Raw genomic sequence first — 55961 nt, forward strand, 5'->3', positions numbered from 1 at the left:
GACCGTGACCTCGTCACCGGATCCGTCGGTGGTGGGTGAGTCGGTGACGTTCACGGCGACGGTCGCTCCGGTGGCTCCCGGGGCGGGTACGCCGTCGGGCACGGTCACGTTCGACTTCGGTGACGGTTCGCCGACGGTCACCGGCACCCTGGTGGGCGGCACGGCGACAGCCACCCACGCGTACACCACGACGACGGGCAGCCCGTTCACCGTGACGGCGTCCTATGGCGGTGACGGTGACTTCTCTTCCTCCACCGGCACCGACACCCAGACGGTGAACGTGGCGTCCACGACCACGGCGGTGACCTCGTCGCCGGATCCGTCGGTGGTGGGTGAGTCGGTGACGCAGACGGTGAACGCGGCGTCGACGACCACGACCGTGACCTCGTCACCGGATCCGTCGGTGGTGGGTGAGTCGGTGACGTTCACGGCGACGGTCGCTCCGGTGGCTCCCGGTGCGGGTACGCCGACGGGGACGGTCACGTTCGACTTCGGTGACGGTTCGCCGACGGTCACCGGCACCCTGGTGGGCGGCTCGGCGACGGCCACCCACACCTACACCACGACGACCGGCAGCCCGTTCACGGTCACCGCCTCCTACGGCGGGGACAGCAACTTCTCCTCCTCCACCGGCACCGACACCCAGACGGTGAACGCGGCCGGAACCACCACCACGGTCGCCACCAGCCCCGACCCCTCGGTCGTCGGCCAACCGGTCACCGCCACCGTGGCAGTGGCCGCCCAGGCACCCGGTGCGGGAACACCGACCGGAAACGTGGTCGTGACCTTCGGGGACGGGTCACCCGCCCAGACCGTGACGCTGGCCGGCGGTACGGCGACGGTCACCCACACCTACACCAGCACCGTGGGCAGCCCCTACACCGTGACCGCCACCTACACCGGGGACGGTGACTTCAGCGCTTCCACCGGTACCGACACGCAGACGGTGAACGCGGCCGCGACGACCACCACGCTCACGTCGGTTCCCGACCCCTCGGTCTTCGGCGAACAGGTGACGATCACCGCCACGGTGACACCGACCGCACCCGGAGCCGGTACACCCGGCGGGACGGTGTTCTTCGTCATCAGCGGCGGACCGGTCCTCAGCGCTCCCGTCGCCGGGGGCACCGCCACCGTCACCACCGACGCCATGACGGTCGGCCCGCACACCATCACCGCCATCTACACCGGCAACAGCAACTTCGGCCCGTCGGTCGGCACCGACACCCACACGGTGAACCAGTCGGCCACGACGACCGTGGTGACGTCGTCGCCCGACCCGTCCCTGGTCGGTGAGCAGGTCACGGCCACGGCCACGGTGACGGCGACCGCTCCGGGTGCGGGGACGCCGACGGGGACCGTCACCTTCGACTTCGGTGACGGCTCCACGCCGGTCCCCGGAGTCGTCGTGGGCGGCACGGCCACGGCAACCCACAGCTACACCACGACGACCGGCAGCCCGTTCACCATCATCGCCACCTACGGAGGCGACACCAGCTTCGCAGCTTCCTCGGACACCGACTCCCACACGGTCGGCGCGGCGGACACCACGACCACGGTGAGTTCCACGCCCGATCCGTCGGTGGTGGGTGAGCCGGTGACGGTCACGGCGACGGTGGCTGCGGACGCTCCGGGCGTGGGTACGCCGACGGGGACGGTGGTCTTCGACTTCGGTGACGGCTCGCCGACGGTCAACGGCACGCTGTCGGGCGGCGTGGCCACGGTCACGCACCCGTACGCCACCACGGCGGGCAGCCCCTACACCATCACCGCCGTCTACACCGGGACCGGCGACTTCAACACCTCCACCGGTACCGACACGCAGATCCGTCGGTGGTGGGCGAGCTGGTGACGGTCACGGCGACGGTGGCTCCGGTGGCTCCGGGGGCGGGTACGCCGACGGGGACGGTGGTCTTCGACTTCGGTGACGGCTCGCCGACAGTCAACGGAACCCTCTCCGGGGGCACCGCGACGGCCACCCACACCTACACGGACACGGTGGGGAGCCCCTACACCATCACGGTCTCGTACGGCGGGGACACCGACTTCACCGGCTCTTCCGGGTCGGACACGCAGACGGTGAACCAGGCCGCGACGACGACCACGGTGAGTTCCACGCCCGATCCGTCGGTGGTGGGCGAGCTGGTGACGGTCACGGCGACGGTGTCGACTTCGGCGACGGCTCGGGGACGACCTCCGCGACAGTGGCAGGCGGAGTGGCCACGGCCACGCACATCTACACGGACACGGCCGGCAGTCCGTACACCATCACCGCGAACTACGGAGGGGACGCGAACTTCGCCGGCTCCTCGGGGTCGGACACGCAGACGGTGAACCAGGCGGCGACGACGGCCACGGTGTCGTCGTCTCCTGACCCGTCGGTGGTGGGTGAGTCGGTGACGGTGACGGCGGCGGCGGTGACGTTCGACTTCGGTGACGGTTCGCCGACGGTCAACGGCACCTTGTCGGGCGGTGTGGCCACGGTCACGCACCCGTACGCCACCACGACGGGCAGTCCGTTCACCATCACGGCGACCTACGCCGGGGACGGGGACTTCGCCGGGGACACCGCTACGGACACGCAGACGGTGAACCAGGCGGCGACGACGGCCACGGTGTCGTCGTCTCCTGACCCGTCGGTGGTGGGTGAGTCGGTGACGGTGACGGCGGCGGCGGGGACGACCGCGGCGACGGTGTCGGGAGGAGTGGCCACGGCCACCCACCCCTACACCACGACGACCGGCAGTCCGTTCACCATCACGGCGGCCTACGGCGGGGACACGGACTTCGCCGGGGACACCGCGACGGACACCCAGGTGGTTGAAGCGGCATAGGCACAGCCACAGGACGAGGCCCGCGGGCCGGTGATCGAGGTCTCTCAGATCTCGACTCGCCGGCCCGCGGGTCTTGTCGGTGCCGGCGCCGACGTGCCGACGGCGCGCATGGTGGCAGCAGCCGGGCAGGCCGCACGCGGACTGACGACGCCGGTCAGAGCGGCACGCGCATGCAGACTCGTGGCCAGCGGTCCAGTCCGTGTTCGGCTTCCGTTGTGCGGATCGCGCGCAAACCGGGAGTGAGGTCCGGCTCGGACAGGGGCAGGAAACCGAGGCGGGCGTAGTAGGGGGCGTTCCACGGGACTTCGGTGAACGTGGTCAGCGTCAGGGCGGTCAGGCCTTCCTCGCGGGCCCGGTCGGCGGCATGCGCGAGGAGGGCCCGGCCCACTCCACGGCGCGCGGCGCGCGGATGGACCGAGACCTGCTCGATGTGCAGGGCCCCGTCCACGGGCTCGGCGACGAGGTACGCGACCGGGAGGTCCCGCTCGTCCGCCGCGACCCAGCAGCGGCCCGCCGCGCGGTAGCGCTCCAGCACGTCGAGTCCCGGAGGCTCGTCGTCGGCGATCTCGGGCATGCCGAGGTCCCGGAAGGGCGCGCCGGCGGCACGCTCTATGTCCTGGAGGGCGGGTAGTTCGGCGTGGTCCGCGAGGCGAATGCGCATACCGCGAGTATGGGGTGTAGCCCACAGGCCCCGCGGGGTCAGCCGTGGCGGGGCCTGCTGAACTCCTCGATGAGCACGGGGTACTGCTCTCCACTGTGCTGGTTCGGGTCTGGCGGCCGTCTCCGCGTGAGCGGCCCGGTCAGTGCCCGCGCTCCAGCGCGTCGGCCGGGGCGTTCACGGGCCGCGGTGTGCCGGTGAGGTCGAGGACGAACAGGGGGACGCCCAGGGCGTCGGCGCGGGCCCGGGCGTCGTCGGCGTACCCGGCGAGGGAGACATAGAGGCAGTCCGCCGACTCGGTCATGGCCGTCAGCCACAGGCACTCCACGTCCCGCAGGGTCGCCGGACGATCGGCCGGGTCGACCTGGGCGACGACGCCGCGGGCGGCGAGTCCGATGCCGGACGGCGGACGCTGATCCGCCCGGCGGACACCCCGGTAGCCGAGCCAGCGCAGGTACAGGGCGGTGGCCGTGACGGCGTCGAGGGCGGTGCGGATCGTGACGGAGTGGAAGGGAGGCCGGGCGGGGGCTGTTCCCCGCTCGGTGGCGGTTTCCGGCGTGAGGGGTGCCGGAGGTTCCGTCGCGTCCACCACCGGCACCCGCAGCAGCACCCCGCAGGAGCACCCCACCTCCGGACGCGGCCACTCCCCGCACCGCCCGCATGCCTCGCACCGCACCGTCACCCAGTCGTCCTGCCAGACCCGGTGCGCGACAGGCGCCGCCACTCCGTGCCGGTCCAGTCGCGGGGCGACCGGGGCGCCGCACACACACGGGTACGCCGGGGCCGCGTAGCGGTGCTCGCGCAGGCAGGCCGGGCAGCGCACCGGCACGCTCTCGGCCATGGTCACTCCAGGACGGCGTCACGTCGGGTCAGCGCTTCCATCGTGCGCCCACGAACCCCCGCCTGTCCGGCGCTTGCCGAGGGGAGTGCGATTTCCGACAGCCGGAGCGGGAGTACTCGATGGCCCGAATGGCCTCTGCCGGGCACGGCAGTTGAGATCCTCAAGCGAGATGAACGGGCCGCCCCATACGCGTTCCGGGGTCCTCCGGAGCGTGGGCGGCCCAAGCGTGCCGAGGGCCGGGTCAGTCCCCGCCGCCTCCGCCCCCACCCCCACCTCCGCCCCCACTCTCGTCCCCGCCCCAGCCCCAGTCCCAGCCCCAGTAGAGGCGACTCCCACCGCCGCCGTACATGCTGCGCGGCGAGTGCTTGAGGAGGCGCCTGCCGCCCACTTCGGCCCGCGGGACCAGCCCCGCCCGCAGAGCGAAGCGCGGCACCATCCGCTTCAGGGCCGCCTCGCCGTGCAGCGCGATGGCGAGCAGCCGCTCCTGGTCCGTCAGGCCGAGTCTGCTCGTGGGCAGCGGATGGCGCTGCCGCAGGGCTCGCACCTGACGGCGGGCGCCGCGTGTCGCGCCGAGCAGCGGGTAGCGCAGCAGGCCCGCCCCCGCGAGCGGAACACGCATGTCGGCCAGCGCGACCAGGACGCCAGGGTCCTTCACCAACGTCCGGAGATCAGCGGGCTCGTGGAGGGCGTCGTACACCGCCTGCGCCAGCGGGGGCGGGGGCCGTTCCGCGCTCATGGCGTCCGCGATGACCGCCCGGACCGTCCCCGGCCGGCCGGCCTCCGCCAGGCCCCGCAGGTGCAGATCGACCACGGCGACGGTGACGGCGGCCCGCGGGCCTTCCCCCAGCAGTGCGATCTCGTGCGGCTCCAGCCGGCCCACCGTTCCGTCGCTCATGGCTTCACCCCCGTGCCGAGGCCCGCCGCCCCCGTGCCGACGGGCCCCGTGTGCCGGGGATGTGCCCGGCCCCGGGGGTGGTTGAAGCCCCCCGGGGCCGGGTTCAGAGGTTGATTTGAGGGTTCCGTACGGGGAGTACGACCGGTGCCGTGGACGGATTCACGCTCCGTGATGCTCCGACAGCCCCGGCCAGTCGTCCGGGCCGCCGCCCTGCCACTCGACGATGTCGCTCTCCGCGACATCGGTGACGTACAGGTCGGCCAGCCGCAGGATCTCGGCGACGTCATCGGTGTGTGTGGCGACGCCCAACGGCTCGTCGTCCAGGGTGACCCGGCGGGAACCGTCCAGGGCCGGGGCGTGGACCACGACATGCGGATGCTCGGTCGGATGTGCCATGCCTTCAGGCTGCTCCGGCCGGGACGGATCCGCATTCCGGATGTCTCCAAGGCTGGTTCCGGGTGGCGCCGCCTCTGTGGGCACAAGGGGGCATTTCATAATGTGAAAGTTAGTTTCTGTTTACCGGCAGATCGTCGCCCGGTCGGTGAGGCTCGTCAAGGGGGCCGCCGCCGTAGCCCGCCGTCTGTGGAGGTGTCCGGGCGGGTCCTCGGCTAGGGTCGACTCGTGGCGGGAGCGGCGCGTCCGCAGGGCCGCCCCGATGCGCTCCACGGCGGGTGATCCGGGCGCAGGTCACGATGGCATTTGGGGGCAGAATGCGACTGAGGGTGGAGTTCACCACGGAGCCCTTCGACCTCGACGAGGCTCCCGCGCACGCGCTGGTGGCCCGCGAGGTCGTGGAGGCCGCCGAACTGGACGCCGTGGACGTCGGCCCGTTCGGCAACACCGTGGAGGGCGGTGCCGGTACCGTGCTCACCGCCGTCGACGCCCTGCTCCGCAGGACCTTGGAGGCGGGCGCCACGCGCATCTCGCTCCAGGTCAACGTGATCGAGGAGGGCGAACGGTGAGCGGTGCGGGCGACGAGCCGTTCATCGCCGCAGTGAAGCCCCTGGTCGATGCCATGGGCGGCGAGATGATCCCGCCGGACGAGGCCGGCCCGGACGATGTCGTCCTCTCCTGGGAGGGCCGCGACGCCGTCGCCGTCCGCCTGCCCCAGCTCGCCGACTCCCTCGATCACATCCTGGCCGCCATGGAGCGCCGCAAGGGCGTGCCGCTAGCCGACCTGGACCGCAAGGCCAAGCAGGAGGTCGTGCGGATGCTCGAGGCGCGCGGCGCCTTCTCCGTGCGGCACGGGGTGGAGACCGTGGCGAGCGCCCTCGGTGTCAGCCGCTTCACCGTCTACAACTACCTCAACCGCGAGAAGGGGATCTGACCGGCTTCGTCTTCCGCGGCGGGAATTTTCAACAAACTGTTGACGCGCTGTCGTGGGAGGGCGTTAGCTATCGGCACGCCCGTTCAGCACGAAGGCCGGAACCGGCCACGGAGGCTGCCGTGACTCCCACTTCCACGCCGGGCCTGGCCCGGTTCAACGCCCTCGAGGAGCACGCGGCCTTCACCGCACTCCACGAGGCGTGCGCTTCCACGGCGTGGGTCGAGCGGCTGCTCGCGGCCCGCCCGTGTGCCACCGCCGAGGAGCTGTACGCCGCGAGCGACGCCGCCATGGCGGAGCTGACGGCCGAGGACCTCGCGGAGGCGATGGCCGGCCACCCGCCCATCGGCCGCCCGAAGCCCGGCGACCCCACCTCGGCACGGGAACAGCGCGGCATGACGGACGCCTCCGACGCGCTCAAGGCGGAGATGCTGGAACTGAACCTCGCCTATCAGGAGAAGTTCGGCCATGTCTTCCTGATCTGCGCCACCGGCCGGACCGCCGAGCAGATGCGCGACGCGGTCAGGGAACGGATCGGCAACACACCGGAGCGGGAGCGGGAGATCGTCCGCACCGAGCTGGGCAAGATCAACCGTATCCGGCTCGCCCGCCTCGTCGAAGAAGACCGAAGAGGACACCTGACCATGAGCAGCACCACCGCCTCCGTGTCCACGCACATCCTGGACACCAGCGTCGGCCGCCCCGCCGAGGCCGTCGCCGTCCACCTCTCCGTCCGCTCGGGACGTGCGGCGGACTGGCAGGCACTCGGCGGCTCCGCGACCGACGCGGACGGGCGGTGCAAGGACCTCCCGGCCCTGCCGGAGGGGACCACCCACGTACGGCTCGACTTCGCCGTCGAACCGTACTTCGAGAAGAAGCAAGCAGCCGATGCGCAGCAGGACGCCCCCGCGAACCGGGACAGCGGTGCCGTGTTCTTCCCCGAAGTGGCGGTCACCTTCGCCGTGAAGCCCGGGGAGCACTATCACGTGCCGCTGCTGCTCAACCCGTTCGGCTACTCCGTATACCGAGGGAGCTAGCTGCATGACCGTCAATTCCCGCCCTGCCCGCCCGGTGATCCTGGGACAGAACCAGTACGGCAAGGCCGAGAACCGCGTCGTCAGGATCACGCGGGACGGCGCCACCCACCACATCAAGGACCTGAACGTCTCGGTGTCGCTGAGCGGCGACATGGACGAGGTCCACTACTCCGGCTCGAACGCCAACGTCCTCCCCACGGACACCACCAAGAACACGGTGTACGCGTTCGCCAAGGAGTACGGCATCGAGTCCGCCGAGCAGTTCGGCATCCACCTCGCCCGGCACTTCGTCACCAGCCAGGAGCCGATCCACCGGGCCCGGATCCGCATCGAGGAGTACGCCTGGGAGCGGATCGAGCACTCCGGCGAGGGCGCGCACTCCTTCGTCCGCAAGGGCCAGGAGACCCGGCTCGCCCAGATCACCTACGACGGCTCCTCGTGGGAGGTCCTCTCCGGTCTCAAGGACCTCACCGTCATGAACTCGACCGACTCCGAGTTCCGGGGATACGTCAAGGACAAGTACACGACCCTTCCCGAGGCCCGCGACCGCGTCCTGGCCACCGAGGTCTCCGGCCGCTGGCGCTTCAACTGGACCGAGGACGCGCAGCAGATGCCCGCCTGGGACGATTCGTACGCACAGGTCAAGGGACACCTTCTGGCAGCCTTCGCGGAGACGTACTCGCTGTCGCTCCAGCAGACCCTGTACGAGATGGGCGCGCGGATCATCGACCACCGCGCCGAGATCGACGAGGTCCGCTTCTCCCTCCCGAACAAGCACCACTTCCTGGTCGACCTGGAGCCGTTCGGCCTGAAGAACGATACCGCCGACGGTGCTGTGTACCTCGCCGCCGACCGCCCCTACGGCCTGATCGAGGCCACCGTCCTACGGGACGGCTGCGAGGCGAAGATCCCGGCGGACCTCACCAACCTCTGAAGGACGCACCATGGCAGCAGCCCAGCGCATCGTCATCGAGAACTGCTCGATCGCGACGGTCGACTCGCACGACACCGAGTACGAGAACGGGTACGTCGTCCTCGCCGGCAACCGCATCGAGTCGCTCGGCGCGGGCGGGGCCCCCGAGGGCCTGGAGAACGTCGTACGCCGCATCGACGCCACCGGCCACCTCGTCACCCCCGGCCTGATCAACACCCACCACCACTTCTACCAGTGGATCACCCGGGGCCTGGCCACCGACCACAACCTCTTCGACTGGCTCGTCGCGCTGTACCCGACCTGGGCGCGCATCGACGAGCCGATGGTCCACGCGGCGGCCCAGGGCTCGCTCGCGATGATGGCCCGCGGCGGCGTCACCACCGCCATGGACCACCACTACGTCTTCCCGAAGGGGGCCGGCGACCTCGCAGGCACCATCATCCGCGCCGCCCGCGACCTGGGCGTCCGCTTCACCCTCGCCCGCGGCTCCATGGACCGCGGTGAGAAGGACGGCGGCCTGCCCCCGGACTTCGCCGTCGAGACCCTCGACGCCGCCCTCGCCGCGACGGAGCAGACCGTCGGAGAGCACCACGACACCTCCTTCGACGCGATGACCCAGGTGGCGGTCGCCCCTTGTTCGCCCTTCTCCGTCTCCACCGAACTGATGCGACAGGGCGCCGAGCTGGCCCGCCGCCTCGGGGTGCGCCTGCACACCCACGGCTCGGAGACCGTGGAGGAGGAGAAGTTCTGCCACGAGCTGTTCGGCATGGGCCCGACCGACTACTTCGAGTCCACCGGCTGGCTCGGCGAGGACGTGTGGATGGCGCACTGCGTCCACATGAACGACTCCGACATCGCCGCCTTCGCCCGGACCCGGACGGGCGTCGCCCACTGCCCGTCCTCCAACGCCCGCCTCGCCGCCGGAATCGCCCGCGTCCCCGACATGCTCGCGGCAGGCGTCCCGGTCGGCCTCGGTGTCGACGGCACCGCCTCCAACGAGTCCGGGGAACTCCACACCGAACTGCGCAACGCCCTGCTCATCAACCGCCTCGGCCCGCACAAGGAGCGGGCGCTGAACGCCCGGCAGGCGCTGCGGCTCGGTACGTACGGCGGTGCTCAGGTCCTCGGCCGGGCCGCCGAGACGGGCTCACTGGAGCCGGGCAAGCTCGCGGACCTGGTGCTCTGGCGGATGGACACGCTCGCCCACGCCTCCATCGCCGACCCGGTGACCGCCCTGGTCTTCGGAGCGGCGGCACCGGTCACCGCCTCCTTCGTGAACGGTCGGCAGATCGTCGAGCACGGGCGGCTGCTCACCGCCGACGAGGACGCCATCGCCCGCTCCACGCGGGATGCGGCCCGGCGGCTGGCGGAGATCGCCGCGCGGGGCTGAACACCCGGAGACGGTCCCCTCCGTCAGGCGCCCGGGGCCGGACGGCGGCTACAGCCCGAAGAGGCCCGGGTCGGCCGCCAGCTTCCGGAAGTACTCCCGAGGGTCCGTGACCAGCTTGCGGGCCTTCAGGTCCATCAGTCCGCCGACCGCCGTGATCTCGGCCGCCACCGTGCCGTCGGCCTTGCGGACGGTCTGCTCGATGCGGAAGATCTTGCCCTCGCCGAAGCTGAAGGCGCAGGTCACCTCCACCTCGTCACCCGCGAGCAGCTCCCGCTTGTATTGGATGGTCGTCTCCAGGGCGACCGGGCCCACACCGCTGCCGATGAGCGCGGCCTGGGTGATCCCCGCGGCCCGCAGTAACGACCAGCGGGCGTGTTCCGCGTAGTTCAGATACACGCTCTGGTTGAGGTGGCCCTGCACGTCGGTCTCGTAACCGCGAACGGTCACCGGGACGGAAAACGGCTCGCTCATGGGTTTCCCCTCTCGCACCAAACTCTCGTGACGTACACAACGATCCACCGATCTTGGCATGCTCATCACGCTCGGCGCGGCGAGGCGAGGAGATAGCGGTTCCCGGTGCGCGGCTCGCGGTGCTCGCTCACTTGCCAGCCTGCCCCTTCCAGGGTGGCCGCGCAGGCCCGCAGCGCCTCGGCGTCCGGCTCGTGCACGGCGACGGCCTCCGGCTGCGGGGTCTCCCGCACTCGGTAACCCCCGTCGTCCCGTCCGGCCGGGGGACGCCCGCCTGCCTCCAGCGCGAGCGCGGCGGCCTGCACCAGGTGGGTGCGCTCCCAGCCGCAGGGCCGGTCCACGGCGCCGTCCGGGTTGGTCATCCGGCGCAGCTCCAGCAGCCCCTGCCAGGCGCTGTGCACCTCCCGCCGCCGGGCGGGCCCGGCCCCCGGCACCGGCTCCTCGCCGCCGACGCGCGCCGCGAAGACACCGGCGCCGGCGGGGGCCTCGGCTGCGGGCTGAGACACCTCCGCGACGCCCTGCCGCACCCGGTGGCCCTCCGGGGTCAGGAAGCAGTCGTGCGGCGGCCTCGGATGCCGGAAGGCGAGCCCCCGCTTCACCAGTGACGCGAGCTGGGCTTCCGTACCCCGCAGCCGCCCGGTCACCGGGTCGGCGGCGTCGATGACCCGCCGCTGCGCGGCGGTCGGCGGTCGGGTCACGGCGCGCTCCTCTCCGGCCAGGGGGCAGGCCCGGGGGACAAGCCCGGGGGCAGGTCTTGGGGCACTCGCCCCACCTGTTGGAAGGCTACGACCCGCCACTGACAAGGACCCGCCACTGACAACGACCCGCCACTGACAAGGACTGGCCGCTGACTACCGCGCCTACTGGCGGTACCCGCCCAGGAACCGCCCGATCCGCCCGATCGCCGCCTCGAGGTCGTCGGCGTGCGGCAGGGTCAGGATGCGGAAGTGATCCGGGGTCGGCCAGTTGAAGCCCGTGCCCTGGACCACCTGGATCTTCTCCCGCAGCAGCAGGTCCAGCACGAACCGCTCGTCGTCGTGGATCCTGTGCACCTTGGGGTCGAGCCGCGGGAAGGCGTACAGCGCGCCCTTCGGCTTCACGCACGTCACGCCGGGGATCTCGTTGAGCTTCTCCCAGGCCACGTCCCGCTGCTCCAGCAGCCGCCCGCCGGGAGCGGTCAGCTCGCCGATGGACTGCCGGCCGCCGAGCGCGGCCTGGATGGCGTACTGCGCGGGCGCGTTGGCGCACAGCCGCATGGAGGCCAGCATGGTGAGGCCCTCCAGGTAGTCCTTGGCGTGCTGCCTGGGGCCCGTGACCACCATCCAGCCGGAGCGGAACCCGGCCACGCGGTACGTCTTCGACAGGCCGCAGAAGGTGAGGACCACCAGGTCGGGGGCGAGGGCGGCGGCCGAGTGGTGCACGGCGTCGTCGTAGAGGATCTGGTCGTAGATCTCGTCGGCGAACACCATCAGGCCGTGCCGCCGAGCCAGGTCGAGAATGCCCTCGACGATCTCCTTGGGGTAGACCGCCCCGGTGGGGTTGTTGGGGTTGATGATCACGACCGCCTTCGTCCGGTCGGTGATCTTCGACGCCATGTCGTCCAGGTCCGGGTACCAGTCGGCCTGTTCGTCGCAGAGGTAGTGGACCGCCTTGCCGCCCGCGAGGGTCGTCACCGCCGTCCAGAGGGGGAAGTCCGGGGCGGGGATCAGGATCTCGTCGCCGTCCTCGATCAGCGCCTGCACGGCCATGGAGACCAGCTCGGACACGCCGTTGCCGAGGAAGACGTCGTCGACGCCGACCTCCAGGCCCAGTGTCTGGTAGCGCTGGGCGACCGCCCGGCGGGCGGAGAGGATGCCGCGCGAGTCGGTGTAGCCGTGCGCCTGGGGCAGCATCCGGATCATGTCCTGGAGGATCTCCTCCGGCGCCTCGAACCCGAAGAGCGCGGGATTGCCGGTGTTCAGGCGCAGCACACTGTGGCCCGCCTCCTCCAGCGCGTTGGCGTGCTCGATGACCGGGCCGCGGATCTCGTAACAGACCTCGCTCAGCTTGCTCGACTGCCGGAACTCCATGCGCGCGCTTCTCCTCCGGAATCTGGTGTTGCTTGGTTTTACCAAGTGACAGCTTGGAAAGTCCAACAATCTGTCTAGACTGCGTCGCATGCCACCTCGCCGAAGCTACGACCAGTACTGTTCCGTCGCCCGCGCACTCGACGTCGTCGGCGACCGCTGGACCCTGCTGATCGTCCGGGAGCTCCTCGCCGGTCCCCGCCGCTACACCGACCTGCACGCCGACCTGCCCGGCGTCAGCACGGACGTACTCGCCTCGCGGCTGAAGGACATGGAGCGCGACGGCCTCGCGACCCGCCGCCGGCTGCCCCCGCCCGGCGCGGCCTACGTGTACGAAGCCACCGCTCGCGGACGGGAGTTGCTGCCCGTGCTCCAGGCGCTGGGGGCCTGGGGGCAGACGGAGCTGGGGGAGCGGCGCCCCACGGACGCGGTACGGGCGCACTGGTTCGCGCTGCCGCTGCTGCGCCTGCTCGACGGGGAAGGGCTCGTCGAAGTCCGCCTGGAGGAAGGACTGTTCCATCTGTACGCCGGTGCCGAGGACGGTCCCGTGTACGGCGACGGGCCCGCTCCCGGTGAGCCGGACGCCCGGCTGACCCTGGACACCGGCACGTGCACGGCCCTCGGCCGGGGGGAGCTGAGCCTGGCGCAGGCGGTGCGGGACGGGCGGATCGAGGTGACCGGCGAGGGCCCGCTCGCGAAGGCGCTCCGCGAGGCATGAGGGAAGGTCCGTGCGAGGCGGGCCTTCTGAAGGGGCGTCAGGCGTCCGGAGGCACCCGGGCCGGATCGATACCGGTACCGGCCTTCCCACCCGCGTGCGGGCAGCGGCCTGTTCGGGACCGGACGCCCCGGCCCGCGCGTCAGCGCACAGCCGCCGGCAACCGCCGACGCGGCCCGGGTGCCGTCCGTGCCCGCGGCCGTCGGCCCGCCGGTGCGGCCGGGCGCCGCCACCGCGGTTCACGCCCACCGGTCCGACCGCCGGCCGGGCATCCATCCGCCCTCGGGTTCCGAGCCGGCCGGCACGGCCGTGTCCTCCCGCTCCTCCTCGGGCGGGGCCGCGGTGCCCCGGCGCCGGCGGCTCCGCGAGCGCGCCGTCCACCGCGGCCGGGACGCCGATGCGCCCAAACGGTGCTCAGGCAAGGGGATTGGGCAGTTCCGCCCACTGGTCACCGGCTGTCCGCGGGGAGAGCCGCATCAGCGTGAGCGCCTTCGTGGGCAGTGGGTCGGCGCGCAGCGCCGCCAGGTCCGGGGTGTGCGGCAGGTCCCGGACAGCCGTCTCCAGCGCCTGTGCGAGTGCCGCCCCCGACCCGGCCGTACCGGCCAGCGCTCCCGCCACCAGGGAGCCGAACAGCTTGCGCCGGAGCGCGCGTTCGTCGTCCGTGACCATACGGGCCGGCAGGTCCGGCACCGTGATGCCGTGCCGGGCGAGGCGGGCCGGGCTGACCCGGATGTCGGCCAGGTCGCGGTAGACCAGCCGCAGCGGATCACCCGTGGGCGAGAGGACCACCAGGAGGTTCTGGCCGTGCGCCTCCAAAGCGACGCCCAGCTCCAGCAGCCGCAGGCCGACGGTGAGGGCGAGCCGCGCGAAGTCCGCCAGCCAGCCCGGAGAGCGGGGGAGCGCGGTGGTGGCGAGCGCCGCCACCGGCAGGACACGTTCGCCGCTCGACGCGTACGTCTGCGGCGACTCCCGCAGGACGGCCGCGAGGTCGGGGGAGCCGGCCGCCGCCGCGCCCAGCGTGCGGGTCACGTGCAGCAGGCCGTCCGAGCGCGCCGCCGGTGCCTCGGCGAAGTCCGACAGTACGGCCGACGCGGCGACCGAGGGCAGCGAGATGTCCCGCACCGACGACGTCAGCCGGGCGCTGAGTGAGGTCTTGACATGCGGCCCACCGGACAGGGCGAGCGTCCGCAGGGACATCAGGGGATGCGCGGTCAGCCGCTCCTCGCACGCCCGCTTCAGCACGTGCGCCGCCTGCCACGGGTGCACCGGCAGCAGCACCCGCTCCCCGTCCCGTAGTTCCCGCGGCCATCCGCCGGTCACCAGGCACTCCTCCGCCCGCACCGGCACCAGCCCGAGCTCCACCACCGGCCGGTGCTCGGGCCCGTAGGCGAACTGCTCGGCCACCGAGAAGCCGGGCCGGGACCGGCAGGTCGGGTGGAACGGATGCCCGTCGACGATCCGCTGCTCCCACGCCCAGTCGCTCTCCGGCCACTCGTCCGGCCACGGTCCCTCCTGGGCCGCCCGCGACAGCGCCAACGAGGCGACGCTGTGCCCCACTTCGGCGGCGAAGGACGCCGAGTGCGGTACGGCGAGGTCCGTCACCAGCCGGGCCGGATCGACGTACTCAGCCTCGCCGAGCCGGACGACGGTGACGTACGCGCCGGTCGCGTACGGATCCGGCCGAGGGGCGTGCAGTCGCCGGCCGTCGGACAGGCACAGGGTCAGGCCGTCCCGGCCCTGCTCGCCGCGCGTGACCCAGGGCAGCGGATCGTGGGTGAGACCGCGCCACAGCCGGGACAGCACGGCCGCCCGGGCACCGGGCAGTTCTGCCTCGTACCGCGCCAGCAGACCGGGTCGCACGACGGCCAGCTCGTCGGCGATCTCGGCCTCGGCGGTGGGGGAACGGTGCACGAGCGGGCTCCTCGGGTACGAATAGGGCGTCACGACGGGATGACCGCGACATACATACTGATCATCTCCACCCGGCGGTCCTCGCGGACCGCAGGGAACACAGGGAACGAGTGGATCGCGTGGACCTCATGCCCCCGCCCGCCGACGGCGACTCCCACCAAGGCGACATCGCGGCCAGCGGCGCCTTGGCCGACGCGTACGCCGCCGTGCCGCTGCTGAACTGCCTGCTGCGGGAAGTGGCCCGGCCGGAGCGCAGCGCGGGCCGACACCGGGTCTACCGGCTGCCCGGCGGGGACCGCCTGCTGCGCGTGCGAGGCAGCCGGCGGCCCGCCGAACCCGAACTCCGCGTGCCGGGCGGCTGGCGCCGCGTCGGCCATACGGAACTGGTCAAACTCGTCGCCGAGGAGCTCCGCCGACACACCGGGCTGTCCAACCACGAACTGCCCGCCGAGATGATCGACAGCCGGGACGCCGTGGCCGCACTGCTCGCCGCCCGCGCCGGGAAGACCCCGCCCGACGACCCCTACCGGCGCTCCGAGCAGTCCCTCCTCACCGGCCACACCCACCACCCCGCCCCCAAAGCGCGCGGGGGCGGCCCCGCCGCCGGCTGGCTGCCGTACGCCCCCGAGGCGTACGCCCGGTTCCCGCTGACCCTGCTCGGGCTGCGCGAGGACACCGTCGTCGAGGAGGGCGACACCTCCGCCCTCGACACCCTCGGCACGGCCCCGCCCGGCTACCGGCTGCTGCCCGCCCACCCCTGGCAGCTCGACCTGGCCGGCCCGGAGCTCGCCGCCGCCTTCGCGGACGGCCGACTCGTCCGGCTCGGCACGACCACCCGCGACACCTGGCCGACGGCCGCGATCCGCACGCTCTACGCGCCCGGGCCGGACCTCTTCCTGAAGTTCAGCCTGGACGTGCGCATCACCAACGACATCCGCCGGCTGTGGCGCCACGACCTGCTCGCCCTGCGCCGGACCGACGAGGCCGTGTGCGCCGCCTTCGAGATCTTCGACGGCCCACCGGCCTGGCTGAGCGACCGCGGGTACCGCACCGCCGACTTCGCCTTCGAGGCACTGGCCGTCCTCGTCCGCGACGGCTTCGGCGGGCGCCTCCTGCCCGGTGCCACCCCGCTGCTCGCCGCCGGGCTCGTCGAGGGCTTCGACGGCAACCCGCTCGACCGGGTCGCCGACCCGGAGGCCTGGTGGGCGGCGTACCTCGCGCAGGTCGTGCCCCCGGCGCTGGCGGCCTTCGCCGGGCACGGCGTCGTCATCGAGGCCCATCTGCAGAACACCCTGGTCGCCGTGGACGCCGACGGCACGCCCGTGCAGGCGCTCTACCGGGATGCCGAGGGAGTGAAGCTGCTGCCGGAGGTGTCGCGCGAAGCCGGCTGGGAGCGGCTCGTGTACTGCCTGGTCGTCAATCACCTCGTCGAGATCGCCGGCGCCCTCACCGAACGCAACCCCGGCTACGACCCGTGGCCCGCCGCCCGCCGCGAACTCGCCCGGCACGACCTCCCGGAGATCCCCGCGCTGCTCGCCTCACCCACCCTCCCCGGCAAGACCAACCTGCTGCTCCGCTGGACGAACGCGAACGGCGCGGACGCCCGCTACCTGCCGCTGCCCAACCCGCTGCGCGGTGCGTGAACGCCGCTCACCCGTCCGGACCCTCCGGCAGGGCACCGACGGCGGATGGCGGTCAGGGTGAGGAGTGGCTGTCCGTGCCGTGTCCCGTCCGCGAGGAGAGGTATGACCGAGACCGACAGGGCCGACGCCCCCGCCGCAGAGCCCGCGGGGCACAACGACCCGGCTCCCGCCGAAGCCGATCTCCGGAGCGTGGGCGTCGACCCCGACTACTGGTATCCGGTCGCCCTGTCCCGGCGGGTGCGCCGCGAGCGGGTGCTGGCCACCGCGTTCGCGGGCGAACGCATCGCCCTCTTCCGCGGCAGGAGCGGCGAGGTCCACGCCCTCGAGGACCGGTGCGCCCACCGGCAGGTGCCGTTGAGCATGGGAGTCGTGGAGGGCGACACACTCCGCTGCCGCTACCACGCCTGGGCGTACCGTGGTGACGGCCGCATCTCGCAGATCCCGTACCTGGCCAAGGGTGATCGCAGGCCGCCCCGCGGCGTGCGCGGCTATCCCGTCCGCGAGGCGTACGGCCTGGTGTTCGTCTTCCCGGGCGATCCGCGGCGAGCGGCGGCCACGCCCCTGCCCGAGCTGCCGGCCTTCGGCTCACCGCGGTACCGGACCATGACGTACTCCAGGACCGTGCGCTGCCACTACTCGTTCATGCACGAGAACCTCCTCGACATGAACCACCAGTTCCTGCACCGCGGTGTCGTCGGCAGACTCCACCCCCGACTGCTGGGCTACGAGGCCGATGAGCGGTCGGTGGAGGCCCGGTACCTGTTCACGCACGCGGGCGGGAAGCGGAACCGCAGCGCCGGCCTGCTGGCAGCCGAGGGCATCGGCGGTGGCACCGCCGACGTCATGACCATCCGCACCGAGTACCCGTACCAGACCCTCGACCTGGTCCCGGAGAACGCCGAACGCCCGGCCTTCCGGCTGTGGGCCGCGTACGTACCCGAGGACGCCGAGCAGCGCACCTGCCACGCCTACGGTCTGCTCATGATCGAGAAACCCGGGATCCCCGGCCTGCTCCAGCTGGCCTGGCCGTTCATCCGGCGCTTCACCGAGCGGGTGTTCGCCGAGGACCGCATGGCCGTGGAAGCCGAGCAGCGGGCCTGGGACGAGCAGGGCGAGGACCGCAACCACGAGGTGTTCCCGCTGATCCTCGACGTCCGCGAGGTGCTCCGCGCGAACGGTGTGCCCCTGCGGACCCGACCCGCCGCGTACGGCGGCGCCGCACCGTGCGACGCCGTCCGGGATCAGGAGTGACCTGAACCTGAAGCCGTCACTGTCGCCGTCCCCGTCGCGTCCGGCCCCGGGCCGGGCGGGACATCGTCGTCCAGGTCCTCCCGGAGAGCGGCGATGACGAACGCCGTCATGGACGCAAGGGCGAGCAGGGCGAGCGGCCCCCAGACCGCCGGAATCGACCAGAGCGGCCAGTCGTTGGCGGACTGCGCCCAGAGCGTCAGGACGGCCGCGCCGGCCATGCCGACGCCGTGCCACCGCACCACCGACGCCGCCTTCACATGGCGCCGCTCGCCCCGCGCGAACAGCGGCCACGCCCCACCGACGAAGGCGGCCAGCCCGAACGAGAGGCAGATCATCGCGCCGCCGAGGCGGTCCTCGGGCCACCCCACGGGCGAGTCGGACGTCCGTTGCCGCCGTCCGCCGTCGTCCCGCACCTCGACGATCTCCCCCTGCCAGATGACGCCCACGACCTTCTCGCCCGGCTCGAGCTCCGACACCACCGGATCAGCCTGGGGGAACGTCACCTCCCACGGCTCCCCGGAAGGCAGCACCAACTCCGCCTCCGGCGAGGAGTTCCGCTCCCCGCGGTGCGTGTCGGCCTCCCGGACGGTGAAGCTCCGCTCCCACCGGCACCCCGAGGCCTTCACCGGCACCGAGGCGCACTCCGGCGCGGCACGGAACTCCCGCTCCCGGTCCAGCGCTCCACGGATCTCCCAGGCCGCCGCCACTCCGAAGACGAGCGCCACGACACCCATCAGCAGCCACACCACGGCCCCCGCCGTCGGCCGCCTCCCCGCCCCCATCGCGCCTCCCCACCTCGCGCACGGTTCCGCCGCATCACTGTAGGCGAGCCCACCGGCCGGACCGAACGCATTTCCGACCGCATGGAATGATGACCGGCGACAGGGCGACGGCGGAACGAGGAAGCCGGTGTGAATCCGGCGCGGTCCCGCCACTGTGATCGGTGAGCCGCTCCCGACAGGCCACGGCCCGCGCACGGGTGGGAAGGCCGGGAGCCGGCATCGACCCGAGAGCCAGGAGACTCACGCGGTCGCCTCCTCGACGAGCCACCGGGGCGGATCTCCCCGGAGAGAGGAAGGTGCGGAGTGTCCGCGAGGCCGGCCGGAGGGGCTCCCTGCCGCATCGTCGTCTGCCGGGACTGCTGCTGCGGCAGCCGGAAGGTGACCGGTGTCGATCACGCCGCCCAGACCGAGCGCCTGCGCGATGCGGCTCCCGTACGCGTCTCCGACTGTCTCGACGTCTGCGACCAGGCCAATGTCATCGTCGTCCAGCCCTCCGCCGAGGGGCGGGCCGCCGGCGCGCGGCCGGTGTGGCTGGGCCTGGTCAACGACCCCGCCGCGACCGAGGACGTCGTCTCCTGGGTGCGGGAGGGCGGCCCCGGTGTCGCGCCACGGCCCGAGATCCTCGACCTGTACGTCTTCACGCCGCTCGCGAGGCGACGCTCGAACGGCAAATGAGGCGGGCTTCTCAGGACCCGTCGCGGTGAGCGAGGTCGGCGTCGACCGTGCTGGGCCGTTCCGACCAGAACGCGGGGGCCATCAGCCGCCACACGACCATGAGGACCACCCCCGTGACGACGATGCCGATGCCGATGACCAGCGGGGGACCGAGCCCGAGCCACGAGACGCCACTGTAGGAGTTGGCGGGATCGGCCATGTCCGACACCGACTCCACGAGCAGCCAGGTCAGCAGTCCGGCACCGACCAGGGGACCGAGGCCGATCAGGAAGAAGTCCCGGACGCTTCGGGTCAGTCGGTGGCGGTAGTAGACCGCACACGCGAGACCGGTGAGGGCGTAGTAGAACGCGATCAGCAGGGACAGCGCCGTCAAGGAGTCGAACAGGGCGTTCTCGCTGATCTGGAAGAGGACGAGATACCAGACGATGGCGATGCCGGCGACCCACCAGGTGCTCACGTCGGGGGTACGGAACCGCGGGTGGATGCGGCCGAAGTGCGCGGGCAGCGCGTGCCGGCGTGCCATCGACAGGCCGGTGCGCGACGCCGGGATGATCGTCGTCTGCGTGGAGGCGAGCGCGGACGTGGAGACGGCCAGCAGCACGACCCAGTCCCAGCCGCCCATCGCCTCCTCGGCGAGCAGCGCGAAGATGAACTCCTCCTCCGCCGCGTTCTCGGCGAGGTAGTCGGTTCCGGCGTAGGCCACGACCGCGAAGGCGACCGCTACGTAGGTCACCAGCAGCAGCACCGTCGACCACACGGCCGCCCTGCCGGGGGCGGTCGCGGAGTCCTCGACCTCCTCGGTGAGGTTGACCGCGGACTCCCAGCCCCAGTAGATGAACACGCCCAGCAGCAGGGACGCGGTCAGTGGGGCACCGCCGGCTCCGAACGGGTCCAGCCAGCTGAACCTCGGGTCGACGGAATCGAGGGTGCCGGTGTCGGCGTACACCCGGTAGAGCGCCACCACGGCGAAGACGAGCAGGCAGACCACCTGCGCCAGGATGAGGACGTTCTGCACCTTCGCCGACAGCTCCGTGCCGATCACACAGATGGCCGTCATCACCACGATGAGAAGCACTGTGAGCACCTGGCGCACCACGTCGTCGTCCGCCCAGTTGTCCAGGCCGACCGCGAGCAGGAAGAAGGTCACGGCGACATCCGCGAGCGCCCCGACCACCAGCACGCCCGTCATCGCGATGGCCCAGCCACCCAGCCATCCCGCCCACGGCCCCATGGCCCGGGTGACCCACGAGAAGGTCGTGCCGCAGTCCTGGTCGACCTTGTTGAGGTAGTAGAACGCCGACGCGATCAGCAGCATGGGCACGAACGACGCGAGCATTACCCCCGGGGCGTAGATGCCCACGAGCGCCACGACCGGGCCGATGACCGCCGCCACGGAGTACGCGGGGGAGGTGGCGTTGAGCCCGATGACCAGCGCGTCCGGAAAACCGATCGCATCGGGCTTCAGGCTCGCGTCCGTGGTGTCGTCCTTGGCCATGCTCCCTCACTCCTGTTGTGCGTTGATCCTCCATACAACAGGCATACAGAGGTCCTTTACCTGATTTATGACGATTCAGGGACTTATGTCGCTTCTGTCGGGCTCGCCAGGTCGCACAGGGCCGGGACTCACCCGGTCATCGGCGGGCACGTTGTATGCCGACGACCGGGAACTCCTGGAGGCGCGTGTGTTCGATGGCTTCTCGCTGGCGCGGTGCTAGGGAGACGGTGCTCAGTTCTGGGGATGGGTATCCGTCCGACCTGGCAGATGATCAGTGGGCGCTCGTGGAGCCACTGCTCCCACCAGCTCGGGTGGGTCCCAACGGCGGGCGGCGCGAGAAGCACCCACGACGTCGTACCGTCGACGCGATCTTCCATGTCGTGCGAACCGGATGTTCCTGGCGGCAACTGCCAAAGAACTTCCCGCCTTGGCCGACGGTGTACTGGTGCTTCACGCGGTGGCACGACGACGGAACCGTGGAGAGGGTCCACGATGCCCTGCGCGGCAAGGTCCGCGAGGTCGATGGCAGGGCCGTGGAGCCGAGCGCGGGGCTGATCGACTCGCAGTCCGTCCGCACCGCCGACACAGTGCCGGCTTCGACCAGAGGCTTTGATACGGGCAAGAAGGTCAAGGGGCGCAAGCGTTTCCCGGTTGGACGGCGACGATCCTCAGCCGTGAGCTGGAGATCGTCCGCAAGGACCCAGGGGGGTCAGCGGGGCTTCCAGGTCCAGCCGAGACGGTGGGCGATCGAACGGACCTTTGCCTGGCTCACCGCACACCGGCGAGACCCTCAAGCGCGGCCTCAGCGGTCGCGCCGCTCGATGGTGTGGCGATCGGCCTGATGGCCTAATGACGCTGAGTCACGGTGTCTCACGCGACGTATGGTCCGTAGGGGGCCGATGGAGGCACTGATGACCGAGCACCCGAACATCGCTGTGTTCCACCGCACCATGGCTGCCTTCGCGGCAGGGGACATGGACGCGCTGGCAAAGACCTTTCACCCCGAGGTGGTGTGGCATATCGGGGGCAGCAACCCGCTGGCTGGAGAGTACCGGGGCCGCGAGGACACATTCGCGGTGTTCGGTCGGGAGTTCCAGCTGACAGGCGGCACGTACCGGCCGCAGCTCCACGATGTGCTCGCCAACGATGACCACACAGTCGCGCTGCTGCACGTGATGGCGTCACGTGAAGGCAAGCAGCTCGATATGGACTACGCCCTCGTCCTGCACATCAGGGACGACAAGATCACCGAGGGATGGGTGCTGACCGCCGATCCGCAGGCGTACGACGAGTTCTGGTCGTAGGAGCCCAAGGACGGCAGATCTCAAACGCGGTCTCAGGGTGAGCTCCGGCGGGAGCGGCTCGGCGGTGCTGCTCCTGCACGGTCATCCGCGCACGCACGCGACTGGCACCGCGTCGCCCCGCTGCTGGCCGCGGCCGGTCACACCGTCGTCTGCCCGGACCTGCGGGGCTACGGCGGGTCCGACAAGCCCCCGACCGACCCGGAGCACCGTCCGTACTCCAAGCGCGCCATGGCCGGTGACTGCGTGGCGGTCATGCGCCGTCTCGGGCACGAGCGGTTCGCCGACGTCGGGCACGACCGGGGCGCCTATGTGGCCACACGCCAACGCCGATACCGACGCCTGGTACAAGGGCACCCCCGAGGCGATGGGTGCCCAGGCGTACGAGGACTACCGGGCGGGCCTCGGCATCGACCGGGAGCACGACGCCGACCGAGGTCACAGCAACCCCAGCCACATAACCACCCCCAACACCCCAGCTCACAAACCACCCCACACACCAACTACCCCCCCCCGCCTCAGCGGCACATGCCCACTTGGGCAGGCCGCCTGAACCGCGGATGAAAGGCGCACTCCGTGCGGCGCTCCCCACGCCGGTGTGCCCTCCGCGTGCCGCAGAACGAAGGTGCTTCAGTTCTGGTTGGTTCCCGACTGCATCGAGCCGATGTGGACCTCGATGTCAGCGGGCTGGGTCATGCGATCGTAGGCACGGTCCTTGAGTTTGGCCGCCTGCTGTTCACCAGCGAGGAGTGCCTGCCTCATGGCTTGGGCGTCCTCGATCTCCTGCGTGGTCACGGGGTCGGCGGCACTCGTCACGCCCTGCACGATCTCGACATGCGTGCCGTCTGTTGGCATGAGTTCCGACCACTTCGCGAGGCAGCGGACGGGGGCCGGGGTGTCTTGGCACTCAGCGGTCAGCTCGGGTACTTCGTCCGGGTCGCCAATGATGTCGCCGCGGAATGTTCGCAGCTCCTCGACGAGCTTTTCGAACGATGCCTCAATCTCTGGCCCCAGCTGCTTGACGACGGCCTTTCCGTAGATCCAGCGTAGGGCCGGCAATTCCATGCCGGCACGCACTGGGAGATAGAGTTTGGCCCAGCTGGCGTTGATGAAATCCGACGGGTCCAGTTCGGGATCACGTGTCGCCCCGGTGGACCACCAGCTCGGGTAGGCCACAAACGAGGCCCGTTCCCAGTCGAAGATACGCTGCCAGTAGTCGATCTCCCAGCACTCGTCCCGTACGCTCGCGGGGAAGTGCTGCTCAATGATCTGCGACACCATCTCGTTCACCGGATTCAGGCCCCGCTTGAGCTTCAATTCGAGGGAATCTCCGGCTTGGCGAGCCGTCTCGATAGCAGCGTCGCGTTCGTCGTTCCATGCCTTAAGGGCCGTTCGGTAAGTTGCGAGGTCGTCGTTGTACTTCGTGTCCACGCCCACCTGCTGCACGATCGTCGGCTTCTCGCGGAAGCGCGCCTTCACCTGTAGCTCGATACCCGGGCCCCCCATCCATGAGGGCGCCCCGATGTGTACACGCACCCTTAGCACCGAGGCGCCGTCCGCAGCGGTGGGGTAGGGCGTTCCGACGACCCATCGGCTGATCTTGTCGAGTGGTCGGCGGGTGATGACGTCGAGGTTGTCCTCGATGAAGGCACGGTCGCCGTCCCACTCGAAGGCGCCGTCGTAGGGGATGTCGATGTCATAGTCCGCGCGCATATCGCCGGTGAAGCCCCATTTATCCGCCGTTGCGACGGCAGAGGGGAAGACTCGGGTGGCGGGGGCCGTCGGGGTCGGCCCGGCAGCCGGTTCGGTCTTCTTCGGTTCCTGGGGGACAGGAGGCAGGCCGGCGATGGCCTTCGTCATGATGGCCTCGCGGCCCTTGCGGATCTTGTCGAAGAACGTCTGCGCGGGATCCTTGACGCTCGGGGCCCAGCACAATCGTGCGCCGTAGCGCTCTTGGCGCAGTTCGAGGCGCTGCAGCACTTTGAAGTAGTGCAAGGTGATCGGGGTTGCCCGGTTGGGGTTGCGCACCGTGCGCTTCGACGTCGTCTCCAAGCCTTCCTCGGTGACGAGCTTGAAGTCCGTCTTGTGCTGGGTGCGGTAGCGGGCGGCCACCTTGGAGCTGGCCGTCCGGCTGTCCTTGACCGTGCGCCGGCTGCTTTCCTGGTGTGCCTCGGTGACATTTTTGGTGTAGGCCACGGTGTGGCTGGCGTTGAACTTTCCCCAGAAGAACTGCGGGCTATCGTATTGGCCCGTGTGGCTGGCGTTGAGCCCCCAACTGTCGGTGAGGGAGCGCTGTCGCTCGAAGCCCTCCTGGATTTCGGTGCTGAGGGTGCTCATCAGTTCGATGTCGAACTGTCGTTCCGTCTCATTCTGTTCCTCTAGTGTGAGCTGGCGCTTGGTGTAGGTCTTCTGCTCCAGCACAACCTCCTCGCCCGGGGCCAGCGCGAGGGAGTAGACATGCTCCCCCAGCGCGAATCCGACAGGCCGGATGCATGTGCGATCCAGGAACGCGAACCCCAGATCGGACTGCAGCAACCCGGCCACGAACTCGGTCTCCTGCCCGCCGAGGAGAGTTGGCCGGTGATCCGGCGGCACTCGTTCACCCATCGTAGGATCGGTGGTCGGAAGGGTCTCCTGCGCAGCGTCCATATTGTTGGCCTGCCACAGGCGGCTCCACCCGAGGTCCTTGAGGATGTGCGGCAGCACATCGCTGTCCAGTCCGCCGTATCCGCCGTATCGCAGGGCCTCCAGGAGGGACTGCTTCGTGTAAAAGGGCAGGATCGGTGTTACGCCGTCGTCGAAGGTGATGAGGGCGGGTAGGAAGTAGTTGGAATACACGTATCGGTCAGAAAACGCGGGCGTGAAGCCGAGTGCGCTCGTGTCGACCGACGCGACCACGATTTCTCCCATTGCCTGCCTCCCCGGCCTAGGCGTCATTTCTTGAAGAGCGAGTTCAGGCCCTTGTAGATCATTTCGTGCGACAGCACAAACCACGTCTCGCCGAAAACGGAGCGCAGTGCGGCCTGGCGGACGACGGTCTCGCGTACCGCGTGCGTGGTGAGTTGCTCCAACTGACGGAGGACCTCGGCCGGTGGGCCGTCACCCAGCGCTTGCCGGTACGCCTGAGCGATGGCTTCCCAGTTGCCGTCGAAGTCCTTGCCCAGGTCATCGACGACCTTGCCCCAGGCTCGCTCATGCGCCTCGAGTTTGGTGGAGGACGTCCAGTCGATGTTTGTCACGCGGCTAGTGGCGGGGTCGACAAGGAGGACATCGGATTGGAGGTCGCCGACTGTGGTGCTCGCCTTCCAGCCGAACCGTTTGCTGAGGTGACTCGCCAATGCCTTCTCTGTGTCTGCTGCCGCGTTGGCCTCGAAGCCGATCAGCTTGAGCAGGACGTCGCGGTCCGGTCGGTCCAAAAGCATCTGTGCGACCGTACGATCCAGCGGTCCTCCCGCCCTCTTGAGTGCCGCCTCTAATTCGGGGCTGGAGGCGCGCAATGCCTCGATCGTGGTCCGGAGGCTCCGCTCGGTGAACACCTTCAGCCCGGGTGGGCCCTGCGCGATCAGCTGCTCCACTTCCGCTGCCATCCGTTGGTGGACAAGCTGGCCAAGCTCCCGCGGATTGACCCGGCCTGCCTTGCGGAGTTCCAGGAAGGCAGCCTAGGCCACCTCTTGCAACCGCTTGTTGAGGTGAGTACTCAGCCGCTGTTCGAGCTGCGCCGCCCGTGCTGCCTTGATGGCGGCGGCCGAGGCGTCGTTCACAACGGTGGGGGCCTTCGCCTCGGTCAAGAGGTCATCGAGACCTCCAAGGATCGCGTCAAGCGCCTCGTCCAGCTCCGCCCGGGTGGCTTGCCGACCTGCCGATGACACGGTCTCGGACATCGCTGCCATGAACAGAGGCTTGCTCTCCCGGCTCACCCGCACACCGAACCGTGTCCCGGCGCCTGCCCCGCCAAATGCTTCCGCGTGAGCCGCCTGGAACACTACCGTCAGGCTCAGGTCGCCGTGGACCAGCAGGGCTCGGCCCTGCTGGATCAGCGGCCGCAGTACCTCCGGTGGGAACAGGGTGCGCAGGAGTGCCATCCCGACTCGCGGCGCTCCCTCCACGGCACCTTTGCCGAGCGCGACAAGGAGTGCGGCCAGTTCGCGGACAACGAGTCGCCCTTGGGCAGCGACCCCCCGGACGGTCTGCAGGAGTAAGGGCACGTAGCGGGCAGCGGCCCGCGCGGTGACCCGCAGGAGCTTTACCAGCGCCGCAATCCCAGTGAGCAATTGCCACAAGTCACCGGCGATGCGCCCGAGCAGCCTGCCGGCCTCGAAGGGGTCGAGGTTTTCCAGATGCCGCTCGAATTCCTGCTCCCAGCCGCGCCAGACCCCCAGTACCTTGTCCGGGACGGCTGCGGGGTTGAGCGAGGCCACGACGCCGCTGAACGCTTGCCGGACGACCAATGCCTGCTGATCGATCCTCAGTACGCCGGCAGCCGGGTCAGTGGAGAGCAGGTACAAGGTGCGGAACTGCTCTTGCTGCACGCGGACGATGAGCTGCGCGAGCCTGCCCAGGTCGACGACAACCGTCGCGAAGGAGTCAGCAACTCCGACGGCAAACCCCTCAAAGAAGAGCTTGGGATTGATGGCGTTCCAGGCAGAGTAGTGCCGGATAGCGTCCAAGAGCACAGGATCAAGAGTCAGCAGGAATCGGCGGAAGGAACCGTCACGATCGACGTCCACCGCCGCGAGGTCAAAAAACTCCTCTGCTATGCCGAGCTTGGCCAGCAGGGATACCAGGTCCCTGACGTTGGCGGAGGTGATGCGATTGCGCATGGCCTCGAGTACGCGCTCACGTGTGAGCCAGCGGGCCGCGTGGGCGCGGACGTAATACTGGACCGTCAATCCAACGAACTCAACACGGGGATCAGGAGTCCGCTCACCATAGACCTGACGGAGAGTTCCCTCGGGAACCGCCGGGACCGTCCACCAGTCCCTCAGCATCACTCGCCGCTCGTCGGATCCCGCCATCGCTCCCCCGACCGTCGGCAGCACGCACTTCACTGGCGAACGAAGTGCCGACATCCATCATGGTATGTCCCGTGATGGGCACGGTAGCCGAAGGAAGCGGCATCACGCTATGCGTATGCATGCCTACGAGCTGGTAACACGACGATGCGCGGGCTTTCTTGAGGCGTCTCCAGCAGATGAGGCCACAGGCCAGGGAAACGAGGGCGTCGTGCAGCTCCAGGCGTCTTTCTCAGCGAACGGCCAGCCGCCTGCCGCTTCCTGTCCGTCGTCGCCCCGCCGGGCAGGCTCGCGGAGGAGGAGGGAACGACGCCACCGTCGTGCGGATCGGCCATGCCAACCGGATCGCCGGTCTCTCCCGCCATGCTCCCGCATCTGCCTCCGGAGCAGGTGGCCGAGAGTACCCGCGGCCTGCTGACGCTCGCCTCGGAGCTGGGGCTCCCGCGTGAGCTGGTCGAACGCGCCCAGGCGGTGGCGGCCGCCACCGGCCAGGATGCGATGCAGGACGGCGCCTTCGCCTTCGACGACGAGGTCTCCCTCTGGCCCGACGTGACCTTGCCACGGTGGCTCGGACACTCCTCACCAACGGTCACCCTCGGTTACTATGCTCACTTCATGTCGGAGGCCGGAAGCAAGCGGCGGACGGCCGTCGATGGACTGCTGGGGAGACGGGGAGATCTGCATGTCGGTCGAAACTCCCCCCCCAGGTCTGATGACGGGCGATTCCCGCTGTGGCGTGCCTCCGAGGGCGAGCGTGGATTTCAAGGCTGAAGAGGCGGGTGGTCTGGGAAAATGCTAAGAGAGGTCTTCGCCACCCGCTACGTCGCACCCCTGCGCTCCGGCGGCTCCGTCCCCGGCGTCGTCGAGGCCGACGACCTGGGCACGTACGTCGTGAAGTTCACCGGTTCCGCGCAGGGCCGCAAGGCGCTGGTCGCCGAGGTGATCGTGGGGGAGCTGGCCCGGGCCCTCGGGCTGCGGTTCCCGGAGCTGGTACTGGTGCACTTCGATCCGGCGATCGCGGACGACGAGCCGCACCAGGAGGTGCGGGGGCTGCACGCGGCCAGCGCGGGCGTGAACCTCGGCATGGACTACCTGCCGGGCGCCCGGGACTTCACGCCCGAGGTGGCGCGGGCCTTCCCGGTCGGTCCCCTGGAGGCGGGGCGGATCGTCTGGCTCGACGCCCTGACCGTGAACGTCGACCGCACCGTTCACAGCTCCAACCTGATGGTCTGGCCCACCCTCGGCGTCGCGCCCCCGCGCCTGTGGCTGATCGACCACGGAGCCGCCCTCGTCTTCCACCACCGCTGGGACGGCTCCGACCCCGCGAAGGCCTACGACTTCCGGCACCACGCCCTCGGTCACTACGGGCCCGACGTCCGGGCCGCCGACGCCGAGCTCGCGCCCAGGGTGACGGAGGAACTCCTGCGCGGGATCCTCGCGGAGGTCCCGGACGCCTGGCTCGCGGACGAGCCGGCCTTCGCCACGCCGGACGAGGCGCGCGCGGCGTACGTGGAGTACCTCCACGCGCGGGTGCGGTCCTCCACGGCCTGGCTGCCCACCGGCTTCCCCTCTCGGGAGGAGATCGCCGCCGAGGAGGCCCTGAGGGCGGCGAGGAACCAGCAGGGACGACCCGGGTGGCTCAAGCAGGTCCCCGACCTGCACGGCAAGCCCGCGGCACAACAGGATTGGTCGGTGCACCTCGGATGAGTGGCCGTGTGGAGATCGAGTACTGCACGCAGTGCCGCTGGCTGCCCCGCGCGGCCTGGCTGGCGCAGGAGCTGCTGACGACCTTCGAGGCCGAGCTGACGGAGCTGGCCCTGAAGCCCGGCACGGGCGGGGTGTTCGTGGTCCGCGTCGGCGACGAGGTCGTCTGGGACCGGCGCGAGCAGGGCTTCCCCGAACCGACGGCCGTGAAGAAGGCCGTACGCGACCGAGTGGCCCCGGGAAAGACCCTGGGCCACTCGGAGCGGTAGCGCTGATCAGCCCTTGAGCTGCTCGTACGCCGGCAGGGTCAGGAAGTCGGCGTAGTCCTCGTCGAGGGCGACCGTCAGCAGCAGGTCGTGCGCCTGCTGCCAGTTGCCCGCCGCGAAGGCCTCCTCGCCGATCTCGGCCTTGATGTTCGCGAGTTCCTCGGCGGCGACCTCGCGGGCCAGCTCGGCGGTGACCAGATCGCCGTTGTCGAGGACGACGCCCGCGTTGATCCACTGCCAGATCTGGGACCGGGAGATCTCGGCGGTGGCGGCGTCCTCCATCAGGTTGAAGATCGCGACCGCGCCGAGGCCGCGCAGCCAGGCCTCGATGTAACGGATGCCGACCTGCACGGCGTTGACCAGGCCCGCGTACGTCGGCTTGGCGTCCAGTGAGTCGATGGCGATCAGGTCGGCGGCCTTGACGTCGATGTCCTCGCGCAGCCGGTCCTTCTGGTGGGGCTTCTCGCCGAGGACCTTGTCGAAGGACTCCATGGCGATCGGCACCAGGTCGGGGTGGGCGACCCAGGAGCCGTCGAAACCGTCGTTCGCCTCACGGTCCTTGTCGGCGCGGACCTTCTCGAAGGCGACCTTGTTCACCTCGGCGTCCCGGCGGGACGGGATGAAGGCCGCCATGCCGCCGATCGCGTGCGCGCCGCGCTTGTGGCAGGTGCGGACGAGGAGTTCGGTGTAGGCGCGCATGAACGGGGCCGTCATCGTGACCGCGTTGCGGTCCGGCAGGACGAACCTGGCGCCGCCGTCACGGAAGTTCTTGACGATGGAGAAAAGGTAGTCCCAGCGGCCGGCGTTCAGTCCGGAGGCGTGGTCGCGCAGCTCGTAGAGGATCTCCTCCATCTCGTACGCGGCCGTGATCGTCTCGATCAGGACGGTCGCGCGGACGGTGCCCTGCGGGATGCCGACGTAGTCCTGCGCGAAGACGAAGACCTCGTTCCAGAGGCGGGCCTCCAGGTGCGACTCGGTCTTGGGCAGGTAGAAGTAGGGGCCCTTGCCGAGGTCCAGCAGGCGCCCCGCGTTGTGGAAGAAGTACAGCCCGAAGTCGACGAGCGCGCCGGGCACCGGGGTGCCGTGGGCGTCGACGAGGTGACGCTCGTTCAGGTGCCAGCCGCGCGGGCGCATCACGACCGTGGCGAGTTCCTCGTTCGCCTTCAGGGCGTAGGACTTGCCGGACTTCGGGTCCGTGAAGTCGATGTTCCGGGTGTAGGCGTCGATCAGGTTGAGCTGGCCGTGGACCACGTTCTCCCAGGTGGGCGCGGAGGCGTCCTCGAAGTCCGCGAGCCACACCCGGGCGCCCGAGTTGAGGGCGTTGATGGTCATCTTGCGGTCGGTGGGGCCGGTGATCTCGACCCGGCGGTCGTTCAGGGCGGCCGGGGCCGGAGCGACCCGCCAGGAGTCGTCGGCGCGGATCGCGGCCGTCTCCGGGAGGAAGTCGAGGGTGGAGGTGCGGGCGATCTCGGCGCGCCGCTCGGCGCGGCGGGCGAGCAGTTCGTCACGCCGGGGCGTGAAACGCCGGTGCAGCTCGGCCACGAAGGCGAGCGCCGCTTCGGTGAGGACCTCCTCCTGCCGCGGCAGGGGCTCGGCGTCGACGATGGCCAGCGGGGACGGCGCTGGTGCGGACATGGAGTGTCACTTCCTTCAGCGAGCTACGAAGACGAGCCGGCGGTTCGGCACCGGGCGCCAGTCTTCCCGAAAACGGCGTTCCACGCCCTCAGAGCCCTCAGGCGTTTCTGGTAAGTGGATACTAGTTTCCTCATGGTGGAAGTTCAAGGTGGGTGAGGTCGGCCTCGGTGTCGATGTCGAAGGGCCGGGCCACGTCCCCGCACTCGACGAGCGTGATCGACCGCGCGTGCTCCTTCAGGTAGGCGCGTGCCCCCCGGTCGCCGGTCGCGGTCGCGGCGATCCCCGCCCAGTGGGCGGCACCGAACAGCACCGGATGGCCCCGGACTCCGCCGTAAGCGGCCGACACCAGCGACCCTTCCCCCTCGTACGCCTGCAGTACCCGGGCCACCGCCTCCGGTCCGATGCCGGGCTGGTCGACGAGCGAGACCAGGGCGGCGGGTGCGCCCGAACCGGCCAGCGATTCCAGTCCGGCCCGCAGGGACGTCCCCATCCCCTGTTCCCAGTCGGGGTTGTCGACGAGGGTGCAGTCCGTCAGATCGGCTCGTGCGCGCACCTCGTCGGACCGCGCTCCCAGAACCACGTGAATCCGTGCGCAGCCCCCCTCGCGCAGCACCCGCGCCGCGTGCTCCACCAGGGGCCGCCCCCGATGGCTGAGCAGCGCCTTGGGTCGCCCGCCCAGCCGCCGCCCGCCACCCGCGGCGAGCAGCAAGGCAACCACACCCGCCCCCTCCGTCGTCTTCCTCGTTGTCATGGGTCCTGCATACCGCACGACCTTGGGCCGAGAAGTTACGCAGCGGAGCAAGTTGATGACGCAATGGACTGGCGCCCGGCGCCCCGCGTCGTTTACTGTCGCCCGCACCGACCGGCCGGGCGGGCGGCCGGCGCCCGGTGTGGGGGACTTCGCGTCGGACCGGCACGCGCACGACGTGGTGCGAGGGGGAGGACTGTGTTGCGGAGCGTGGAGCAGAGGCAGCAGGGGCCTGTGACCAGCGGCGACGAGGATCCGCGCGGGACGGAGCTGCGTTCCGCCGTGGCGCGGTTGCGCCGTCGGCTCGCAGCTCACCCAGGTGAGTTCGCGGACCGGACCATCGCCGAGGAGGAGCTGGCCGCCCTGGACGCGATGGCCGCCGAGGGCACCCCCGAGATCCCGCGGCTGCGCCGCTCCCTGCTGCTGATCGCAGGTGCGATCGGTTCGGTGAGCGCGCTGTCCCCGGAACTGACGGAGGTCCGCCGGGCCGTGGACCTCTTCGGAGGGCCGGTGCGCGGCCAGGGGTAGGAGCGTCGGCTCGTCGAAGAAACCGGTCGCCCGGTGCGGGACCGGCGCGGCAGGCTGTCGTTCACGCACCCCCGCCCTGTGCGCCCGGGGCCCGCCCGCCGACCTCCATGGCACCCGGCCCGTCCGGTTGTTCGCCGCTCGGGCGTACGGCGCCTGTCCGAGATGCGGTGACCGCCCGCGGCGGCCGTGCCGGGCCCGGTTCCGGTCCGGGTATGCCGTTGCCGGGCTCGTGAGCCGCTCGTGTCGTCACCCGTCAGGCGGGGCTCTGGCTCGCGAGTGCCTCGGAGAGCTCGCCGGCGATCTGCTGGAGCACCGGGACGATCTTCTCCGTCGCCTCCTCCGTGACGCGCCCCGCCGGGCCGGAGATGGAGATGGCCGCGGCCGTGGGGGAGCCGGGCACCGAGACCGCCAGGCAGCGGACGCCGATCTCCTGCTCGTTGTCGTCGATGGCGTAGCCCTGGCTGCGCACGTCCTCCAGGGCCGCCAGGAACCCGTCGGGCGTGGTGATCGTCTTCTCCGTCGCGGCCGGCATGCCCGTACGGGCGAGCAGGGCGCGCACCTCCTCCGGAGGGAAGCCGGCGAGCAGCGCCTTGCCCACGCCCGTGGAGTGCGGCAGCACACGCCGGCCGACCTCCGTGAACATGCGCATCGAGTGCTTCGACGGCACCTGCGCCACGTAGACGATCTCGTCCCCGTCCAGCAGCGCCATGTTCGCCGTCTCGCCGGTCTCCTCGACCAGCCGCGCGAGATAGGGGCGCGCCCAGGTCCCCAGCAGCCGGGAAGCCGACTCGCCCAGGCGGATGAGGCGCGGGCCCAGCGCGTACCGGCGGTTGGGCTGCTGACGTACGTACCCGCAGGCCACCAGCGTGCGCATCAGGCGGTGGATGGTCGGCAGGGGCAGCCCGCTGCTCGCGGACAGCTCGCTCAGACCGACCTCGCCGCCCGCGTCCGCCATCCGTTCGAGCAGGTCGAAGGCGCGCTCCAGGGACTGGACGCCGCCGTTGGCGGAGGACCGGGCGGAGTCGGTGGTGCTGGCGCTGGACGTCGGCACGGCGCGTTCCTTTCGGGGCTGGCGGAAGAGCTGAAGCCTACCCGGCGGTCGGTTGACTCCCCGCTCGTACGTCGTTACGTTCTGCGTGCTGGAAGGTGAATTCCGCTTCGCGGAAACGCCCAGGAGGGGTAGGAATTCTTGCGTGGAGGGTGCGGTAGTTCCAGTGTGCCCTTGACGGTGCGGGAGAGGGAGTGAAGACTCCTTCAACAGAAAGTTGAATTCCGTTACGCGGAAGAAGCAGGCGGAAACAGGCGGAAGCGAAGGGGGTCGGGTGTCCGACGCTGAACTGGTGCTGCGCTCGACGCGAGTCATCACCCCCGAGGGGACACGCGCCGCTTCGGTCGCGGTGGCCGCCGGCACGATCAGGGCCGTCCTCCCGTACGACGCACCGCCGCCGGAGGGGGCCCGCCTCGAGGACCTGGGCGACCACGTCCTGCTGCCCGGCCTGGTCGACACCCACGTGCACGTCAACGATCCCGGCCGCACCGAGTGGGAGGGCTTCTGGACCGCCACTCGCGCCGCAGCGGCCGGCGGTATCACGACGCTCGTCGACATGCCCCTCAACTCCCTCCCGCCGACCACGACCGTCGCGCACCTGCGCACCAAGCAGCAGGTCGCCGCGGACAAGGCGCACATCGACGTCGGATTCTGGGGCGGTGCCCTGCCGGACAACGTCAAGGACCTGCGCCCGCTGCACGAAGCCGGGGTCTTCGGCTTCAAGGCGTTCCTCTCACCGTCCGGCGTGGACGAGTTCCCGCACCTCGAGCGGGACCCGCTCGCCCGCTCGATGGCCGAGATCGCCGCCTTCGACGGGCTGCTCATCGTGCACGCCGAGGACCCGCACCTGCTCTCCTCGGCACCCCAGCGGGGCGGCCCCAGGTACGCCGACTTCCTCGCCTCCCGCCCCCGGGACGCCGAGGGCACCGCCATCGCGCAGCTCATCCGCGAGGCCAAGGCGCTCGACGCGCGCGTGCACGTCCTGCACCTGTCCTCCAGCGACGCTCTGCCGCTGATCGCCGAGGCGAAGGCGGAGGGCGTACGTCTGACCGTTGAGACCTGCCCCCACTACCTGACCCTCACCGCCGAGGAAGTCCCCGACGGCGCCAGCGAGTTCAAGTGCTGCCCGCCGATCCGCGAGGCCGCCAACCAGGACCTGCTCTGGCAGGCCCTGGCCGACGGCACCATCGACTGCGTCGTCACCGACCACTCCCCGTCCACCGCCGACCTGAAGACGGACGACTTCGCCACGGCCTGGGGCGGCATCTCGGGACTGCAGCTGAGTCTGGCGGCGGTCTGGACCGAGGCCCGCAGGCGGGGGCACGGTCTGGAGGACGTGGTCCGCTGGATGTCTTCGCGCACGGCCGAACTGGTGGGCCTGGACCGGCGCAAGGGCGCGATCGCACCGGGCCGTGACGCCGACTTCGCCGTCCTCGCCCCCGACGAGACCTTCACCGTGGACCCGGCGGCCCTCCAGCACCGCAACCACGTCACGGCGTACGCGGGCAGGACCCTGTACGGCGTGGTGAGGTCCACCTGGCTGCGCGGGCAGCGCATCCTCGCGGACGGCGAGTTCACCGAGCCGAAGGGACGGCTCCTCACCAGGCAGCCGTAGCCATCCCCGTATCCCTGCCGGCCGACTCCCGAAAGGCACAACCCGTGACGGCGATTCCCAGCTTCACCGGCGACGCGAACCCCTACGGAGGCGGCGACCCGTACGCGGACTACCGCACCGCCGACTTCCCCTTCGCCCGGTACGCCAACCTCGCCGACCGGCGCCTCGGTGCCGGGGTCGTCGCCGCCAACGACGAGTTCTTCGCCCAGCGCGAGAACCTGCTGGTGCCCGAGCGCGCCGAGTTCGACCCCGAGCACTTCGGGCACAAGGGCAAGATCATGGACGGCTGGGAGACGCGCCGCCGCCGGGGCGCATCGGCCGACCACCCGTGGCCGACCGCCGAGGATCACGACTGGGCGCTGGTCCGCCTCGGCGCACCGGGCGTGATCCGGGGGATCGTCGTCGACACGGCCCACTTCCGCGGCAACTACCCGCAGGCGGTGTCGGTCGAGGGGACGTCGCTGCCGGGCTCGCCGTCCCCGGAGGAACTCCTCGGCGACGACGTGAAGTGGACGACCCTGGTGCCGCGCACCCCGGTCGGCGGCCACGCGGCGAACGGCTTCGAGGTCTCCGTGAGACAGCGCTTCACACACCTGCGCCTCAACCAGCACCCCGACGGCGGCATCGCACGCCTGCGCGTGCACGGCGAGGTCGTCCCGGACCCCGGATGGCTGGAGGCCCTGGGCACCTTCGACGTCGTCGCCCTGGAGAACGGCGGCCGGGCCGAGGACGCCTCCAATCTCTTCTACTCCCCGGCGAGCAACACCATCCAGCCGGGCCGCTCGCGCAAGATGGACGACGGCTGGGAGACGCGCCGCCGCCGTGACCAGGGCCACGACTGGATCCGCTACCGGCTGGTGTCCCAGGCCCGGATCCGCGCCCTGGAGATCGACACCGCGTACCTCAAGGGCAACAGCGCCGGCTGGGCCTCGGTGTCCGTGCGCGACGGCGAGGACGGCGAGTGGCGCGAGATCCTGCCCCGCACCCGCCTCCAGCCCGACACCAACCACCGCTTCGTCCTGCCGGCCCCGGCCGTCGGCACCCACGCGCGCGTGGACATCTTCCCGGACGGCGGCATCTCCCGGCTGCGCCTGTTCGGCTCGCTGACCCAGGAGGGCACGAGCCGCCTCGTGGCGCGCCACCAGGAGCTGGGCGGTTAGGGCGCGAAAGCGGCCTCTGCCGCGCGATGCCCGGCACGCAGCGGACGCCACGCGGCCGCCCTCCGGACGTCCAAGGCCCTTCTTGCGGCGGGACCCAGGCACCCGGGGCGCACCGGCCACGGCACCGGCGCGCCCCACGTGGCTCACGCCGCGTGTCCGCCGTCCACCGCGAACTCCGCCCCGGTCACATACGTCGCGCCGGCCAGATACGCCACCGTCGAGGCCACCTCGTCCGCCGTCCCGAACCGGCCCAGCGCGGTCATCGCCGCCTGACCCGACGCGAACGGTCCGTCCGCCGGGTTCATATCGGTGTCGGTCGGGCCGGGAAGGACGAGGTTCGCGGTGATGCCGCGCCCGCCCAGCTCCCTCGCCAGGGCCTTCGTCAGGCCGACCAGGGCCGCCTTGCTCATCGCGTAGAGCGTCCCGCCGGGCCCCGGCACACGCTGGGCCATGCAGCTGCCGATCGTGATGATCCGCCCGCCCTCCGTCATGCGTGCTGCGGCGGCCTGGGAGGCCAGGAAGACACCGCGTACGTTCACGGCGAGCACCCGGTCCACATCCGCGAGCGACAGGGTCTCCAGCGGCCCGAGCACCCCCACACCGGCGTTGTTGACGAGGACGTCGAGGCCGCCGAGCGCCTCGGCCGCCGTGGCCACGGCACCGGCCGCCTCGTCCGCGTCCGCCGCGTCCGCGCGCACCGCCACCGCCCGGCGCCCCAGCGCCTCCACGGCCCGCACGACGTCCTCGGCCGCCTCCTTGCCGTTCACATAGCCGACGGCCACGTCCGCGCCTTCCCGGGCCAGCCGCAGTGCCGTCGCCGCCCCGATGCCCCGGCTGCCGCCGGTCACGAGAGCCGTCTTGCCGTCGAGAGTTCCTTGAGTCGTCATGCGTCCATCTCAGCGCCGGGGCGGACGGCACGCTGGCGGCGAACGGACATGGACGTCCCCGGTTCTCCTGTCCGGGGAGCCATACGGCCCAGCGATGAGTTGCGGGTGCCGCCGGGGTCTGAACCGATGACAGCAGATCCCTGTCGTTCCGGAAGGAAGGCACCCGCCATGGGCAAGCTCGTCTCCACCCTCTTCGTCACCCTCGACGGCGTCTACCAGGCCCCGGGCGGGCCCCAGGAGGACACCCGAGGGGGCTTCACCCACGGCGGCTGGAGCTTCCCGTACGCCGACGACGACTTCGGCCGCTTCATCAGCGAAGTCTTCACCCGGCCGGGCGCGTTCCTGCTCGGCCGCCGTACGTACGACATCTTCGCCACGTACTGGCCGAAGGTGACCGACCCCGGCGACCCGGTCGCCTCCAAGCTCAACTCCCTGCCGAAGTACGTGCCTTCCTCGACCCTGACGGACCCAGGGTGGGCGGGTACCACCGTGATCTCCGGCGATCTCGCCGAGGAGGTCACCGCCCTGAAGGAGCGCACCGACGGTGAGGTCCAGGTGCACGGCAGCGGTGCGCTGCTCCGGTCCCTGCTCGCGCTGGACCTCGTCGACACGCTGCATCTGCTGACCTTCCCGGTCGTGCTCGGCAGCGGGTTCCGGCTGTTCCCCGAGGGCGCCCGGCCGACCGCGTTCGAGCACGCCGGAGGCAGCGTCACCGGCGCGGGCGTCTCGGTCCAGACGTACGACCTGGCGGGCCGCCCGCGGTACGGCGAGTTCGGGTTGCCGGAGAACGCGTAGCCGCGCGGGGTCGCGGGCTGACTTCCGCCCGACGCACCGGAGTTCACGGCACGTTCCTCGAACTTGTCATTGACATGCCAGTGTCTACGCGGGTCATCATGACCGCATGAACTTCCCCCCACGCGCCTCGCGGCTCGGCGCAGCAGCCGCACTCGTGTCCGCCCTCCTCATCGGCGGCACCGTCTCCGCGACCACGGCCGACGCGGCCCCCACCGCCGTCGGCGACATCTGCTACAGCGACCTGCCGCCCCAGGCCCACGACACCCTCGACCTGATCGAGCGGGGCGGCCCCTACCCCTTCGAGCAGGACGGCACCGTCTTCCAGAACCGGGAAGGCATCCTGCCCGCCCAGTCCTCCGGCTACTACCACGAGTACACGGTCATCACCCCCGGCTCCGACACACGCGGCGCGCGGCGCATCGTCACCGGGGAGAGGAACCAGGAGGACTACTACACGGCCGATCACTACGAGTCGTTCGACCTGGTCGACCACGGCTGCTGAGGAGGCCCTCCGGCAGCTCAGGCCGACTTCCGGCTCCCGGCGGCCGCGAACAGGGCGATGCCCAGCACCAGCAGGGCGACGCTCGCGTAGACCTCGTAGCCGTCGAGGAACCCGAGCCGCTGCACGAGGCCCCAGTCCCAGTCGGTGAACTCGTGCACCAGGCCCGCCACGCCCTGAACCAGGGCGAGCAAGCCGAGAATCTCCAGTACCTGCTTCATGGCGGAAAGCCTCGCCCCGCGGACCCCCCACGCACATCGGCCGCGGGGCGAGCCCCCCGCAGACACAAGTCCCCGCTCCGCACGGCCGGCACAGTCGAAAGTCTGAGATGAGGCGACTTTGGTCGAGGATCCGGCCAGGGGGCGGTGGAACGCGCCGGGCCTGCGTAGATTGGCGGACCGTGAGCGGTGACAAGGCGGGGCAGCCTTCCCCGGTGCTGACGGAGGAGACACCCGCGCTCTTCACCGGGCCCAGATGGTTCATCCCGTCCGCCCTGCTCCACGAGCTCGACCCCGGCGCCACCCGGGCCGGGCGACGGCCCCGGCGCACGCCCCGCGACTGGCTCGTCGACTTCTCCTGCTTCCTGCTGGCCGTGCTGGTCGGCCTGCTCGCCGCCGAGGCGGTCAACGACAACCCCCATGTGCCGCTCGAACTGGCCGTCGCCGACCAGGTGATGGGTGCGCTGGCCTGCGCGGCGGTGTGGTTGCGCCGCCGTTGGCCGCTGGGACTGGCCGTGGCGCTGACGGCCGTCACCGCGGTCTCGGACACGGCGGGCGGCGCGAGCCTGATCGCCCTGTTCACCCTGGCCGTGCACCGCCCCTTCCGCTACGTGGCCTGGGTGGGCGGCTTCGGCGCGGCCATGGCGCCGCTCATCTACTGGCTGCGCCCCGACCCCGACCTCCCCTACGTCGTGATCGTGGTCCTCGGCGTGCTGCTCACCGTGGCGATCGTCGGCTGGGGCATGTTCGTCCGGGCCAAGCGGCAGCTCCTGCTGAGCCTCAGGGACCGTGCCCGGCGTGCCGAGACGGAGGCGCGGCTGCGGGCCGAGCAGGCGCAGCGGCTCGCCCGCGAGGCCATCGCGCGGGAGATGCACGACGTACTCGCCCACCGGCTGACCCTGCTCAGCGTGCACGCGGGCGCTCTGGAGTTCCGGCCCGACGCACCCCCTCTCGAGACGGCGCGGGCGGCGGGCGTGATCCGGGAGAGCGCGCACGAGGCCCTGCAGGACCTGCGGGAGATCATCGGCGTCCTCAGGGCGGGCGAGCCGGACGACACGGGGCGGCCGCAGCCGACGCTCGCGGCGCTGGACCCGCTGGTGGCCGAGTGCCGCGAGGCCGGCATGAAGGTCACCCTCCACCGCCGCGTCACCGACCCGGCCGCGGTCCCGTCCTCCGTCGGCCGCACCGCCTACCGGATCGCCCAGGAGGGCCTGACCAACGCCCGCAAGCACGCCCCCGGCACAGAGGTCACGGTGTCCGTCACCGGCGCACCCGGCGAGGGCCTCACCGTCGCCGTGCGCAACCAGCCCCCCGAGGGCGAGGTGCCGCCCGTACCCGGCTCCGGGCAGGGGCTGATCGGGCTGACGGAGCGGGCCACCCTCGCGGGCGGCAGCCTGGAGCACGGGCACACCCAGGGAGGCGGATTCGAGGTGCGGGCGTGGTTGCCGTGGGGTCCGCACGGGACGGCCCGGCCACGGCCCTTGAAGGGCCCGTGACCGCCGCGCAGCCGAGCCTGCCGCCCGTCAACAGGGCGCTCTGGAGAAGCAGTTGGCGTCGGGTCGCAGCACGTCCGGGCCCCGTGCCCGCCCCGGCCGTGATTTCGTAAGGCCCATGACTGCGATCAGACTGCTCCTCGTCGACGACGATCCGCTGGTGCGGGCCGGGCTGTCCTTCATGATGGGCGGGGCCGACGACATCGAGATCGTCGGAGAGGCGGCCGACGGCGGTGAGGCGGAGGCGCTCGTCGACCGCACCCGCCCGGACGTCGTACTCATGGACCTCCGGATGCCGGTGGTGGACGGTCTCACGGCGACGGAGCGGCTGCGCGCCCGCCGGGACGCCCCGCAGGTGGTGGTCCTCACCACCTTCCACGCCGACGAGCAGGTGCTGCGCGCGCTGCGCGCCGGAGCCGCCGGATTCGTCCTCAAGGACACCCCGCCGGCCGAGATCCTGGCGGCGGTGCGCAAGGTCGCGGCCGGCGACCCGGTCCTGTCGCCCACCGTGACCCGCCAGCTGATGCGGCACGCGGTCGGTACCGCCGTCGACACCCGCCGCAGGAGCGCGCGTGAGCGGGTGGCCGCCCTCAACGACCGCGAGCGTGAGGTCGCCGTCGCGGTCGGCCGGGGCCTGTCCAACGCCGAGATCGCCACCGGCCTCTTCATGAGCGTCGCCACCGTCAAGACGCACGTCTCCCGCGTCCTGGCCAAGCTCGACCTCAACAACCGGGTCCAGATCGCGCTGCTCGCCTACGACGCGGGACTCCTGGAGGAGGGCCAGGAGGGGGCCTGATCCCCACTCCGGACCGGCCCTCAGGCGAACGCGCGGGCGGCCCCGCCGGCGATCTCCACGAGGCGCACCGGTCGGCGCTCCCGGCGCGACAGCTCGCACGCCTCTGCGATACGCAGCGCCTGAAGGGCCTCGCGCCCGTCACAGGGATTGGGCCGCTCGCCCCGTACGACCTCGACGAACGCGTTCAGTTCCGCCTCGTAGGCCGGGCCGAAGCGCTCCAGGAAGCCGGTCCAGGGCTTGTCGGCGGCCGGCGGCCCGGTCGGCTCGGTGGACGCGATCGGCGTACGGTCGTCCAGTCCGACGACGATCTGGTCGAACTCCCCGGCCAGTTCCATGCGCACGTCGTAACCCGCCCCGTTCATCCGGGCTCCGGTGACGGTCGCGAGGGTGCCGTCGTCGAGGGTGAGCAGCGCCGCGCCGGTGTCGACGTCACCGGCCGCGCGGAACATCGCCGGCCCCGCGTCGGACCCGGCCGCGTACACGTCCACCACCTCCCGGCCCGTCACCCAGCGCAGCACGTCGAAGTCGTGGATCAGCGTGTCCCGGTACAGCCCGCCCGACAGCGGCAGCCACGCGGCGGGCGGCGGCGTCTGGTCGCTGGTCAGTGCCCGCACGGTGTGCAGCCGCCCCAGCCTGCCGGACCGCACGGCCTCTCGTGCGCCCGTGTACCCCGTGTCGAAGCGTCGCTGGAAGCCCATCTGGAGCACCGTCCCGGCCGTCTCGACCTCGGCGATCGCGCTCAGCGTGCCCGGCAGATCCAGCGCGATGGGCTTCTCGCAGAACACCGGCAGGCCCGAGCGTGCTGCCCGACCGATCAGTTCGGCGTGGGCCGACGTGTTCGTCGTGATCACCACGGCGTCGACCCCCCACCGGAAGATCTCCTCCACGCCCGGCGCCGCCGTCTCACCCAGCCGGTGTGCCAGTTCCTGGGCCCGCGCGGTGTCCGCGTCCGTGAGGATCAGGGAACCGACGTCCCGGTTCCGGCTGAGCGTGTTCGCGTGGATGGTGCCGATGCGGCCCGTCCCGATGACCCCGATGCGCATGGAAACAAAGTGCGTCCACAGCCCGCCGCTGTCAATCTGTATGTCCGGACAACCTGACTACACGACTTCCCGTCAACAGCGCACGGAGCTACGCTCGGCGCGTGCCGAAACCAGAAGTGGACCCGACCGTGCAGCTCGAGCTGAGCGTGGACCGCAGCTCTCCCGTGCCGTTGTACTTCCAGCTGTCCCAGCAGCTGGAGGCCGCCATCGAGCACGGCACGCTGACCCCCGGCAGCCTGCTGGGCAACGAGATCGAACTCGCCGCCCGGCTCGGCCTGTCCCGGCCGACCGTCCGCCAGGCCATCCAGTCGCTCGTCGACAAGGGCCTCCTCGTCCGCCGCCGCGGCGTGGGCACCCAGGTCGTGCACAGCCAGGTCAAGCGCCCCCTGGAACTCAGCAGCCTCTACGACGACCTGGAGGCGGCGGGCCAGCGCCCGGCCACCACGGTGCTGGTCAACACGGTCGTTCCCGCCTCCGCCGAGGTCGCCGCCGCGCTCGGCGTCGCCGAGGACAGCGACGTCCATCGTGTGGAACGCCTCCGCCTCGCCCACGGCGAGCCCATGGCCCACCTCTGCAACTTCCTGCCCCCCGGCCTCATCGACCTGGACACCGACCAGCTGGAGACCACCGGCCTCTACCGCCTCATGCGAGCGGCGGGCATCACCCTCCACAGCGCCCGCCAGTCGATCGGCGCCCGGGCCGCGACGACGGAGGAGGCGGAACGCCTCGCGGAGGAGGCGGGGGCACCCCTGCTCACCATGCAACGCGTCACGTTCGACGACACGGGCCGCGCGGTCGAGTACGGCACGCACACCTATCGTCCGACCCGCTATTCCTTCGAGTTCCAGTTGCTCGTGCGTCCTTGAGGGGCGCGGGGCCGTATCGATGTGCGGCTCCGCCGCGTGGGCGCGACAAGCCCCCACGCACCCGCACACGGCGACGATCCGCATGACCCCTCTGCTCCGCACCCTGCCTCACGGTGAGGCAGAATCGTCGGCGATGAGCACCTACCGCGACTTCACCGCCCCCATCGGTTCCCGACGTGCCACCGCGCTCCGCACGGTCGGCACCCGGGAGCGCCGCTCACTCCTGACGGCACCCCGTGTGCCGACGGTCGGCATCGACATCGGTGGTACGAAGGTGATGGCGGGCGTCGTCGACGCCGACGGCAACATCCTGGAGAAGGTCCGCACCGAGACCCCGGACAAGTCCAAGAGTCCCAAGGTCGTCGAGGACACGATCGCCGAGCTGGTCCTGGACCTGTCCGACCGGCACGACGTGCACGCGGTCGGCATCGGCGCGGCCGGCTGGGTCGACGCAGATCTCAACCGCGTGCTGTTCGCCCCCCACCTGTCCTGGCGCAACGAACCGCTCCGCGACCGCCTCTCGGGCCGGCTCTCCGTACCGGTCCTCGTGGACAACGACGCCAACACCGCCGCCTGGGCGGAGTGGCGCTTCGGTGCCGGTCGCGGCGAGGACCACCTCGTCATGATCACGCTCGGTACCGGCATCGGCGGTGCCATTCTGGAGGACGGGCAGGTCAAGCGCGGCAAGTACGGCGTCGCCGGCGAGTTCGGCCACATGCAGGTCGTGCCCGGCGGCCACCGCTGCCCGTGCGGCAACCGCGGCTGCTGGGAGCAGTACAGCTCCGGTAACGCCCTGGTCCGCGAGGCACGCGAACTGGCCGCCGCGGACTCGCCGGTGGCGTACGGGATCATCGAGCACGTCAAGGGCAACGTCTCCGACATCACCGGCCCGATGATCACCGAGCTGGCCCGCGAGGGCGACGCCATGTGCATCGAGCTGCTCCAGGACATCGGCCAGTGGCTGGGCGTCGGCATCGCCAACCTCGCCGCCGCCCTCGACCCCTCCTGCTTCGTGATCGGCGGCGGCGTCTCGGCCGCCGACGACCTGCTGATCGGCCCCGCCAGGGACGCCTTCCGCCGGCATCTGACCGGCCGCGGCTACCGCCCCGAGGCCCGTATCACCCGGGCCCAGCTCGGCCCCGAGGCCGGCATGGTCGGCGCCGCCGACCTGGCCCGGCTGGTGGCCCGCCGCTTCCGGCGCGCCAAGCGCCGCCGGGTGGAGCGGCACGAGCGCTACGAGCGGTACGCGCAGGCCCGCCGCGGTACCCAGGAGACGTTGTGACCACCTCCCTGCCGCAGCAGGGCTCCTGGCCGGAGGGGGAGCGTCCGGCCGAGGACCGCCGCCACATGATCCGCCGCAGGGCGCTCACCCTGCTGATCATCGTGCTGCTCATCGGCATCCCGGCCGGCTACCTGGTGCTCTCCGCGAACCAGAGCCGGGACAGCGGCAAGGACAAGGAGGCGAAGTACTCGGCCACCGGTCTGACCGCGGGCTGGCCGTCCAAGCTCCAGCGCCGCATCTACCAGGTGCCCATCCCGCACCCGGCCTGGCACGTGGCGTACTACGAGACCAACAACTGGAGGACCAGCCGCCTGTACGCCCAGTTCGAGACCAACGCGGCCGGTCTGGACGCCTATCTGACCGGCCTGGGCGTGACCCGGAAGGACCTGAAGGAGGGGGCCGTCACCATCGGCGCCCGGGACCGGAAGATCACCGGCTGGAAGCTGTCCGAGGACGACGGGTGGTACGGCTTCGTCCACCGGCAGAAGAACCCCGCCCCCACGCACGACGTGGTCGTGGACCTGTCCAACCCGGCGTATCCATGGGTGTACGTGGTGTCCCGGACGGTGCCCTGACCCGGCCGCCGGGGCCGGTTGTCAGACCTCGCCCGTAGAGTCGGAGACAACTGATCCGGCACAGGGACGGGAGGTGACAGGACGCATGGGTGACACGGCCATGGTGGCCGAGCGGGCGGGCGACGCGACGGTCCCGGTCCGGCTCCCGGCCGTCTTCCTGCCCGCACCCCTGCCGCGCGACGGACGCATCGCCTTCTGGGACCCGGATGGCGAGCCCCTGCCTTCCGAGGACACCGAGCTGACCGTCGTACGACGGCACGCGGCGGGTGTCCGGCGGCGGACCACCCCGGCGCTGTCCCTCCCGCTGGACAGAGCCCTGCCCCTCCTGGTGCGCGCCCGGCACGACCCGGCGGCCCACCCCGCCACCGCCTGCTGGGGCGCCGCCGCCCTGCACGCCCTGCGGCTGACCGCGCGCGGGCGGCTGCTGCCCGGCCTGACCGCCACCGGGAACGACGCCTGGCGCGCCGGCCCGCTCGACCCGGACGACATCGCGCACCTGCGCGCGGTGGCCGCCGCCCTGCCCTACGAGGGGCACGCCGTCCCGCTGCCCGGCCCGGGCCCGATCCGGCTGCCCGAACCGGAAGCCCTGGTACGGGCCTTCCTCGACGCGGTCGCCGACACCCTGCCCCGCACCCCGGCCGCGCCCCACAGCAACGGCAGGCCCTTCGCGGCCCGCGAGGCCCAGCACCTGCCCGGCGCCCTCGACTGGGCCGCCGAGGTCGCCGCCGGCATGGACGCCGGTGTGCGGATCTCGCTCCGCCTGGACCTGTCGGCCTACGACCTGTTCGACGACGCCTCCGGCGGCGGCGTACGCAGCGCCGGCGCGGCGATCGTCCAGGTGCACAGCCTCGCCGACCCCACCCTCGTCGCCGACGCCGCGGCGCTGTGGGCGGGCGCGGCGGACGACGCCTTCGGGCCCCGCGCCCGCGTGGACGCGGCCCTCGCCGTCCGCCGCGCGGCCCGGGTCTGGTCCCCACTGGACCGGCTCTCCGACCAGGACGTGCCCGACGTGCTGGCCCTGACCGAGGACGAGCTGAGCGACCTCCTCGGAGTCGCGGCCACCCGGCTGGCCGCGGCCGGGGTCGCCGTGCACTGGCCGAGGGACCTCGCCCAGGACCTGTCCGCCATGGCGGTGGTCCGGCCGGCCCCCGGCTCGGCGACCGACGGCACCGGCTTCTTCGAGAGCGAGGACCTGCTCGGCTTCCGCTGGCAGCTCGCGCTCGGCGGTGACCCGCTCACCGAGGCCGAGATGGACGCCCTCGCCGAGGCCCACCGTCCCGTCGTCCGGCTGCGCGACCAGTGGGTGCTGGTCGACCCGGCCCTCGTCCGCAAGGCCCGCAAGCGGGACCTGGGCCTCCTGGACCCGGTCGACGCGCTGTCCGTCGCCCTCACCGGCACCGCCGACGTGGACGGCGAAACCGTCGAGGCCGTACCGGCCGGCGCGCTGGCCGCCCTGCGCGACCGCCTGATCTCGGGGGTACGCCCGGCCGAGCCGCCGCCCGGCCTGCAGGCCACCCTCCGTGACTACCAGCTCCGGGGCCTGGCCTGGCTCGACCTGATGACCTCCCTCGGCCTCGGCGGCTGCCTCGCCGACGACATGGGACTGGGCAAGACCGTCACGCTCATCGCCCTGCATCTGAAGCGTGCCCGCAGCGAGCCGACCCTGGTGGTCTGCCCCGCCTCGCTGCTGGGCAACTGGCAGCGGGAGATCACGCGGTTCGCACCCGGCGTCCCCGTCCGCCGCTTCCACGGCCCCGACCGCAGCCTGGCCGGCCTGGACGGCGGCTTCGTCCTCACCACGTACGGCACGATGCGCTCGGCGGCCCCCGCCCTGGCCGAGCAGCCCTGGGGCATGGTCGTCGCCGACGAGGCACAGCACGTGAAGAACCCCTACTCGGCCACGGCCAAGGCGCTGCGCACCATTCCGTCGCCCGCGCGTGTGGCCCTGACCGGCACGCCCGTGGAGAACAACCTGTCGGAGCTGTGGGCGCTGCTCGACTGGACGACCCCGGGTCTTCTCGGCCCGCTGAAGTCCTTCCGCGCCCGGCACGCCCGGGCCGTGGAGACCGGCGAGGACGAAGAGGCGGTGGAGCGCCTCGCCCGCCTGGTCCGCCCCTTCCTGCTGCGCCGGAAGAAGTCCGACCCGGGCATCGTGCCGGAACTCCCGCCCAAGACGGAGACCGACCACCCGGTGCCCCTCACCCGCGAACAGGCCGCGCTGTACGAGGCGGTGGTCCGCGAGTCGATGCTCGCCATCGAGACCGCCGAGGGCATGGCCCGCCGGGGCATGGTGCTGAAGCTGCTGACCTCGCTGAAGCAGATCTGCGACCACCCCGCGCTGTACCTGAAGGAGGAGCACGCGCCGCCCGGCGACCGGCTCGCCGCCCGCTCCGGCAAACTCGCCCTGGTGGACGAGCTGCTGGACACCCTGCTCGCCGAGGACGGCTCCGCGCTCGTCTTCACGCAGTATGTGGGGATGGCCCGGCTGATCACCTCACATCTGGCCTCCCGGGCGGTCCCGGTCGACCTCCTCCACGGAGGCACGCCGGTCCCGGAACGGGAGCGCATGGTGGACCGCTTCCAGGCCGGCGCGACCCCGGTCCTCGTGCTGTCCCTCAAGGCAGCCGGCACCGGCCTCAACCTCACCCGCGCGGGCCACGTCGTCCACTTCGACCGATGGTGGAACCCGGCCGTCGAGGAACAGGCCACCGACCGCGCCTACCGCATCGGCCAGACCCAGCCCGTCCAGGTCCACCGCCTCATCACCGAGGGCACGGTCGAGGACCGCATCGCCGAGATGCTCCAGGCCAAGCGGGCCCTGGCCGACGCGATCCTCGGCTCCGGCGAGTCGGCCCTCACGGAACTCACGGACCGCGAGCTGTCCGACCTGGTGTCCCTGCGGAGGACGCCATGACGCCTCGCCGCAACCACGAGCCGACCGACGTGGCGTTCCTGCCCACGGTCGTCATGACCACCCACCGGGCCTCCGACCTGTCCGGCCTTCTGCCCCCGCGGAGGACGCCATGACCTCCCGCCCCTCCGACGAGGCCCGCCGGGCACTGCGCGCTGCCCGGGAGCGGGCGCCGCGCGACCCGGACACCGCGGCGGCTTCCCGCCCCGCACCCCCGCCCTCCCCGTCGACCGGCTCCACCGGCCAGGAGACCCGCCGACCGGCGGACGTGGCCCGCGAGGCTCTGCGACGGGCGGTGTCCGAGCACCGGGGCGGCGCACGGCCGGGGAGTGACATGGGCGCGGTGGGGGAGGCCGACGCGCCCGCCGATCAGCAGGGGCATGTCCCGCCGGAGACGGCGGGACCCGCTGAGCCGGGATCCGATGACGGGGCGGAGAGCGGGAAGAGCCCAGGCGGGACGAGTCCGGCCGATGTTCCCACCGACGAGGCGGGCCGGCCTGCCGCCTCACCGGAGAGCACCGTGAGCGGTCACGGAGGGGGCACCGACCGGCCGGCCCCACGCGCGTCGGACATCGCACGCGAGGCGCTGCGCGCCTCCCGGGAGGACGCGCGGCGGGCGCGGGAAGAGACCGAGAACGAAGGGGCCCGGCGCAGGCGCGGGGCACGGCAGCGCCGTGTGGACGAGCGGGCGGCGGCTGCCCGACGGGCGCGCGGACACGCCGTCGGCGGGGAAGCGCGTGACGTACGGCAGTTGCTGTCGGACACCTTCCGGATGCCCGGGGTGCCGGGCGATCCCGATGTGACGCCCGAGGGTGCGGGTGCTGCGGGCGGTCCGGTCGTGCTGCAGGAAGGTGCGGGTGCTGCGGGTGATCTGAAGAACCACCCGGGACCGGAGGGCGCGGATGCCGCGGGTGATCGGGGTTGGGCGCCGGGGGGTGCGGGTGCTGCGGGAGATCTGGGCCCGGGACCGGAGGGCGCGGACGCCGCGGGTGATCTGGGTCCGGCGCCGGGGGGTGCGGGTGCTGCGGGAGATCTGGGCCCGGGACCGGAGGGTGCGGGCGCTGCGGGTGATCGGGGTTGGGCGCCGGGGGGTGCGGGTGCTGCGGGAGATCTGGGCCCGGGAGCGGAGGGTGCGAGTGCTGCGGAGGATCAGGACACCGCGCGCGAGCGCACGGACGACCCGGGCGATCCGGACCCGGCGCCCCTGGGTTCGGACCAGGCCGGCCACCGGGAGCGGCCCGGGAGCGGCTCGCCGCGCAGTGCCGCCGCGCCCGCCACCGGCGGCACCCCGGCACCCGCGACCGCAGGCACCCACGCTCGCGCCGACACGGCCACCCCGCCTCCCCACGGCCCCGGACCCTCCACCGCCCCGCCGTCGGCCCGTCGATCCGCTGACAGTCCTCACACCCCCCGGGCTCCCCACTCCATGGCCGCCCCCGGCCGGGACAACGAACTCCGCCGGACCTTCCCGGCCTTCCCGCCCCGCGAGCCGGACGGCGACGGCTTCGCCGAGAGCTGGTGGGGCAACGCCTGGGTCGCCGCGCTGGAGCAGGGCGCGCTGGACGTCAAGCGGCTGGAGCGGGGGAGGGGGTATGCCGGGCAGGGGCATGTCGACGCCATCACCGTGACGCCCGGACTGGTCCTGGCGTACGTGCGGGGCAGCCGCCCGCGGCCCTACCGCGTGCAGGTGCGGTTGCGCACACTGGACGAGTCCGACTGGGAGCGGTTCCTGGACGCCGCCGCCGACCGGCCCGGGCACATCGCGGCCCTGCTGGACAAGGAACTGCCCCAGTCCCTCGCGGACTGCGGCGTGCCCCTGCTGCCGCGCCCCGGTGACCTGGAGCCGCGCTGCAGCTGTCCCGACCGGGGGCACCCCTGCAAGCACGCCGCCGCCCTCTGCTACCAGACCGCGCGGCTGCTCGACGCCGACCCCTTCGTCCTGCTCCTGCTGCGCGGCCGGGGCGAACGGGAACTGCTCGACGCCCTGTCCCGGCTGAGCGCCACCAGGGCGGCGCGCGCCGCTCAGGACAGGGAACCGGCGCCGCTCCCCGGCGTGCGGGCGAAAGAAGCCCTCGAGCCGCGCACACTCCCGCCGCTGCCCGCCCCGCTGCCCCCTCCTCCGCACCCCGAGCAGCCCCCGGCCTACCCGGCGTCACCCGGCGGCCCTGACCCCTTCGCCCTGGACCAGCTGGCCACCGACGCCGCCGCCCGGGCCCACGCGCTGCTGACCACGGGGTGTGACCCCGTGGGGCAGCTGACGCTCTGGGAGGACGCGGTGCGCCTGGCAGCGGCCCGCCCCGGCTCCGGACTCACCGCAGGCACCCGGGCGCTCTACTCCTCCCTCGCCTCCGCGGCGGGCCGTACCCCGTCCGAGCTGGCGCGTGCGGTTGCCGCCTGGCGGCAGGGCGGACCGGAGGGACTGGCCGTACTGGAGGAGCCCTGGGACCCGCCGGCCGGGCGGTTCGACCGGGCCCGCCCGCTCCTGCTCGCCGCCGACCTGCCGGCCTTCCGCCCCTGGCGCAACCACCTCACCCATCCCCAGGGGCACGTCCAGCTCCGCCTCGGCCGCGACGGCCTGTGGTACGCCTACGAGTCCGAGCCGGGCCGCGACGACTGGTGGCCGAGGGGGACGCCGGACCTGGACCCGGTCGGCGCCCTGACCGGCCTCGGCATCCCGGGCGACCTCTGAGACGCCCTCAGCGTGAGGGCCGGCGAGAGAGCAGCCGCACTTCAATCGCCGCCGTCCGCCGGGGCCGCGCTTCCGTAGTCGATCCAGACTCTCGTGTACGTGTCACCGTCCCTGGGCGGCCGCGTCCAGGAGCGGGTGGCGAAGGTGTGCAGCCGCCCGTTCACGATGGCGTGACGCGGCAGATGGGCACCGAACTCCCCGGCCACCGCTTCCAGCAGCGACCGTTCCGTCCCGACGCCGTCCTCCACGTCACCGAAGAACCGGCTCGGGTCCAGCGCCCGCGGTATCTCCCCGCTCGACCGGACCTCACCGTCCGCGTACGTGAATGCGTACTGCTCGGCACCGTCCGCCGCCACCGAAAGGTGGAAGAACGGTTCCCGGTGGGTTGTCCTCAGCCCGCTCCACACCACCACCGCGCGGGTGCCCGCGCTGGCGCTCGCGGCCGGGGAGACGAACCGCCGCCGGTCGAACTGGGCGGGATCACCGTCGAAGGCGAAGCTCCAGCCGTGGCCGGCCCGGCCGACCGCCATGAGAGCCCTGTCGTCGTACGAGAAATCCCTCCGGTTGCGCAGCGATCCGCGACGCGCCTCCCAGAAGGTCAGGGGTTCGTTCAGCACCGTGCCCTCCCCGTCCGCGAGACGTCCGGGCAACTCCTCCGGCTCCACTCCCTCCACCAGGACGAACCGGTAGGACGTGCGGTTGTTGCCGGGGTCCGGTTCCGCGAGCCACGCCAGGCCGCCCGGGTCGATCCCGGCCGTCGGCCCAGGCGCCTCACCTGACTGCCCGCCCCTCGGCGTGGACAGCAACTCGCGGCCCCGCTCCTGGGTCAGCAGGGGTCCGAGCACCGGGTCGGCCAACCAGCCCAGCGGTGCCAGGTGGTGCGGACCCAGCGGCTGCCACAGGGGCACAGCGTCCAGCAGCGTCCGCCACGCCGCGTCGGTGTCTCCCCACCGGGCCAGCTCCCGCGCACGCTCGACCGCTTCCCCGAACGGTCCGGCCGGCGTGTACCGGTAGGTGCCGTTCCGCACCTGATCCAGCGTCGCGTAAGCCAATGACGTCAGGTCCTCGTCGGCACCCCGCAGATGGAACCTGAGCGTGGAGTCGCCCCGGTACGAGTGCGCCGCGTGCTCGGCGACCAGCGGCGGCAGCAGGTCGGGCGCGTACCGCGGGTCCGTCACCAAGTCCTCGAAGTACATCGAGTCGGTCCGTCCGAGCAGGCGGCGTATCTGGTCGCCCAGCCCGGCGGCCAGCGGTCTGCCGTACTCCTTGGCCTCGTCCAGCGCCCGCTTGGCCCGCTCCCAGCCGCCGCGCAGCGCCTCCAGCCGGGCCTCCTCCACCTGGGCGTCAAGCTGTCGCGTCGTGTCGTTGACCAACGCCGGCTCCCCGTCGCCCGGGCGCGCCCGCAGGCGGTGGAACTCGCGGTGCATCTCCCGCATGAACTCGAGGAAGTTCGCGTACCGCTCGGGTGGTGCGGCCCGCCAGCTCGCCCATGTGTACACGGCCCACTCACCGTCCTCGTCCACGTCCGCCGGGTCCAGGAGGACGTACGTGGCGTCGGACTCGACGTCGAGCTGCAGACCGCGCCGCCAGAGGTCCGCCTCCCGCCGCTCCTCGGGCTCGGCGTCCTCGTCCAGGTACTCCTCGAACACGTCCGCGAGCCTCGACTCGTTGTCGTGCCAGCGCGTGTCCTGGGTCCCCGCCAGCAGCCACACGAACCCGCCGGCGTGCCGCCACCCGTCGCTGACCTTGAGGAACTCCCGGTACGACGGGGGCATCCGCCGGCCGAGGCGCTCCTCCATGGCGGTGATCCGCTCCTCGGAGGCGGGCGGTAACCCCAGCCACCGCGCTTGCCGGGCGGCCTCGTCGTCCTCGTCGCGCGTCTCGTCGTCCGGAAGGGAATCCGCCCATTCCCCGCTCCACTTGAGCAGGAAGGACCGCCAGTCGAATGCCGTGGTGTCCGTCATGGACCCGATGCTGCCACCCCCCACTGACAGTGCCTCATGAAGGCCGTGCACTCGAACCCGACGCCGTACCGGGCAGGCAGGGTCTCCTCGGCACGGCGGGCGGCGGCCGTTCGGGCTCCGCCCTACGGTGGAGACGCGGCCACCCGCTCCGACGGAAGGAAAGCACGTGGAGATCGTCGCGTACGGCGTCCTCGCGGACGAGGAACCGCTGCTGCGGGAGTCGTTCGACCGGGTTTTCGCCGGCAGTCATGAGCTGCGCTGCCTGGGGCTGTTCCTGGACCGGGACACCGCCCCGACCGCGGAGGGCCACGAGGTCGTGCTGTCCGGCGTCAACGACACCCTGGACGCGGAGGTGCTGCGCGCTCTGGCCGACGGCGGGACGAGGATGATCGCCCAGCGGGCCACCGGCTTCAACAACATCGATCTGACGGTGGCCGAGGAGCTGGGGCTGACGGTGGCCCGCGTGTCGTACTACTCCCCGTACTCGGTCGCCGAGTTCGCCTGGGCGCTGGCGCTGGCCGTCGATCGCCGGATCGTGCGGGCCGCCCACCGCACCCGGGAGTTCGACTTCCGGCTCGACGGCCTGATGGGCCGTGACCTGCACGGCCGCACGGCCGGGATCATGGGCACCGGAAAGATCGGGACCGCCTTCGCCCGCATCGCCCACGGCTTCGGGATGCGGCTGCTGGGCTGGGACATCAACGAGAACCCCGAGTGCCTCGCCCTGGGCATGCGGTACGTCGAGCCCGAGCGGCTGCTCGCCGAGTCGGACCTCGTCAGCCTGCATGTGCCGCTCCTTCCCAGCACCCACCACCTGGTGGACGCCGAGGCGCTGGCGCTGATGAAGAACGACGCGATCCTGATCAACACCAGCCGTGGCGGCCTGATCGACACCGGCGCCCTGCTGGACACCCTGCGCGCGGGGAAGCCGGCTGGTGTCGGCCTGGACGTGTACGAGGAGGAGGCCGGACTGTTCTTCCTCGACAAGTCCCTGGAGGTGATGACCGACGAACGCCTCGCCCGGCTGATGACCTTCAACAACGTCCTGGTCACCTCGCACCAGGCGTACTTCACCCGGGACGCCGTGGAGCAGATCGCCGAGACCACGGTCCGCAACATCGAGGACTACTTCTCGGGTCGCACCGGCGACAACACCCTGGTCGGGCCTTTCGCGTCGGGCCACGACGGGAAGGCGTTCTCGCGGTGACCCGAAGCGGGGCATGGACGGACGGCCACCTCATCAGCCGGCGGCAGGCGCGGCGGCCCGCATCGCAGGGGCCAGGGCCGTGCCCAGGTCGGAATAGAGCTCGAAGACCTCCGCCAGGCCGACGGCGCGAAGGATCCGCCGGAAGCCGGCACTCCCGGTGACCAGCCGGAACCGGCCCTGCCGCGCCTCGGCCCGGTTCCGTGCCCGGCACAGAACCCCGAGACCGGTGCAGTCGATGAAGGTCGCGGAGCTCAGGTCCAGCACCAGATCGGGGCACGGGCCGGCGGTCAGGGCGTCCAGCCGGGAGGCGAGGGACGGCGCGGTGAGGATGTCGACGTCGCCGCGCAGCTCCACGACGGTGGTTTCACCGACGGTCTGTTCCATGCGGTGAGGTGCGGACCTGGGGCGGTTCTCGGACATGGAATGAGAAAAACAGGATAAGGAGAAGCGCGGGTAGGGCCTTTCGGTCCTGACCGCCTGGTCCGCACGGGCCCATCCGGCACGGCGAAACGGCCGACCGGCCCGGGTAACGCCCGGACTCCCGCACGGGACCGGCCCCGCGGCCGGGACCCGGGGCCGCGCATTCGACCGGACGGTGTCAGGGCGCAGGATGACCGTCACCTGCTGTCACTGATCTCCGTTCCGGTGAGCGTGGCCCGTCCGGCCTCCAGGCGCGCGACCGGCACGCGGAACGGCGAGCAGGAGACGTAGTCGAGTCCGGCGGCGTGGAAGAAGTGCACCGACTCCGGGTCTCCGCCGTGCTCGCCGCAGACCCCGATCTTCAGGTCGGGCCGTGCGGCGCGGCCCTCGGCGACGGCGATCTCGACCAGGCGTCCCACGCCGTCGCGGTCGATCGTCTCGAACGGGGACACCTTGAAGATGCCCTTGTCGAGGTAGGCGGAGAAGAACGCCGCCTCGACGTCGTCGCGGGAGAAGCCCCACGTGGTCTGGGTGAGGTCGTTGGTGCCGAAGGAGAAGAACCGCGCCTCCTCGGCGATGCGGCCCGCGGTGAGGGCCGCCCTGGGCAGCTCGATCATCGTGCCGACCGGGCAGTCGACGGGGACGCCGGTTTCCCCGGCGACGTCGGCCAGGACCCGCCGCACCTCCTCCCCGACGAGTCGAAGCTCCTCGACCGTGTCGATCAACGGCACCATGATCTCCGCCCGCGGATCCCCGCCCGCCCGCTTGCGCTCGACGACCGCCTCGGCGATCGCCCGTACCTGCATGGCGACCAGTCCCGGCGCCACCAGCCCCAGACGTACGCCGCGCAGGCCCAGCATCGGGTTCTCCTCGTGCATGCGGTTCACGGCGTCCAGCAGCTCGGCGTCGTGCGTGCCGGGCTTGGTGCCGTGTGCCTCGGCGGCGGCGAGGCGTACGGCGAGTTCGGTGCGGTCCGGCAGGAACTCGTGCAGCGGCGGATCCAGGAGCCGGATCGTGACCGGCAGGCCGTCCATCGCTGCCAGGATGCCGACGAAGTCCCGTCGTTGCAGCGGCAACAGGGCTGCCAGCGCGCGCTCGCGCTCGGTGTCGGTGCGGGCCAGGATCATCGCCTCCACCAGCTGCCGCCGGTCGCCCAGGAACATGTGCTCGGTACGGCACAACCCGATGCCTTCGGCACCGAACCGGCGGGCACGGGCGGCGTCCTGCGGTGTGTCGGCGTTCGCCCGCACACCCAGCCGCCGTACTCCGTCGGCTCGTCGCATGGCGTCGGCCACGGCCTCGACCAGTCCATCCGGGACTGTGCCGGTCTCGAAGTACCGCATCACCGCCGAGTCGACGAGCGGGGCCGCGCCCGCGTGGACGGTGCCTTCGGAGCCGTCCACGGAGATGACCGAGCCCTCCTCCACGGTGGTGCCGCCCACGGTGAGGCGGCGCCCCTGTGTATCCACGGTGATCTCTTCGGCGCCGCACACGCACACCTTGCCCATGCCGCGGGCGACCACGGCCGCGTGGCTGGTCTTGCCGCCACGGCTGGTGAGCACGGCCTGGGCGGCGACCATGCCGGGCAGGTCGTCGGGTGTGGTCTCCTGCCGTACGAGGACGACCTTCTCCCCGGCGGCGGCACGCCGGACCGCCTCGGCGGAGTCGAACACCACGGCACCGACGGCGGCTCCCGGTGAGGCCGGGATCCCGTGCGCGAGCGCCTCGCCCACGGCCGAGGTGTCGAACCGCGGGAACATCAGCCGGGCCAGCCCGTCCCCGCTGACACGGGCCAGCGCCTCGTCAGGGCTGATGAGCCCCTCCTCGGCCAGCTCGGCGGCGATGGTGAACGCGGCCTCGGCCGTCCGCTTGCCCACCCGCGTCTGCAGCATCCACAGCTTGCCGCGCTCGATGGTGAACTCGATGTCGCACAGGTCCCGGTATCGGAGCTCCAACGTCCGCATATGATCGCGGAGTTGAGCGTACGACGCAGGGTCCATGCGCTCCAGCTCGGTCAGCGGGACGGTGTTCCGGACGCCCGCCACGACGTCCTCGCCCTGGGCGTGGGGCAGGTAGTCGCCGTACAGGCCGGCACGTCCGGTGGCCGGGTCGCGGGTGAAGGCGACACCGCTGCCGGAGTCGGGACCGAGGTTGCCGAAGACCATGGTCTGCACGTTCACCGCGGTGCCGAGGTCGTCGGGGATGTGCTCACGGCGGCGGTAGAGACGGGCGCGTTCGCGGTTCCAGGACTCGAAGACGGCCAGGACCGCCCGGCGCAGTTGCTCGGCCGGGGACTGGGGGAAGTACTCGCCCGTCTCCACGCGGATCAGCTCCTCGTACGCCTCGACCAGCCCGGCCAGATCGGCCGCGTCCAGGCCCA

General features: G+C 71.6%; 54 protein-coding genes, 1 pseudogene and 1 riboswitch (1 of these 56 running past the window's edge). Of the genes and pseudogenes, 32 read left to right on the forward strand and 23 right to left on the reverse strand.

Translation table 11 applies throughout. From position 1 onward, the window contains the following. Nucleotides 1-43: 43 nt before the first annotated feature. A pseudogene (locus IE97_RS43075) lies at nucleotides 44-220 on the forward strand (Ig-like domain repeat protein); the annotation flags it as partial. 2 nt (nucleotides 221-222) lie between these two features. Here the strand turns inward: IE97_RS43075 and IE97_RS43080 are convergent. Next, a complete protein-coding gene (locus IE97_RS43080) occupies nucleotides 223-429 on the reverse strand; it encodes a hypothetical protein (protein ID WP_234331842.1) in 207 nt (68 codons plus the stop codon). Between IE97_RS43080 and IE97_RS0119825 the strand changes: the two genes are divergently transcribed. The 3 genes from IE97_RS0119825 to IE97_RS42165 are packed head-to-tail and all read left to right on the forward strand — an operon-like array spanning nucleotide 419 to nucleotide 2834. Then, nucleotides 419-1852 (forward strand): Ig-like domain-containing protein, encoded by a 1434-nt coding sequence (locus IE97_RS0119825; RefSeq protein WP_234331839.1) that lies wholly within the window; start codon nucleotides 419-421, stop codon nucleotides 1850-1852. The two genes, IE97_RS43080 and IE97_RS0119825, sit on opposite strands and share 11 nt — an antisense overlap. A gap of 23 nt (nucleotides 1853-1875) precedes the next feature. Beyond that, complete coding sequence (locus tag IE97_RS43805) at nucleotides 1876-2334, forward strand: hypothetical protein (protein WP_420706116.1); 459 nt, start codon at nucleotides 1876-1878, stop codon at nucleotides 2332-2334. Further along, nucleotides 2217-2834 (forward strand): hypothetical protein, encoded by a 618-nt coding sequence (locus IE97_RS42165; RefSeq protein WP_030242106.1) that lies wholly within the window; start codon nucleotides 2217-2219, stop codon nucleotides 2832-2834. Before IE97_RS43805 ends, IE97_RS42165 begins: the two co-directional genes overlap by 118 nt. A 154-nt stretch (nucleotides 2835-2988) precedes the next feature. Here the strand turns inward: IE97_RS42165 and IE97_RS0119840 are convergent, their stop codons facing one another. The 4 genes from IE97_RS0119840 to IE97_RS0119855 form a co-directional block, all read right to left on the reverse strand. Next, complete coding sequence (locus IE97_RS0119840) at nucleotides 2989-3495, reverse strand: GNAT family N-acetyltransferase (protein WP_030242109.1); 507 nt, start codon at nucleotides 3493-3495, stop codon at nucleotides 2989-2991. A 139-nt stretch (nucleotides 3496-3634) separates the two neighbouring features. Then, nucleotides 3635-4333: a hypothetical protein gene (locus IE97_RS0119845; RefSeq protein WP_030242115.1), complete on the reverse strand. Its 699-nt coding sequence runs from the start codon at nucleotides 4331-4333 to the stop codon at nucleotides 3635-3637. A 241-nt stretch (nucleotides 4334-4574) separates the two neighbouring features. Then, complete coding sequence (locus tag IE97_RS0119850; protein WP_030242118.1) at nucleotides 4575-5228, reverse strand: TIGR04222 domain-containing membrane protein; 654 nt, start codon at nucleotides 5226-5228, stop codon at nucleotides 4575-4577. Between the two features lie 159 nt (nucleotides 5229-5387). Then, nucleotides 5388-5624, reverse strand: a complete 237-nt coding sequence (locus IE97_RS0119855) for a hypothetical protein (protein WP_030242123.1) — start codon at nucleotides 5622-5624, stop codon at nucleotides 5388-5390. A 314-nt stretch (nucleotides 5625-5938) separates the two neighbouring features. On the opposite strand from IE97_RS0119855, the gene IE97_RS0119860 reads away from it, so the two are divergent. From IE97_RS0119860 to IE97_RS0119880, 5 genes are all read left to right on the forward strand, one after another. Beyond that, nucleotides 5939-6190 carry a hypothetical protein gene (locus tag IE97_RS0119860; RefSeq protein WP_030242127.1) on the forward strand — a complete coding sequence of 84 codons (252 nt, stop codon included), beginning with the start codon at nucleotides 5939-5941 and terminating at the stop codon, nucleotides 6188-6190. Next, entirely contained in the window at nucleotides 6187-6555 is a 369-nt protein-coding gene (locus tag IE97_RS0119865; RefSeq protein ID WP_030242132.1) for a helix-turn-helix domain-containing protein, read from the forward strand. Before IE97_RS0119860 ends, IE97_RS0119865 begins: the two co-directional genes overlap by 4 nt. A gap of 119 nt (nucleotides 6556-6674) precedes the next feature. Beyond that, nucleotides 6675-7589 (forward strand): 2-oxo-4-hydroxy-4-carboxy-5-ureidoimidazoline decarboxylase, encoded by a 915-nt coding sequence (uraD, locus tag IE97_RS40520; protein WP_078603309.1) that lies wholly within the window; start codon nucleotides 6675-6677, stop codon nucleotides 7587-7589. Nucleotides 7590-7593: 4 nt separating this feature from the next. Further along, a complete protein-coding gene (gene pucL / locus IE97_RS0119875) occupies nucleotides 7594-8523 on the forward strand; it encodes a factor-independent urate hydroxylase (protein ID WP_030242138.1) in 930 nt (309 codons plus the stop codon). Between the two features lie 10 nt (nucleotides 8524-8533). Beyond that, a complete protein-coding gene (locus IE97_RS0119880) occupies nucleotides 8534-9913 on the forward strand; it encodes an 8-oxoguanine deaminase (protein ID WP_030242140.1) in 1380 nt (459 codons plus the stop codon). A 48-nt stretch (nucleotides 9914-9961) separates the two neighbouring features. Here IE97_RS0119880 and IE97_RS0119885 read toward each other — a convergent pair whose 3' ends face one another. The 3 genes from IE97_RS0119885 to IE97_RS0119895 all read right to left on the reverse strand — a co-directional run bounded on the left by IE97_RS0119885 (nucleotide 9962) and on the right by IE97_RS0119895 (nucleotide 12450). After that, the gene (locus IE97_RS0119885) at nucleotides 9962-10384 is read right to left on the reverse strand and encodes an acyl-CoA thioesterase (protein ID WP_030242145.1); all 423 of its coding nucleotides are present in this window, start codon (nucleotides 10382-10384) and stop codon (nucleotides 9962-9964) included. A 65-nt stretch (nucleotides 10385-10449) separates the two neighbouring features. Next, nucleotides 10450-11079 carry a hypothetical protein gene (locus IE97_RS0119890; RefSeq protein ID WP_030242148.1) on the reverse strand — a complete coding sequence of 210 codons (630 nt, stop codon included), beginning with the start codon at nucleotides 11077-11079 and terminating at the stop codon, nucleotides 10450-10452. A gap of 162 nt (nucleotides 11080-11241) precedes the next feature. After that, nucleotides 11242-12450 carry a pyridoxal phosphate-dependent aminotransferase gene (locus tag IE97_RS0119895; RefSeq protein WP_030242151.1) on the reverse strand — a complete coding sequence of 403 codons (1209 nt, stop codon included), beginning with the start codon at nucleotides 12448-12450 and terminating at the stop codon, nucleotides 11242-11244. Nucleotides 12451-12538: 88 nt separating this feature from the next. Between IE97_RS0119895 and IE97_RS0119900 the strand changes: the two genes are divergently transcribed. Continuing rightward, nucleotides 12539-13165: a winged helix-turn-helix transcriptional regulator gene (locus IE97_RS0119900; protein ID WP_030242154.1), complete on the forward strand. Its 627-nt coding sequence runs from the start codon at nucleotides 12539-12541 to the stop codon at nucleotides 13163-13165. Between the two features lie 411 nt (nucleotides 13166-13576). Here IE97_RS0119900 and IE97_RS0119905 read toward each other — a convergent pair whose 3' ends face one another. Beyond that, complete coding sequence (locus IE97_RS0119905) at nucleotides 13577-15073, reverse strand: IucA/IucC family protein (protein WP_030242157.1); 1497 nt, start codon at nucleotides 15071-15073, stop codon at nucleotides 13577-13579. A 128-nt stretch (nucleotides 15074-15201) separates the two neighbouring features. On the opposite strand from IE97_RS0119905, the gene IE97_RS0119910 reads away from it, so the two are divergent. Then, a complete protein-coding gene (locus IE97_RS0119910; protein ID WP_106975391.1) occupies nucleotides 15202-16716 on the forward strand; it encodes an IucA/IucC family protein in 1515 nt (504 codons plus the stop codon). A gap of 102 nt (nucleotides 16717-16818) precedes the next feature. Continuing rightward, nucleotides 16819-17967 carry an aromatic ring-hydroxylating oxygenase subunit alpha gene (locus tag IE97_RS0119915; protein ID WP_037844530.1) on the forward strand — a complete coding sequence of 383 codons (1149 nt, stop codon included), beginning with the start codon at nucleotides 16819-16821 and terminating at the stop codon, nucleotides 17965-17967. Here IE97_RS0119915 and IE97_RS0119920 read toward each other — a convergent pair. Next, nucleotides 17958-18749 (reverse strand): hypothetical protein, encoded by a 792-nt coding sequence (locus IE97_RS0119920; protein WP_234310608.1) that lies wholly within the window; start codon nucleotides 18747-18749, stop codon nucleotides 17958-17960. The two genes, IE97_RS0119915 and IE97_RS0119920, sit on opposite strands and share 10 nt — an antisense overlap. 114 nt (nucleotides 18750-18863) lie before the next feature. After that, nucleotides 18864-18991: riboswitch (cobalamin riboswitch) on the forward strand. Between the two features lie 61 nt (nucleotides 18992-19052). On the opposite strand from IE97_RS0119920, the gene IE97_RS0119925 reads away from it, so the two are divergent. Continuing rightward, nucleotides 19053-19424, forward strand: a complete 372-nt coding sequence (locus tag IE97_RS0119925; protein WP_030242170.1) for a hypothetical protein — start codon at nucleotides 19053-19055, stop codon at nucleotides 19422-19424. 10 nt (nucleotides 19425-19434) lie between these two features. Here IE97_RS0119925 and IE97_RS0119930 read toward each other — a convergent pair whose 3' ends face one another. Further along, on the reverse strand, nucleotides 19435-20919 hold the full coding sequence (locus IE97_RS0119930; protein ID WP_030242174.1) for an APC family permease: 1485 nt from the start codon (nucleotides 20917-20919) through the stop codon (nucleotides 19435-19437). A 194-nt stretch (nucleotides 20920-21113) separates the two neighbouring features. Between IE97_RS0119930 and IE97_RS40525 the strand changes: the two genes are divergently transcribed. From IE97_RS40525 to IE97_RS40530, 3 genes are all read left to right on the forward strand, one after another. Further along, nucleotides 21114-21761 (forward strand): IS5 family transposase, encoded by a 648-nt coding sequence (locus tag IE97_RS40525; protein ID WP_420706113.1) that lies wholly within the window; start codon nucleotides 21114-21116, stop codon nucleotides 21759-21761. 69 nt (nucleotides 21762-21830) lie between these two features. Further along, nucleotides 21831-22223: a nuclear transport factor 2 family protein gene (locus IE97_RS0119935; protein ID WP_158708317.1), complete on the forward strand. Its 393-nt coding sequence runs from the start codon at nucleotides 21831-21833 to the stop codon at nucleotides 22221-22223. A gap of 123 nt (nucleotides 22224-22346) precedes the next feature. Then, complete coding sequence (locus tag IE97_RS40530) at nucleotides 22347-22784, forward strand: alpha/beta fold hydrolase (RefSeq protein ID WP_234331840.1); 438 nt, start codon at nucleotides 22347-22349, stop codon at nucleotides 22782-22784. 66 nt (nucleotides 22785-22850) lie between these two features. Here IE97_RS40530 and IE97_RS0119940 read toward each other — a convergent pair whose 3' ends face one another. The 3 genes from IE97_RS0119940 to IE97_RS42545 all read right to left on the reverse strand — a co-directional run bounded on the left by IE97_RS0119940 (nucleotide 22851) and on the right by IE97_RS42545 (nucleotide 27040). Continuing rightward, nucleotides 22851-25130: a hypothetical protein gene (locus IE97_RS0119940; protein ID WP_030242178.1), complete on the reverse strand. Its 2280-nt coding sequence runs from the start codon at nucleotides 25128-25130 to the stop codon at nucleotides 22851-22853. Between the two features lie 23 nt (nucleotides 25131-25153). Continuing rightward, nucleotides 25154-25795, reverse strand: a complete 642-nt coding sequence (locus tag IE97_RS42540) for a hypothetical protein (RefSeq protein ID WP_199809830.1) — start codon at nucleotides 25793-25795, stop codon at nucleotides 25154-25156. Nucleotides 25796-25879: 84 nt separating this feature from the next. Further along, nucleotides 25880-27040: a hypothetical protein gene (locus IE97_RS42545; RefSeq protein WP_199809831.1), complete on the reverse strand. Its 1161-nt coding sequence runs from the start codon at nucleotides 27038-27040 to the stop codon at nucleotides 25880-25882. Nucleotides 27041-27595: 555 nt separating this feature from the next. On the opposite strand from IE97_RS42545, the gene IE97_RS42550 reads away from it, so the two are divergent. Genes IE97_RS42550 through IE97_RS0119960 form a run of 3 tightly spaced genes read left to right on the forward strand, consistent with a single transcriptional unit; the run spans nucleotide 27596 to nucleotide 29205 of the window. Continuing rightward, complete coding sequence (locus tag IE97_RS42550) at nucleotides 27596-28003, forward strand: hypothetical protein (protein WP_063752206.1); 408 nt, start codon at nucleotides 27596-27598, stop codon at nucleotides 28001-28003. A 21-nt stretch (nucleotides 28004-28024) separates the two neighbouring features. Next, nucleotides 28025-28939 carry a HipA family kinase gene (locus tag IE97_RS0119955; RefSeq protein ID WP_030242188.1) on the forward strand — a complete coding sequence of 305 codons (915 nt, stop codon included), beginning with the start codon at nucleotides 28025-28027 and terminating at the stop codon, nucleotides 28937-28939. After that, on the forward strand, nucleotides 28936-29205 hold the full coding sequence (locus IE97_RS0119960; RefSeq protein ID WP_030242193.1) for a SelT/SelW/SelH family protein: 270 nt from the start codon (nucleotides 28936-28938) through the stop codon (nucleotides 29203-29205). Before IE97_RS0119955 ends, IE97_RS0119960 begins: the two co-directional genes overlap by 4 nt. 6 nt (nucleotides 29206-29211) lie before the next feature. On the opposite strand, the gene aceB is transcribed toward IE97_RS0119960, so the two are convergent. After that, on the reverse strand, nucleotides 29212-30837 hold the full coding sequence (gene aceB / locus IE97_RS0119965; RefSeq protein ID WP_030242196.1) for a malate synthase A: 1626 nt from the start codon (nucleotides 30835-30837) through the stop codon (nucleotides 29212-29214). 130 nt (nucleotides 30838-30967) lie between these two features. Then, on the reverse strand, nucleotides 30968-31588 hold the full coding sequence (locus IE97_RS0119970) for a nucleotidyltransferase family protein (RefSeq protein ID WP_030242200.1): 621 nt from the start codon (nucleotides 31586-31588) through the stop codon (nucleotides 30968-30970). A gap of 231 nt (nucleotides 31589-31819) precedes the next feature. Between IE97_RS0119970 and IE97_RS0119975 the strand changes: the two genes are divergently transcribed. After that, nucleotides 31820-32113, forward strand: coding sequence for a DUF5955 family protein (locus IE97_RS0119975; protein WP_078603311.1), 294 nt, complete (start codon nucleotides 31820-31822; stop codon nucleotides 32111-32113). A gap of 253 nt (nucleotides 32114-32366) precedes the next feature. Here the strand turns inward: IE97_RS0119975 and IE97_RS0119980 are convergent, their stop codons facing one another. Beyond that, on the reverse strand, nucleotides 32367-33164 hold the full coding sequence (locus tag IE97_RS0119980) for an IclR family transcriptional regulator (protein ID WP_030242214.1): 798 nt from the start codon (nucleotides 33162-33164) through the stop codon (nucleotides 32367-32369). 271 nt (nucleotides 33165-33435) lie between these two features. Here IE97_RS0119980 and allB point away from each other — a divergent pair, with 271 nt between their 5' ends. Both allB and alc read left to right on the forward strand, forming a co-directional pair. Next, a complete protein-coding gene (gene allB, locus IE97_RS0119985; RefSeq protein WP_030242216.1) occupies nucleotides 33436-34776 on the forward strand; it encodes an allantoinase AllB in 1341 nt (446 codons plus the stop codon). A gap of 44 nt (nucleotides 34777-34820) precedes the next feature. Beyond that, nucleotides 34821-35936: an allantoicase gene (gene alc / locus IE97_RS0119990; protein ID WP_030242220.1), complete on the forward strand. Its 1116-nt coding sequence runs from the start codon at nucleotides 34821-34823 to the stop codon at nucleotides 35934-35936. A 143-nt stretch (nucleotides 35937-36079) separates the two neighbouring features. Here the strand turns inward: alc and IE97_RS0119995 are convergent, their stop codons facing one another. Beyond that, nucleotides 36080-36823, reverse strand: a complete 744-nt coding sequence (locus IE97_RS0119995) for an SDR family oxidoreductase (protein ID WP_030242223.1) — start codon at nucleotides 36821-36823, stop codon at nucleotides 36080-36082. A 168-nt stretch (nucleotides 36824-36991) separates the two neighbouring features. On the opposite strand from IE97_RS0119995, the gene IE97_RS0120000 reads away from it, so the two are divergent. Continuing rightward, nucleotides 36992-37618, forward strand: a complete 627-nt coding sequence (locus IE97_RS0120000) for a dihydrofolate reductase family protein (RefSeq protein WP_030242226.1) — start codon at nucleotides 36992-36994, stop codon at nucleotides 37616-37618. 106 nt (nucleotides 37619-37724) lie between these two features. Beyond that, complete coding sequence (locus tag IE97_RS0120005) at nucleotides 37725-38120, forward strand: ribonuclease (RefSeq protein ID WP_030242227.1); 396 nt, start codon at nucleotides 37725-37727, stop codon at nucleotides 38118-38120. Nucleotides 38121-38137: 17 nt separating this feature from the next. On the opposite strand, the gene IE97_RS0120010 is transcribed toward IE97_RS0120005, so the two are convergent. Continuing rightward, nucleotides 38138-38338: a hypothetical protein gene (locus IE97_RS0120010; RefSeq protein ID WP_030242230.1), complete on the reverse strand. Its 201-nt coding sequence runs from the start codon at nucleotides 38336-38338 to the stop codon at nucleotides 38138-38140. 179 nt (nucleotides 38339-38517) lie between these two features. Between IE97_RS0120010 and IE97_RS0120015 the strand changes: the two genes are divergently transcribed. Beyond that, nucleotides 38518-39831, forward strand: a complete 1314-nt coding sequence (locus tag IE97_RS0120015; protein WP_051705049.1) for a histidine kinase — start codon at nucleotides 38518-38520, stop codon at nucleotides 39829-39831. A gap of 115 nt (nucleotides 39832-39946) precedes the next feature. Beyond that, the gene (locus IE97_RS0120020; protein WP_030242235.1) at nucleotides 39947-40624 is read left to right on the forward strand and encodes a response regulator; all 678 of its coding nucleotides are present in this window, start codon (nucleotides 39947-39949) and stop codon (nucleotides 40622-40624) included. A 20-nt stretch (nucleotides 40625-40644) separates the two neighbouring features. Here the strand turns inward: IE97_RS0120020 and IE97_RS0120025 are convergent, their stop codons facing one another. Beyond that, nucleotides 40645-41667, reverse strand: coding sequence for a Gfo/Idh/MocA family oxidoreductase (locus IE97_RS0120025; protein ID WP_030242238.1), 1023 nt, complete (start codon nucleotides 41665-41667; stop codon nucleotides 40645-40647). Nucleotides 41668-41795: 128 nt separating this feature from the next. On the opposite strand from IE97_RS0120025, the gene IE97_RS0120030 reads away from it, so the two are divergent. The 5 genes from IE97_RS0120030 to IE97_RS40535 all read left to right on the forward strand — a co-directional run bounded on the left by IE97_RS0120030 (nucleotide 41796) and on the right by IE97_RS40535 (nucleotide 49990). After that, nucleotides 41796-42533 (forward strand): GntR family transcriptional regulator, encoded by a 738-nt coding sequence (locus IE97_RS0120030; protein ID WP_199807036.1) that lies wholly within the window; start codon nucleotides 41796-41798, stop codon nucleotides 42531-42533. Nucleotides 42534-42666: 133 nt separating this feature from the next. After that, the gene (locus IE97_RS0120035; protein WP_030242244.1) at nucleotides 42667-43815 is read left to right on the forward strand and encodes an ROK family glucokinase; all 1149 of its coding nucleotides are present in this window, start codon (nucleotides 42667-42669) and stop codon (nucleotides 43813-43815) included. After that, entirely contained in the window at nucleotides 43812-44390 is a 579-nt protein-coding gene (locus tag IE97_RS0120040; protein ID WP_030242248.1) for a hypothetical protein, read from the forward strand. Before IE97_RS0120035 ends, IE97_RS0120040 begins: the two co-directional genes overlap by 4 nt. An 85-nt stretch (nucleotides 44391-44475) precedes the next feature. Then, nucleotides 44476-47304, forward strand: coding sequence for a DEAD/DEAH box helicase (locus tag IE97_RS0120045; RefSeq protein ID WP_030242253.1), 2829 nt, complete (start codon nucleotides 44476-44478; stop codon nucleotides 47302-47304). Between the two features lie 769 nt (nucleotides 47305-48073). Then, a complete protein-coding gene (locus IE97_RS40535; RefSeq protein ID WP_234331841.1) occupies nucleotides 48074-49990 on the forward strand; it encodes an SWIM zinc finger family protein in 1917 nt (638 codons plus the stop codon). A 41-nt stretch (nucleotides 49991-50031) separates the two neighbouring features. On the opposite strand, the gene IE97_RS0120065 is transcribed toward IE97_RS40535, so the two are convergent. After that, entirely contained in the window at nucleotides 50032-51954 is a 1923-nt protein-coding gene (locus IE97_RS0120065) for an SMI1/KNR4 family protein (protein WP_030242261.1), read from the reverse strand. Nucleotides 51955-52120: 166 nt separating this feature from the next. Here IE97_RS0120065 and IE97_RS0120070 point away from each other — a divergent pair, with 166 nt between their 5' ends. Continuing rightward, on the forward strand, nucleotides 52121-53161 hold the full coding sequence (locus IE97_RS0120070) for a 2-hydroxyacid dehydrogenase (protein WP_030242266.1): 1041 nt from the start codon (nucleotides 52121-52123) through the stop codon (nucleotides 53159-53161). A 33-nt stretch (nucleotides 53162-53194) separates the two neighbouring features. On the opposite strand, the gene IE97_RS0120075 is transcribed toward IE97_RS0120070, so the two are convergent. Both IE97_RS0120075 and ppdK read right to left on the reverse strand, forming a co-directional pair. Next, nucleotides 53195-53545: an STAS domain-containing protein gene (locus IE97_RS0120075; RefSeq protein ID WP_234331836.1), complete on the reverse strand. Its 351-nt coding sequence runs from the start codon at nucleotides 53543-53545 to the stop codon at nucleotides 53195-53197. A gap of 233 nt (nucleotides 53546-53778) precedes the next feature. Beyond that, nucleotides 53779-55961, reverse strand: partial view of a pyruvate, phosphate dikinase gene (gene ppdK / locus IE97_RS0120080; RefSeq protein ID WP_030242272.1) — the 3' portion only. It continues 502 nt past the right edge of the window; 2183 of the gene's 2685 nt are visible here — the last part of the coding sequence; the start codon falls outside the window, past its right edge — the gene reads right to left on this strand; the stop codon is at nucleotides 53779-53781.

The organism is Streptomyces sp. NRRL S-455 (genome assembly GCF_000717875.1).
GTDB lineage: Bacteria > Actinomycetota > Actinomycetes > Streptomycetales > Streptomycetaceae > Streptomyces.

What these genes read in the sequence shown, in the direction of transcription:
- IE97_RS0119840 (WP_030242109.1), bottom strand. Translation starts at nt 3,495, where the DNA reads ATGCGCATTCGCCTCGCGGACCACGCCGAACTACCCGCCCTCCAGGAC.
- IE97_RS0119845 (WP_030242115.1), bottom strand. Translation starts at nt 4,333, where the DNA reads ATGGCCGAGAGCGTGCCGGTGCGCTGCCCGGCCTGCCTGCGCGAGCAC.
- IE97_RS0119850 (WP_030242118.1), bottom strand. Translation starts at nt 5,228, where the DNA reads ATGAGCGACGGAACGGTGGGCCGGCTGGAGCCGCACGAGATCGCACTG.
- IE97_RS0119855 (WP_030242123.1), bottom strand. Translation starts at nt 5,624, where the DNA reads ATGGCACATCCGACCGAGCATCCGCATGTCGTGGTCCACGCCCCGGCC.
- IE97_RS0119860 (WP_030242127.1), top strand. Translation starts at nt 5,939, where the DNA reads ATGCGACTGAGGGTGGAGTTCACCACGGAGCCCTTCGACCTCGACGAG.
- pucL (WP_030242138.1), top strand. Translation starts at nt 7,594, where the DNA reads ATGACCGTCAATTCCCGCCCTGCCCGCCCGGTGATCCTGGGACAGAAC.
- IE97_RS0119880 (WP_030242140.1), top strand. Translation starts at nt 8,534, where the DNA reads ATGGCAGCAGCCCAGCGCATCGTCATCGAGAACTGCTCGATCGCGACG.
- IE97_RS0119885 (WP_030242145.1), bottom strand. Translation starts at nt 10,384, where the DNA reads ATGAGCGAGCCGTTTTCCGTCCCGGTGACCGTTCGCGGTTACGAGACC.
- IE97_RS0119895 (WP_030242151.1), bottom strand. Translation starts at nt 12,450, where the DNA reads ATGGAGTTCCGGCAGTCGAGCAAGCTGAGCGAGGTCTGTTACGAGATC.
- IE97_RS0119900 (WP_030242154.1), top strand. Translation starts at nt 12,539, where the DNA reads ATGCCACCTCGCCGAAGCTACGACCAGTACTGTTCCGTCGCCCGCGCA.
- IE97_RS0119910 (WP_106975391.1), top strand. Translation starts at nt 15,202, where the DNA reads ATGCCCCCGCCCGCCGACGGCGACTCCCACCAAGGCGACATCGCGGCC.
- IE97_RS0119915 (WP_037844530.1), top strand. Translation starts at nt 16,819, where the DNA reads ATGACCGAGACCGACAGGGCCGACGCCCCCGCCGCAGAGCCCGCGGGG.
- IE97_RS0119920 (WP_234310608.1), bottom strand. Translation starts at nt 18,749, where the DNA reads ATGGGGGCGGGGAGGCGGCCGACGGCGGGGGCCGTGGTGTGGCTGCTG.
- IE97_RS0119930 (WP_030242174.1), bottom strand. Translation starts at nt 20,919, where the DNA reads ATGGCCAAGGACGACACCACGGACGCGAGCCTGAAGCCCGATGCGATC.
- IE97_RS40525 (WP_420706113.1), top strand. Translation starts at nt 21,114, where the DNA reads ATGGCTTCTCGCTGGCGCGGTGCTAGGGAGACGGTGCTCAGTTCTGGG.
- IE97_RS0119935 (WP_158708317.1), top strand. Translation starts at nt 21,831, where the DNA reads ATGACCGAGCACCCGAACATCGCTGTGTTCCACCGCACCATGGCTGCC.
- IE97_RS0119940 (WP_030242178.1), bottom strand. Translation starts at nt 25,130, where the DNA reads ATGGGAGAAATCGTGGTCGCGTCGGTCGACACGAGCGCACTCGGCTTC.
- IE97_RS42545 (WP_199809831.1), bottom strand. Translation starts at nt 27,040, where the DNA reads ATGCGCAATCGCATCACCTCCGCCAACGTCAGGGACCTGGTATCCCTG.
- IE97_RS42550 (WP_063752206.1), top strand. Translation starts at nt 27,596, where the DNA reads ATGCTCCCGCATCTGCCTCCGGAGCAGGTGGCCGAGAGTACCCGCGGC.
- IE97_RS0119955 (WP_030242188.1), top strand. Translation starts at nt 28,025, where the DNA reads ATGCTAAGAGAGGTCTTCGCCACCCGCTACGTCGCACCCCTGCGCTCC.
- IE97_RS0119960 (WP_030242193.1), top strand. Translation starts at nt 28,936, where the DNA reads ATGAGTGGCCGTGTGGAGATCGAGTACTGCACGCAGTGCCGCTGGCTG.
- aceB (WP_030242196.1), bottom strand. Translation starts at nt 30,837, where the DNA reads ATGTCCGCACCAGCGCCGTCCCCGCTGGCCATCGTCGACGCCGAGCCC.
- IE97_RS0119970 (WP_030242200.1), bottom strand. Translation starts at nt 31,588, where the DNA reads ATGACAACGAGGAAGACGACGGAGGGGGCGGGTGTGGTTGCCTTGCTG.
- IE97_RS0119995 (WP_030242223.1), bottom strand. Translation starts at nt 36,823, where the DNA reads ATGACGACTCAAGGAACTCTCGACGGCAAGACGGCTCTCGTGACCGGC.
- IE97_RS0120000 (WP_030242226.1), top strand. Translation starts at nt 36,992, where the DNA reads ATGGGCAAGCTCGTCTCCACCCTCTTCGTCACCCTCGACGGCGTCTAC.
- IE97_RS0120005 (WP_030242227.1), top strand. Translation starts at nt 37,725, where the DNA reads ATGAACTTCCCCCCACGCGCCTCGCGGCTCGGCGCAGCAGCCGCACTC.
- IE97_RS0120010 (WP_030242230.1), bottom strand. Translation starts at nt 38,338, where the DNA reads ATGAAGCAGGTACTGGAGATTCTCGGCTTGCTCGCCCTGGTTCAGGGC.
- IE97_RS0120020 (WP_030242235.1), top strand. Translation starts at nt 39,947, where the DNA reads ATGACTGCGATCAGACTGCTCCTCGTCGACGACGATCCGCTGGTGCGG.
- IE97_RS0120025 (WP_030242238.1), bottom strand. Translation starts at nt 41,667, where the DNA reads ATGCGCATCGGGGTCATCGGGACGGGCCGCATCGGCACCATCCACGCG.
- IE97_RS0120035 (WP_030242244.1), top strand. Translation starts at nt 42,667, where the DNA reads ATGAGCACCTACCGCGACTTCACCGCCCCCATCGGTTCCCGACGTGCC.
- IE97_RS0120045 (WP_030242253.1), top strand. Translation starts at nt 44,476, where the DNA reads ATGGGTGACACGGCCATGGTGGCCGAGCGGGCGGGCGACGCGACGGTC.
- IE97_RS40535 (WP_234331841.1), top strand. Translation starts at nt 48,074, where the DNA reads ATGCCCGGGGTGCCGGGCGATCCCGATGTGACGCCCGAGGGTGCGGGT.
- IE97_RS0120065 (WP_030242261.1), bottom strand. Translation starts at nt 51,954, where the DNA reads ATGACGGACACCACGGCATTCGACTGGCGGTCCTTCCTGCTCAAGTGG.
- IE97_RS0120075 (WP_234331836.1), bottom strand. Translation starts at nt 53,545, where the DNA reads ATGGAACAGACCGTCGGTGAAACCACCGTCGTGGAGCTGCGCGGCGAC.